Genomic DNA, 57,671 nt, shown 5'->3' with positions numbered 1-57,671 from the left:
AATTAACCACATTCCAGCTAAGCCACGATAGGTTTGATAGGCTGAGTTGGCTAATGTCGCGGAACGATACCAACAGCTTGCTGCAGGTTGTTCAATAGGCACGATGGGTGCCCAAGACTCGCCTTTTTTTAGTATTCTAGCCGCCCCACCAAACAGTTCACCCGATGCTTGTAAGCCCTGAATAGACAAGGCAACGGATTGTGGCAAATTGTTATGATAATTAAGTTTGGCAAAGCTACCTGATTTGATTTTAATGGTTGGGCCAAGATAATTACCGTTGAATCCCCATACTGTCACATTGTGTGAGCCATCTAGGGGATAATTCATTTCCTGCATTGTTAATACAATCGGGCGACCGCGACGAACTTCAATGAGTGGCGGCACAACTAATTTTTCACGGTTTGCAGCTAACAATGGTGCGGGCACTGTGGAAAGTGCGGTAGAAATCGCAGCTGTTTTTAATAATTGACGGCGGGAAAGGCGTGGCATTTTAGTTTCCTTTTGCTATCTCTTCATCAAGTTCGGCAATGCGTTTTTCCATTAGATCGTGACAATAAGCCGCAAGATCTCGAACGTTGTCTTTGGTATAGCCTGAAACATCAATTGGATCCATTATTTTGCAAATCACTTTGCCATTATCCCAGCGATTTAAATTAATTTTATTATGCGTGGTTGAGCAAACCACAGGAATAATCGGTACACCTGCTGAAATCGCTGCATGGAATGCACCAGTTTTAAAGGGTAATAAACCGCGACCACGACTGCGAGTGCCTTCCGGAAACATCCAAATAGATAAATTATCTTCATTAATTCGTCGTGCGAGCTGCGACATCGTACTGTGTGCTTTTGTGCGGTTTTCTCTATCCAAGAAAATATTGCCCGTTACCCAATACAGAATGCCGAAAAAGGGTATCCAAATTAAACTTTTTTTACCCACACTTACTGTGCGAGGTTGCACCATATAAGAGATCGTCACCATATCATAATTATTTTGGTGATTACCGATATAAATCGCGCGGCCAATCTGCTCTTGATTTTGAGGAATACGATGTTCTACTTTTAAGCCAAAAAGTGGATATAAACGTCCAAACCAACGTGCAACAATGCCTACGTTGCTTGGATTTTTAAAGCGGATAAAAGAATAAATCGTACCCAGTACACAAATTAGAATACAGCAGATTAATACGAGGAAAATTCGAAGTAATTTTAACATGAGGATGTCCTATACAAAATTTCGTTAAAGTATAGCAAATTCAATATCAATATGTGCTAATCTAAACAAAAATCGTGGAATTTTTATGAAACATAGCTATTTTATTTCTGATTTGCATCTAAGTGAAAATCGGCCTGAATTGACAGCACTTTTTGTCGATTTTATGCAGAATCTTGCCCCGCAGGCTGAACGACTTTACATTTTAGGTGATCTTTTTGATTTTTGGATTGGTGATGATGAGCAATCCGCATTGATTCAACAAGTTAAAGATTTAATTAAGTTTGTAAGTAATCAAGGTGTGCAATGTTATTTTCAGCATGGCAACCGTGATTTCTTGATTGGTAAACGTTTTGCGAAAGATACAGGTGTTCAGCTTTTGCCTGATTATCAACTGATCACACTTTATGATAAAAAAATCTTACTTTGTCATGGCGATACGCTTTGCATTGATGATGAGGCTTACCAACAATTTCGCCGTAGAGTGCATCAAAAATGGCTGCAGCGTTTGTTTTTGTGCTTGCCATTAAAAGTGCGGGTGAAAATTGCGGAGAAAATTCGGGCAAAGAGTAATCAAGATAAACAAGCCAAATCACAGGAAATCATGGATGTGAATCAAGCCTTTACGACGGAAAAAGTACAAGAGTTTGGTGTGAATTTATTAATTCACGGACACACTCACCGTGAGGCGATTCATCAACAAGAAGGATTTACCCGAATTGTATTAGGGGATTGGCGAAAAAATTACGCGTCAATTTTAAAAATGGATGAAAGCGGAGAATTTGGTTTTATTAAAGATTAGAAGTGCGGTGAAAAATCACCGCACTTTTGATGTTAAGAGTTGGCTCGAGCAAAAGCCGCAGCTTCTTCTATTAATTCATCGCTTGGGCGTTGATGTGTATAAAGTTCAAATTGTTCTACTGCCTGAAGTACAATCACTTTTGCGCCAGAAATGGTTTGTTTTCCTTGTGCTTGAGCATAACGAATAAAGGGCGTTTCAGCAGGAATAGCTACTACATCAAACGCGACACTAGCATTATCAATGAGTGCTTTTGAAAAGGGTAAATCCATTTCTTCCTTGCCCCCTTTCATGCCGATTGGCGTAACATTGACTAAAATGTCAGCCTGTTGGTTTTCTGAAGAATCAATGTATTCATAGCCATAAAGTGCGGCTAGATATTGACCTGTTTTTACGTTGCGTGCGTAAATTTTTAACTTCTCAAAACCTGAATTTTTAAAGGCAGCAACGACGGCTTTTGTCATACCACCACTGCCATAAACAATGACTTTAGCATTTTTATTTAAGTGATATTTTTCAATTAATTTTACAATAGCAATGTAATCAGTGTTATATGCACGCAAAAAGCCATTATCGTTCACGATGGTGTTTACGGATTCAATAGCTTGTGCTGACGGATGAATTTCATCTAAAAATGGCATACAAGCTTCTTTGAATGGCATTGAAACCGCACAACCACGGATGCCTAATGCGCGCACGCCTTTGATAGCGTGTTCAATATCCTGCGTGGTGAAGGCTTTATAAATGAAATTTAATCCTAGTTTGTTGTACAAATAATTGTGAAAGGTGGTACCGAAATTGCCTGGACGACCTGATAACGACATGCAGAGTTGGGTATCTTTATTAATCATTTTATTTCCTTAAATATTCAAATTCATGCCATCATCAATGCCGATAAAATATTGATTCATATCAAAAGCAGGTTTTGCCGCTTTATCTTGACTCACAATGCGAGCAGGTACACCCGCTGCTGTGGCATATTCTGGTACGGGGTGAAGCACAACAGAATTTGCTCCAATTTTGGCATATTTACCCACTTCAATATTACCGAGAATTTTTGCTCCCGCCCCAATCATAACACCCTCGCGTACTTTTGGATGGCGATCGCCTGATTCTTTTCCCGTACCGCCAAGCGTTACGCCTTGCAAAATTGAGACATCATTTTCAATTACAGATGTTTCCCCTACAACAATACCTGTTGCATGGTCGAACATGATACCGTGGCCAATTTTCGCAGCTGGATGAATATCGACATCGAAAGCCACGGAAATTTGATTTTGTAAATAAAGGGCAAGGGATTTACGATTTTGATTCCATAAATAATGAGTGATTCGATAACTTTGAATCGCATGGAAACCTTTCAAATAAAGCAATGGAGTGGACCATAACTCCACAGCGGGATCGCGGTGGCGGACAGCTTGAATATCGCAAGCAGCACAATCAATGATCGAAGGATTGGCTTGATAGGCTTCTTCAATAATTTCACGGAGAGAAATAGCTGGCATAATAAGATTGGCTAATTTGTTAGCCAATAAATAACTTAGAGCTCCGCCCAGATTTTGATGTTTTAAAATCGTAGAATGAAAAAAACTCGCAAGCATAGGTTCGTTTTCGGCAAGTTCTTTGGCTTCCTGGCGAATATGTTGCCACACATCTAATGTCATAATTTTTCCTTTTATTCGCCTTTACATTCTCGCCCCAAAAGGCTGATTGCTACATCTTGTGCACTTTTGCCACAAAACAGCATTTGATAAATTTGTTCTGTAATCGGCATTTCCACACCTTGTCTTTGTGCAAGCAAATAGGCTTCTTTTGTATTATAAAAACCTTCCACGACTTGCCCGATATTTTCCATAGCCGTTTTGGCATCTAATCCTTCACCTAGCATTAATCCAAAACATCGATTGCGCGATTGATTATCGGTGCAAGTTAGCACTAAATCGCCTAATCCAGACATTCCCATAAACGTATTGGGATTTGCTCCGAGAAAGGTACCTAATCGGCTGATTTCTGCAATGCCACGCGTAATCAGTGCGGTGCGAGCATTTGCGCCAAATCCCATACCATCTGAAATACCTGCGCCAATTGCGATCACATTTTTAATTGCACCACCAAGTTGAACGCCAATCATATCCGAATTTATATAGACTCGAAAATGTTTACTACAATGAATACGAGACTGAAATTCCTGCGCGAATTGATCGTTATTGGAAGCGAGCGTGATAGCTGTTGGTAAACCTTGTGCTAATTCTTTTGCAAAAGTTGGACCCGAAAGTACAGCTAGTGGATATTGTGTTCCGAGTTGTTCTTCAACTACGGTTTGTAGTAAACGCCCCGTGTTACGTTCCAGACCTTTTGTTGCCCAAATTAATCGGTGATGAGCTTTTAAGTGCGGTTTGATTTTTATAAGAATTTTACCGAAAGCATGGCTTGGCACCACGATTAAAATATCTTGAGAATATTCCATTGCTTGTGCAAGATTGCTTTCTAAATGAAGTTCCTCAGGAAAGATGACATCTGGTAAAAAACGATAATTTTGTCGTTCTATCTGCATTTGGGCGATATGGGCGGGATTGTGCCCCCATAAATAAGTGGGAGAACCATTGCGAGAAAAGGTAATTGCCAGCGCAGTTCCATAAGATCCCGCACCTAGCACAGTGATTGGTGTTTGCGAAGTTGTCATATCCACAATTTATCTAGTGAAAGAGGAAATAAGTATAGATATCTTTCGGTGACCTATCAACCACAGGAAAATATTACTTATTCACTGGGCGGAATTTAAACGGCACAATGGATATGCCATTTTTTCCATTTTGTAGTTGATAAAATTGAGGATAGTTAAAATTACGTTGAACGATATTGTAAGGATTTTTATCGCCTTCCAGTTTAGCACTTTGATAAAGTTGATTAATTTCCCGCACTTTTTCATCTTTTTCACCATCGCAGTGGCGATAGATTTCGAGACGATTAGATTCATCTAAAATGTAAACATTGAAGCTGTGATCGGAATTATCTTCAAAAAAGAATTGTAGGAATCCTTCACTTGCGAAGGCATCCATTTCTGGTGGATAGCGACGACTTTCTTGGTTTGTCTCTCCATCTTCAATTGGCGTTTGTAAAACTTCGTCAAAATCCACCGCACTTTCAGCTTCATTACAGACCGATTCATTTCCGATTTCTTGTAAGCTAATCCCGCGATCTTCAAAAAATAATTGCCAGTTTTTACCCGCCACGCGTAAGCGTGATGTTTGGCAAGGTTGTTGAATATCGCCTACTTGGATGCTAACGCATCGATTGACTAATCCCATCACTAATTGGCGTAAATCTTGGCGGTAACGTTCACTATAACAATAGACTTGGATGGAATCTGGGCGATTAACGCCACGATAAATTTTGTTAGAAAGCACTTTTAGCGCAAGCAAAATGGCATTTTGCCCTTCAAAATGGAGCGTTCGGATTTCGTTCCACACATTGCGATAAGTAAAATCGATGCTACCCACAAGGCTTTGTTCAAGCGCTCCAAAACTAAATAAATCTCGTGATGAAATGCCAGTTAATACTTCTTCTACTTTGGATGTTGGATCGGTGGTGAGATTTATGGCAATAAATAAGCTACGAATTTCGCATTGATTCAATAAATCGCTATTTTTAGGTTGCTTGGCGATGGTGCTTGGAAAAGATTGACCCAAGTTAGTGACAAAGCGTTGTAATGTACTTAGAGTCACATTCTTGCTAAAAATGGCAAGCCCCGTTTTTTCCGTTAGCAGATGATTAAAATATGCCCAAGAGACTAATTTATTTAGGCTTTCCCCGTATTCAATGACTCGTTCTTTGGAGAACATAATATGGTGCGTTGGTTGATTGATAAGGTACCAGCCATCTTTAAAATGTTTATTGCCGCGGACTTCCACAAAAGTCAGGTGTGCTTCTGATAAATTGTGAGATATCTGTGTGTTGAGTAAGGACACTTTGCCGGGAAGTTCTTCAAAAGCAGTATAAAGTTTGCGAGAAAGAATATTGATATCTTGTGGCACGACGCTCGAGTGAATGTGATGCTTTCGCGCAAATTCCACTAAATTGCGATAGCTCAACATTAAAAACTTCACCACGTTATCATGGCTTTCTTTGACTGCTTTAATTTTCCAAAATGGACGTTTATTGAGGTGTTTCACCGTTTCAGCAGACCATCCCCATTCATGAGCAAGGATTTCCATGTAACGAACACGCCAATTATTAGCTTGGTAAAGTGCAAGATCTTCCGTTGCTTTCACATAGAAACAACGGCGCACAAAATCCAAACGCTTAAATTCAGAAAGTGCGGTTAAATATTGGGTTACTTTTGCAAGGATGGCAATGTAAGGATCAAAATGGTGATCAGGATTGGTATTGCCTGTAAGTAGATCTCGCTTAAAAGTGCGGGCAATTAAGCAAGTGTTTGGGTATTCCTTGGAATAGGCTTCCAACAACAAAATTTTGAGCACAGATTTATAAGGCGAATCAATCCCTTTATAAAGATGCCATAAGCTGGCACCAAAATATTCGTTTGCAGAAAATTGTCCTAAACCGCCAAAATCGACCCAATCATTTGGATCAATTTCCCCTTCCGTAATTAAACGAGTGACCTCTTTTTCATAGTCTTTTTCATTTTCTACCCATAAATGTAACCAAAGTAGAGGTTTACCTGCTAAGCGTACGGCGGAGCGATAGAACTCATCAAGCAATAACATATATTGCGCAGAACCACTATTTTCAATAGTCAGTGGGTCAGCGTAATGTTCGTTGCGAAAACGTTGTTGATCCATCAAATAAAAATTAATTTCCACATTAAATTGCATTGCCCATTCACTAATCCGTTTAGTTTTTTGGATAAGAAGAGCGTGTTCATCAGGAGTTAAGCCGTCTCGGACACAAATCCAAGTGTCGAGATCTGAAGAAGCGGTTTGACTTATTGAGCCAAAGCTACCCATTAAATAAATGCCTAGAATTGGTGGTAAAACCTCGTGAAAATTTACCGCACTTTTGAGTGTTGAAAACTTATGATCGGCATAGTGAATACCGTATTCATTGGTAAGCCATTTTTTTTGATAATCAGATGCGAGGAAACTTGCAATGCCAGAGGGGGTGTGAATAACATAGCCTGGAAGTTGCGGATGGTTTAGGTGTAAAAGTAAAGGAACAACCGCTAAAACGTGTTGAAATACATCGCCAGAACCTTGTAATGCACGCTCAAAACGGCGTTGATCCAAGGCATTAACCCATTGTTTTGCTTGTGCTAGATTGTATTCCACGCGGTGTCCCTACCAGAACAACAAAAATTGGCGAACAATTTACCACTTAGAGAGTATAAATGCAAAAAATTGTGACACAAATCACAGTTTTTGAAGCATCAGAGACTTTAAATTATCAGAAAGCAAAATTTTAATTCAATTTCTCATATCTGAGGTGTTTCTTATATCAACAATCAAAATGACTTTTTAACCTAAGAGTGATAGGATAACCTTCAATTTCATTGCGTAAATTACTTAATTTCACTAATGTAAGGATTTACATTTCTTTACAGTTGGTGGAAGAACCGCTCCGTATTTTTCTTGTCAAAGCGAACGCATTACAGATTTTAAAAATAAGCCTAAGGGAAAAATATTGTGATTTTCCTAAAGGGCAATAATTTGAATTTATTGAATACCTTACTCAATCTGACTTATTAAGGAATTGATATGGCAAAAGATCAATCTAACGATATCACTGAACAAGTCGGTGATACGCCGGAAACGGTGGTTGAAAAAACTGAAACGATGCAGCCAGTTACACAGACTATTGTGAAAAAAACGGGCACAGCATTGAGTTTATTGGCAATTCTCATTGCGCTAGGTGTCGGTGGGTCTGGTTATTATTTTGGTCAGCAACAAGTAGCTGAAATTCAGCAAAAATTAACCGCACTTGAAAGCCAAAGTGGTGTAGCTGTTTCTGCCCTTGTGTCTGATAATAGTGGACAGGTTACACGATTAGAACAAGGCTTAAAAACCGCACAAGATAAAGTCGAGCAACTTGAGCAATTAGTTGCAGGCAAAACAAGCGAAATTGCTACGTTACAAGCTCAAGTAAAACAAGTTAGTCAACTGGCTGGTGCGCAACAACCGAGTGACTGGTTATTTTCCGAAGCAGATTTCTTGTTAAATAACGCCTTGCGTAAACTTGTTTTAGATAACGATGTTGATACAGCTATTTCTTTATTAAAATTGGCTGATGAAACACTCGTTAAGGTAAACAATTCACAAGCGAATACAATTCGTACTGCAATCAACCAAGATTTAAAACAACTTCTTTCACTTTCAAGTGTAGACCAAAATGCAGTAATGCAAAAACTTTCACAGCTTGCCAATACTGTGGATGAGTTACAAGCGCTGAATGTGAATTTTGATGAAGCCCCAGAAAAGAGCGGTAAATTATCTGATGATATTGCAGATTGGCAGCAAAATGTGGAAAAGAGCGCAACTTCTTTCCTCAATCATTTTATTCGTATTTCGCCAAAACAAAGTGCGGATAAAAAAGAATTGCTTGCTCCAAACCAAGATATTTATCTGCGTGAGAACATTCGTTTACGTTTACAACTTGCTATTATGGCCGTGCCACGCCAGCAAGATGAACTTTATAAACAATCTTTAGATGCAGTTGCCTCTTGGGTTCGTAGCTATTTTGATACGAATGCAGAAGTGACGCAAAATTTCTTAAAATCAGTGGATGAGCTGGCTGATTCCTCTATTTATGTCGATGTGCCAGAGCAATTACAAAGTTTGACCTTGCTTGATAAATATCTTAATCGTGCGCCGTTAGATGTTCAAAAGGTGGAAATTGAAGCGGATAAAGTCATTGAAACCATGCCTAAAGCTGAAGGTGCGGCAACAGAACAATCAGCACCAGAAAAACAAGAATCTCAACCGGCAAAAGCTGAGCCACAAAAATAAGGATAGCCTATGTTTAGAGTGCTTTTTTTAATGCTAGCATTGCTTGCTGGGTTGATTGCAGGGCCTTATCTTTCTGGTCAGCAAGGCTATGTTCGTATTGAAACAACAAATAATATCGTTGAAATGTCGATTACGACATTAGTGATTTTCTTCGTAATTGCTTTAGCGATTATTTATGGTTTGGAATGGATCGTAACGCGTTTTTTACGTTTAAGCCGCGGTTCTTATAATTGGTTTTCTAGCCGTAAACGTGTGAGAGCGCAGAAACAAACCCTTGAAGGTTTGATGAAGATGAATGAAGGAGATTACGCCAAAGCAGAAAAATTGATTGGTAAGAATGCCAAACATTCTGCTGAGCCTGTGTTAAACCTCATCAAAGCAGCTGAAGCAGCACAACAACGAGGTGATGAATTTAGCGCAAATCGCTATTTGATTGAAGCCACTGAATTAGCTGGTTCAGATAATTTGCTGGTGGAAATTGCCCGCACGCGTATTTTATTGCAACAAAACAAATTGCCCGCAGCGCGCAGCTCTGTGGATAGCTTGCTAGAAATGGCTGACCGCAATAAAGAAGTGTTAAAACTGGCGGTAGAAATTTATCTTCGTTCTAAAGCTTATCAAGCCCTCGATAAGATTCTAGATGGGGTTGAAAATAGCGGTTTATTCAGTGCTGAAGAGTTCAAAGATCTTCGTTCTCAAACAGAAAATGGTTTGCTCGATGAGAAAATGAATGAAGAAGGCGTAGATGGTTTACTTGAATGGTGGGATGCTCAGTCTCGTAGTCGTCGTAATAATATTGATCTCAAAGTTGGTTTAATTCAGCGTTTAATTGATTGTAATGATCATGAGTCAGCATCAGAATTTACTGTTGAAGTATTGAAGAAAATTGGTGATAACACTAGCATTAGCAAAGAACTTTGTACTCAAATTACACGTTTACAACCAGAAGATAATAGTAAACTTCTCAAGCTAATCGAAAAACGTGCAAAACGTGCAGATGAGACACAAAAATGCTGTATCAATCGTGCTTTGGGTTATTTATATGTTCGTAACAATGAATTTGCTAAAGCAGCAGACGTATTCAAAAACGTGATAGCTTGCCCTGAACAGTTAGAGCCAAATGATTCGATGATGGCATCTTATGTATTTGAACAAGCGGGTGATAAAGCATTAGCTGAGCAAGTTCGCCAAGAGAATTTGAAATCAGTGATGGCAATTCAAGATGTCGTCTCAGAAAGTGCGGAAGAAAAAATAGAAGAAAATTCAACCGCACTTTTAGAAAGCAAATCTGAGTAACTCAACTTAAAAGACAAAACGCACTTCAAATTGAAGTGCGTTTTTTGTTGCTTTGAATATAAAGCTATATATTTTTCAGTTTATTAGAATATAACACCAAACAAAGTGCGATCACCATAATCAAAATTGCACCTGCAAATAAGATGGTATCCACCGAGCTTTCATGATTAACAATGATTAAACGCAACATCGCGGTGATCCCAGCATAAATAAAATAGCGCAAAGGGAAGTGATAGCCACTTTTAAAATACTGCACAATCAAACCAATAAACCCGAAATATAAGAAAAACATCACTGCTTGTTCAGCCACGTTATAAGGCACCACAGCCGAAGTATTAAGCACCATCATTGCTAAAGTATAAGTAATTTTTCCAAGGGCAATGATGAGTACAATCGCCAACGTAATCAATGCCGTGCAAAGCACGATTTTCAATACACCAGTAATAATTCGTGGTAATTTTTCTAATTCTGGAGATTCTTCCATTTTTATTCCTTACAGCAAAAATCAAAGGTTCGTATTCTAATGCAATATTGTAAAGTTGGTCAAAGTCATTTGGAAAAATAAAGCGTGGCGGAATTAGAAAAGTCTATTGTTTTTAGGATTTCAATTTCTTTCTTTTTCATCTTTGGCTTCATTATTTTCAGTGTTTTAAGGTTTGTATAAGGCGATTTTACGCCATCAAGCCCTCTTTTCCGAAATGCTTTTAGCCAATAAATGATGAGACCATGGGAAGTTTTATAAAGTTTCGCCACCTCACGGATACCATAATCCTGTTCGGTGACGAGTTTGATAATTTTCAAACGAAATTGATAAGAGTAGGATATAATCTGCACCTCAAATTAGGCGTCCAGGTTTTGGGGGGCAGATCAAAAAGTGGCCAAAATTCGTTATGATTCTTGACCGCTACTTCTCTGTTCCTTTATCAAATTAATAATGCATGTTTCTCTGCATGAATTCGTAGCTAATCATATGTAAAGAAACAGTGCTTTTACAAGTCACATTGTAGACTACTTCATGCCAAAAGTAGTAATAATAGAATTATAAAACTGACTAGCCAACTCTTTTGCTCGTTTTTCAGAAGATTTCTGATCCCAACCTGCACTATTTCTATACTTAGAAACAAAATCTCTAACTATCTCTAATTCTGACTCCTCAAATAATTTTAATTTAGCTTTAAAACTTTTCGAATCACATTTTGAGTTGATTTCTGGTCCTAAGGGTATAAGGTTACCTATTCTATGCTCCCAAGCTTTCTTAGCACTTCCTTTTATTTGAGATTGCGGAGTAATATGTTCTAAACTCATATTGTTTATAGATAATTCTCTAGTATTTCGATACACAAACATCTCAAGATGCATAAATATAAGGTTAATCGTTTCTTTATCTTTTAAGAAAGAGAGTTTCGTAAACTTATCTAAAACAAGAGATTCTAGTATTAGTTTTAGTTTTTCTTTAAGTTTCGCCTCTAACTCTCTTATAATTGTTACTATTTCTTTATTATCTCCTGTGCATTTATAAATTCTTCTGGCATATGTAGCATAGCTTATTTCTAGACCTGATTTAGGAGAGGATGTTATTTCAGAATGAATAAAATGAAATATTGATATTTTATTAAGAATATCTTTTAAATTTTTTAAACTGATTCTTTTATTATTCCACAACTGAAGCAATACAAGAATTAACGGTCTTGCTATTTTAATATTAAAAACCTCTAGTTTTTTTAGCGACTCATAAATCTCCTTATGCTCCAAATTCTTCCAGTCTTCTTTATTAGGTAATGCTATCTTTAGATACTGTTGTGATGAATTTAATAAGTCGAGTAAAAACTCATTATATTTTTCTTCACTGCATTCCACCTCATCTAGAAAACTTCCATAAATATCAGACTCAGAATCTCTCTTGTACTTTGCATTCCAATACTGATAGAAAAAGTAGGTTAATGTTTCATTTTTAATACTCTGAATATTTTCTTTTATACTAATCCAACTTTCCTTTGCAAAATCATTGGGATGAGTAGAATCTAAAACAGAAAATAATTCATTTTTTATAAGATCAATATACTCTAACTTTTTTCCTTTAGCATTCAAAGTTTGAAATATCTTTTGCGAATCTTTCTTATTATCTACCGTGATATAAATTGTTTCACATAATTTTAACTGCTCTCGTAAAACCTGCAAAAAAACCAAAGGGTCATTTTTCCATTGCCATTTACTATTTCATCTTTAATTTTATTATAAAAGAAATTATAGGCCTTATTTAACCTCTTATTTTCAAGAGGCGAAAGATCAATACTATGTTTAGATGCTTTATTCTTTTTTCTAAATTGTATTTCATTAGGAAAGAATTCACTATTGTTTTCACTTTTTAATTTAAAAAATGGATCATCATTTGTATCTTTTCCTTCGATGTATCTATAACAGGTATTACTAAATTTTTCGTATTCCTTTCCATTTTGTGCTGTTTTAGCCAATTCATCTCCAATATTAACCAAAGCAGATAAAAAGATAGTTATCGTTGTAATTCTTTGTTGCCCATCAATAATATAATATTTTGAATCTGTATCTTTTATTAAAACTAATGATCCTATAAAATATTCCTTAGCTTTGAATGGGGTACATCCATAATCAATCTGTTCATTAATATCCTCCCAAAATTCCTGGATCTGTTCTTCTTCCCAAGAATATTCTCTTTGATATCTTGGTACAACATACTCTCTCTAAACTTAAGATATCCTGTATAATTTTAGGTTCCGCATTAAAATTCATTATATATTCTCCAATAAAAACAGATAGTAGGTGGAATATTATCTATTTTTTATTATTAGTTTTATATTTTAATAACAAAAAGGCTTGCTGTTTATCCTGGCAAACCTTTTAAAATAACGCAATTAAGCAAATTGTTTTTTATTATTTAAATAGCGTTTTGCACATTCTGCTGCAGCAACTAAGCCACCTGCCATCATAATAATATCTTTAATCACGAGTCGGCCGGCACCTGAGAGATATGGGAAGCCATAATTAGGGGTTGGGAAGTCCCCTCCTAAATTCGGCACCCAGGTTTCTGGCGTAAATATCAGGAACGACAGCGTGACTATCGACATGCCAAAGGTGAGTAAGCCTCCGAATAAACCTAATGTTGGAGACCAAATTCCCGCTAATACTAAAATACCAATGGTCACGATCATCGCGCCAATAATATAAGAAGCCGTATAGGTGCCATTAGCTTTATGCCATTCAATATTTTTTGCGACCATTTTACCTTCAGGGTTTTTATATAAGGTATATTCTTTTACTAAAACACCCTTATCATTTTCTACCATATTCGCTCCATTTTTATAAAGGAAGCTTAAGAAAGGGCTATTTGACACAAAATGTGCTATACCATCTGCTTCATATTGGCAAACTTTTAAGCCACCAATCCAAACCATCACAACACAAATCGCAGTTAATAAATTTGACGTTGCAATGGCGCAACAATATTAGCTAGCAATGTAACTAATGCACTCATTTAGGACTCCTCATATAGTTCAATTGATATTACGGACATAATGTCCAAGAATTTTTATATAAATTATTTACAATATTACTCCCTAATATTGTTGGCATTTTTTTATTACTCAGGTTTACGCAATAAAAAAGAGATACCAACTTGGTAGTATCTCTTATTTTTGATTAATTTTCTGTGAGTAATCTCACATTATTTGAAATTCACTCTCGCATTTCTAAAAATTCGCATCCAAGCACCATCTTCAGACCAATCTTCTGGGTACCATGAGTTGCTCACGGCACGGAATACACGTTCTGGGTGTGGCATCATCGCGGCGATACGACCATCCACGTTAGAAATGGCTGTAATACCTAGTGCCGAACCATTCGGATTGGCAGGATAGGTTTCCGTCACGTTTAAATGGCTGTCGATATATTGTGCCACAATCAAGTTTTGCGCTTGAAGTGCGGTCAAATTCTCAGGTGTTTTGAATTCTACGCGTCCTTCACCATGAGAAACGGCAATCGGCATATGTGAACCCGCCATGCCTTTAAACCACAATGAATTGGTGTCGTTGATCTTCACCATTGCAGCACGCGCTTCAAAACGTTCTGATTTATTACGCACAAAACGTGGTCAATTTTCTGCACCAGGAATAATTTCCGCAAGGGTCGAGATAAATTGACAGCCGTTACATACGCCTAATGAAAGGGTATTTTCATTGGCGAAGAATTGGCTGAATTGATCGCGTAATTGTGGGTTGAACAAAATAGATTTCGCCCAGCCGCCACCTGCGCCTAATACGTCACTGTAAGAGAAGCCACCACAGGCCACCATTGCATTGAAGTCATTCAAGTTGTAATGCCCCGCCATTAAATCGCTCATGTGAACATCAATCGCGGCAAAGCCTGCACGGTCAAAAGCCGCTGCCATTTCAACGTGGCTGTTTACGCCTTGTTCACGTAATACGGCCACTTTTGGTTTCACGCCTTTGCTGATGTATGGCGCGGCAATATCTTCATTCACATCATAGGTTAAGTGAGCGGATAAACCTTTGTTGTCTGTTGCTTTTTTCACTTCAAATTCTTGGTCAGCACATTCTGGGTTATCACGTAAGCGTTGCATTTGGTGAGTGAGTTCTGCCCAAATACCGCGTAATTCAGAGCGTTTTTCGCTTAATAGTTTTTTGCTGCCGCGCGTGATTTCAAAACGATCTTCTAAGCTTACAGAACCGAGTTCATAAGTTAAGCCAAGCAAGTCATGGGCTTTTAATACCTCACGCACTGCGCTTAATTCACTTTCTGATACTTGGATCACCGCACCTAATTCTTCATTGAATAACACGGCTAAATCATTGTCGCCTAATGCCGAAATATCCACATCTACACCACAATTACCCGCAAATGCCATTTCTGCAAGCGTGGTAATTAAACCACCATCAGAACGATCATGGTAAGCCAATAATTTACGCTCTGCTACTAATGCTTGCATTGCATCAAAGAAGTGTTTCAGTTTGGCTGCGTTCACCACATCGGCTGGTTTATCACCTAATTGTTTATACACTTGCGCAAGTGCGGTTGCGCCTAAGCGATTTTTTCTTTCGCCTAAATCAATCAACAATAAGCGGCTAGCGCCTTTGTCTGTGCGTAATTGAGGTGTCACGTTTTTTCGGACATCTTCCACGCGCGCAAAAGATGAAATCACTAAAGAAAGCGGTGCAGTAACGGATTTTTTCTCGCCATTTTCTTCCCAAGTGGTTTTCATCGACATCGAGTCTTTACCCACAGGAATGGTAATACCTAATGCAGGGCAAAGTTCTTCACCTACGGCTTTCACCGCTTCATATAAGCCGGCATCTTCACCACCATGACCCGCTGCAGACATCCAGTTTGCAGAAAGTTTGATACGTTTAATATCGCCAATGTTAGTGCCTGCAATGTTAGTAATGGATTCTGCTACCGCTAAACGTGCAGATGCCCCAAAGTCTAATAATGCCACAGGTGCGCGCTCGCCCATTGCCATGGCTTCGCCGTGATATCTGTCTAATGACGCAGTTGTCACGGCTACATCCGATACAGGAATTTGCCATGGGCCGACCATTTGATCGCGTGCCACCATACCGGTTACCGAACGGTCACCAATGGAGATTAAGAAGGTTTTTTCAGCCACCACCGGTAAGCGTAATACGCGATGGAAAGCTTCTTTTAATTGAATATTTTCCGTTGCAAGCGGTCGATTTTCGACAGTTTTTGACGAAACCTCGCGCATCATTTTCGGGGTTTTGCCTAATAACACATTCATTGGCAAATCAATTGGATTATTGTCAAAATGGCTATCGTGTAAGGTTAAATGTTTCTCTTCCGTTGCCTCACCAATGACCACGAACGGCGCACGCTCACGTTCACAAAGTGCGGTAAATAATTCGAGTTTTTCTGGCGCAACCGCTAAGACATAACGTTCTTGCGATTCGTTACACCAAATTTCTAATGGCGACATGCCTTTTTCATCACAAAGGATGGAGCGTAAATCAAATTTACCGCCACGTTCGCCATCATGCACCAATTCAGGCATCGTATTGGATAAACCGCCAGCGCCCACATCGTGAATAAAGAGAATTGGGTTTTCATCACCTAATTGCCAGCAGCGGTCAATCACCTCTTGGCAGCGGCGTTCCATTTCTGGGTTTTCACGTTGAACAGAGGCAAAATCTAAATCCTCTTTTGATTTACCACTGTCCATGGAAGACGCAGCGCCACCGCCTAAACCGATGTTCATGGCTGGGCCGCCTAATACGATCAATTTCGCACCGACTGGAATTTCGCCTTTTTGAACGTGTTCGCCACGAATGTTACCGATACCGCCCGCTAACATAATCGGCTTGTGATAACCACGCACTTCTTCCCCATTGAAACTGTTGACTTTCTCTTCGTAGGTACGGAAATAACCCAATAACGCAGGGCGACCAAATTCATTGTTAAATGCTGCGCCACCTAATGGACCTTCAATCATAATATCTAAGGCTGAAGCAATACGGTTTGGTTTGGAAAGTGGATTTTCCCAAGGTTGTTCAAAGTTTGGAATGACAAGGTTTGATACGGAGAAACCGGTTAAACCTGCTTTAGGTTTGGCACCACGACCCGTTACCCCTTCGTCACGAATTTCACCGCCTGAACCTGTTGCAGCGCCAGGGAATGGCGAAATTGCGGTTGGGTGGTTGTGGGTTTCCACTTTCATTAAGATATGTGCATCTTCATTGTGATAGCGATATTGTCCATCTTGATCCGCAAAGAAACGGCCGACTTTTGAGCCTTCCATTACCGCAGCATTATCTTTATAGGCTGAAAGCACGAAATCAGGGGTTTTCTCAAAGGTATTTTTAATCATTTTAAATAGGGATTTATCCTGTTTTTTGCCGTCGATAATCCAATCTACATTAAAGATTTTATGGCGGCAGTGCTCAGAGTTGGCTTGCACGAACATATAAAGTTCAATATCGTGTGGATTGCGCCCTAATTGAGTGAAGTTTTCCACCAAATAATCAATTTCATCTTCTGCCAGTGCCAAACCTAATTCTACGTTAGCTGTGACCAAGGCTTCACGTCCGCCTTTTAAAATATCCACGGTTTTGAACGGTTTCGGATCTTGATGGCGGAATAAAATCTCAGCATCTTGTGGATTGCGCACCACCGTTTCCATCATTCGGTCGTGTAAAAGTGCGGTCAATTTTTCAGTTGTTTTTTCATCAAGCGGTTGGCTTAACTCAAAATAATACGCCAAACTACGCTCAATACGCTCCACTTCACTTAAACCACAGTTATGCGCAATATCTGTCGCTTTAGAAGACCAAGAAGAAATGGTGCCGACGCGTGGAATCACGATAAAGGTTTCGCCTTTGGCATCGTGTTCTGCCAAAGTTGGACCATAATGTAACAATGCTTTTAATTTTGCTTCCTGCTCGCTAACAAGCGGTCGATTTAATTCCACAAAATGCAAATATTCCGCGTAAACCGATTTTACCGGTAATTGATTTTGTTGGAATTTTTGCATTAAGCCTTGAATACGGAATTCAGAAAGGGCGGGGGAGCCACGAAAAGTTTGAAACATACGGGTACCTTTGAGTTGTGTTTGAGGTAAAAATCGCGGGCTATTATAAAGGAAAAACACCAAAACGAAAACGTTTGCGTAAATGGGGAATAAAATCCTCATCTTTAATAATTTGATGGGGATAAGAAGATTAAAGGGTTATAAAACCGTCATATACATGGGTTGCTTCGCCAGTCATATAAAGTGGATGACCGATGCCATCCCATTCAATGATTAATGAACCGCCTGGCAAATCGACTTGAACTCGATTGTTCAATAAACCTTGCATAATTCCAACTGCAACAGCTGCACAAGCTCCGCTTCCACAGGCTTGCGTTTCTCCTGCACCACGTTCATAAACTCTAAGTTTAATATGGTCTTTATTGATGATTTGCATAAAACCAGCATTGACACGTTCGGGAAAGCGCTCGTGGCTCTCTAGCAAAGGGCCAAGTTGTTCAACATTTGCTGTTTGAATATCATCTACTTGCACAACACAATGAGGATTTCCCATTGAAACGGCACCACATAATACGGTTTGAATGTCTGTACGTAAGATGTAATTTTTTTCGAATTTATTTGCGGTAAATGGAATTTTTGCTGGCTCCCAAATCGGTTCACCCATATTCACACGAATTTGGTTATCGTCTTTTACCGTTAGAACCATATTGCCTTTTTGCGTGCTAACCGCGATGTCTTTTTTGTTAGTTAGTCCTTTTAATGTCACAAAACGAGCAAAACAGCGGGCACCATTTCCGCATTGCGAAACTTCACTTCCATCAGCATTGAAAATGCGATAATGAAAGTCGAGTTCAGGATCATAAGGTGGCTCGACAAGTAAAAGTTGATCAAAGCCAATTCCACGGTGGCGATCAGCTAAGCGTTGAATGGTTTCTGACGTGAAAAAAACATTTTGAGTAACGCCATCAACCACAACAAAATCGTTGCCTAATCCGTGCATTTTGGAAAACTGCATTTTTCCATCCTTTATTTAAATTCAAGATTGATTGCATTATAGAGAGCGGTAAAAAGAATGGCAAATTCAGAATTTTAGACGAAGAAAAGTGCGCTAAAACACAGGAAATTTTTACCGCACTTTATTCGCTAATTTACTCAGATTACATCCAAGCATTATTGCGAATGATCCCTACGGCAATGCCTTCAATCTCAAAGTTTTCTTGCTCTTCAAGATTTACCACGATTGGATCAAATTCTTCATTTTCTGCGTGTAGATAAATGATAGAACCTTTTTTCTCAAGGCGTTTTACCGTCACTTCATCTTCAATACGGGCAACGACAATTTGTCCATTACGTACATCCTTGGTGCTATGTACAGCTAATAAATCACCATCTAAGATACCAATGTCTTTCATGGATTGACCATAAACTTTGAGTAAGAAATCTGCTTGTGGTTTAAACATATCGGCATCTACGCGATAAGTTGCTTCGATATGTTGTTCTGCGAGAATTGGTTCTCCAGCCGCTACGCGGCCCACGAGTGGTAAACCATCAAATTCTTCATTTGCACTATTGTCTAAAATGCGGATACCCCGAGATGCGCCAGGAATAATTTCAATCGCACCTTTGCGTGAAAGCGCTTTTAAATGTTCTTCAGCCGCGTTGGGGGATTTAAAGCCTAATTCTCGAGAAATTTCGGCTCGTGTTGGTGGCATGCCAGTTGTTTCTAAATGACGTTTTAATAAATCCAACACTTCTTGTTGGCGTGCTGTTAATGGTCTCATATACACTCCTGTTTTTAAATACAGATAACTGGTATTGTATACAGATTATGTGAAGTTGCAATAGTTATTTTTTAAATCTGTGTATTAGGTCACATTCTGCCACTAAATTTTTTAAAGCGGTTGAGATCAGATGTGTTAAAATATTTCAAATTTACAACAAAGAGAAAATTTATCATGGCAAATTTTGTAAATATGTATCGTCAATTATTGAGCTTGCCTCTGTCAGTATTAGTGAAAAATAATCCAATTCCAGCCAATCCGATAGAAGAACTTTCCCTCAATATTCACCAACCTGTTGTTTATGTTTTGCCTTATACCTCTCAAACCGATTTCGTTATTTTCCGTCGAAATTGTTTGGCGTTAGGTTTGCCTGATCCTGCTGAGAAAAATGAAATTGCAGGTGTGAAGTTGCCTCGTTATGTCTATTTAGATGAGGGACGCCGCATTTTTAAATCGAAAGGTGCGAAAGATGAAACCACCACGATCTTCAATAAATACCTCGAATTACACCGCACTTCAGAGAGTTTAGATGTGCAACTTATTCCAGTTTCTGTCCTTTGGGGGCGTTCTCCTGGGCATGAAGATAAATCTGGCTTGCCTAACTTGCGTTTGTTAAATGGCGTGCAAAAAACTTTTGCTGCTATTTGGTTTGGGCGTGATACTTTTGTACGTTTTTCTCAAGCCGTTTCATTACGTTATATGGTGAATGAGCATGGCTCCGATGAAAAAATTGCGCAAAAGCTAGCTCGAGTTGCAAAAATGCATTTTGCTAAACAGCGCATTTCTGCGACAGGTCCGCGTTTACCAAATCTCCAAGCTATGTTTAATAAATTATTGCAATCAGAAGCAATTCAACGCGCGATTGAAGATGAAGCAAAATCGAAAAATATCAGTATTGAAAAAGCGCAAAAAGAAGCGCATAAGATTTTGGATGAAATCGCTGCAGATGTAAGCCATTCAAGTTTACGAGCCGCTGATCGTTTTTTACGTTGGCTTTGGAATAAACTTTATTCTGGTATTGATGTGCAAAATGCAGATCGAGTACGTAAATTAGCACTTGAAGGTCATGAGATTGTTTATGTGCCTTGTCACCGTAGTCATATCGACTATTTATTGCTTTCTTATGTGCTTTATCATCAAGGGCTTGTTCCGCCGCATATCGCAGCAGGAATTAATTTAAATTTCTGGCCTGTGGGTAGAATGTTCCGCAGTTGGGGCGCATTCTTTATTCGCCGCACTTTTAAAGGAAATAGATTATATTCTGCAATCTTCCGCGAATATTTATCAGAGTTATTCCATCGAGGCTATTCTGTAGAATATTTTATTGAGGGGGGGCGTTCGCGCACTGGTCGTTTACTTGCGCCAAAAACGGGCATGATGTCGATGACATTTCAAGCGTTGCAACATAATCAAACTCGTCCAATTTCCGTTGTTCCAGTTTATGTAGGCTATGAGCATGTATTAGAAGTGGATACTTACGCAAAAGAATTGCGTGGCGCAGCGAAAGAAAAAGAAAATGCAGGTTTGGTTATTCGAGTAATAAAAAAATTACGCAATCTTGGTCAAGGTTTTGTGAATTTTGGTGAGCCAATTACGCTTTCAAACTATTTGAGCCAACATTTTCCTGATTGGAAAGAGCAAAATCACGAAGAAAAACCACAGTGGTTTGCTCCTGCAGTTGATTCTGTATCAAAACAGGTGATGGTAAACATTAATAAAGCTGCCGCGGTGAATGCAATGAATTTAGTTGGAACCGCATTACTGTCTTCTCGTCAGCGTGCACTTTCTCGTGAGCAACTTTTAGAACAATTGGCGAGTTACCAACAATTACTACAAAACGTGCCTTATTCCGCAGATGTTGTCTTGCCAACGGCTACGCCTGAAATGATGTTAAATCATGTATTAACGCTTGATCGTGTTGGCGTGTTAGTCGAAAAGGATAACTTTGGGGAAATTGTGCGTTTGGAACGCGCGTCGGCCGTTTTGATGACTTACTATCGCAATAACATTCAACACTTATTTGTATTGCCGTCTTTGGTCGCAAGCATCATTTTGCATTACGAGGCTATTCAAAAAGATTTATTAGTGGAGGCTGTCGGCAAGATTTATCCGTTCTTAAAAGGCGAGTTATTCTTGCACTTTAGTGAAGAAGAGTTAAAAACTCAAATTCACCAAATTATTGATGAATTTGCGCGCCAACAGGTGATTAACTCTAATGATAATTTCTTATCTATCAATAAATCAAAAGTACGTATTTTACAACTTTGGTCTGCTGGAATGCGTGAAATCTTGCAACGTTACTACATTACGGTGACAATTTTGCAAAAACAACCAGATATTTCACGTGCAGAACTGGAAAAAGAAAGCCAACTCGTTGCACAGCGTTTATCTGTGTTACATGGTATTAATGCACCAGAGTTCTTTGATAAAGCCGTCTTTTCTATGTTCATTGCAAATTTGAAAGAGCAAGGTTATTTTGATGAATCAGGCAATGGCAATCTTGAGAAAATAGAATATTTGGCGTCAACGCTTTCTCATTTGATTTCAACGGAAATTTGTCTGACCGTCAAAGGAACGGTTGAAAAAGCAGAAGAGCACGCTTGAGTTAGGTTTAAATTTTAGGAGCATCATTTGATTCTCCTTTTTTATATTAGCTATATAAGAAGTGCAGTGAATTTAATAGTCCAAAGAAACTTTCTATATGTCATATATCTAAGAAATTCCTTTTTCTTGACATACTTTGAATACTGCCATTTTCAGTAAGGATATCGACGATATGCCTCCATCTGATAGAAAATGATACCATTAGTTTTGTTTATTATAAATACTAGTGGATTCTTAATACTCATTTTTCTATTAAGAATAGATTGAAGAACCTGTAATTTAAATTCGATTATGTAGTGTTTACCCATAATAAAATCTGCACCTCAATTGTTGGTTTGGTTAGTCCAACTTTTGGGGTGCAGATCAAATTTCATCGCACTTTTTTGTTTTCTAAATTGAGAAATTAATTGGTTTTTAATTTGCTCCAATATTTTTCATAAATATCGACAGCTTCTCCAACATCACCTTGCATAATCCCTTTTTCTATTTCTGATGCTGGTGGAAATAATTTCGGATCATTGGCAACTTCTGGGCTGAGTAATGCTTTGACTCCTTCATTTGGCATAGAAAAGCCCATGCGTTCTACTACAACTTTGGCATTTTCTGGACGAAGTAAGAAGTCAATGAACTTATGCGCGCCTTCAACATTTTTTGCTGTAGTTGGAATTGCATAGTTATCCATCCAGAAAATTGCGCCTTCTTTTGGATAGACAAATTGGAGAGATGGATTTTCTTTATGTGCTAAATAAGCAGAACCATTCCAAATCATACCAATTGCTGCTTCACCTTGTACGTAAGGGACTTCTGGCGAATCAGAGTTAAAGGTCGCTATATTTGGTAAAAGTTTTTCTAAACGCTCGTAAGCTGTTTTGATGTCTTCTTCATTGGTGGTATTTGGCGATTTACCATCAAGCAATAATGCTACGTGGAATACTTCACGCGCATCACTGGTCATGAGAACTTTGCCTTTAAATTCAGGTTTCCATAAATCCGCCCAGCTGGTGATGCTTTTAGGATCAATCTCATCAGCATTAACTTCAATACCAGTAAGTCCATAAACATAAGGTAATGAATATTTATTTTCTGGGTCGAATTCTTTATTTAATAAATGTTTAGGGATTTGATGAATATTGGTCAATTTACTTTGATCAATCGGTTGAAGCATCTTTTCCTTAATCATTTTATTTACGTAGTAACTTGATGGAAACACCAAATCATAGCCAGAGCCAGTATTCTGAGTAAGTTTGAGTTTCGCGTACATTTCTTCGTTGCTTTCAAAGGTAGAATAAATCACCTCGATGCCGGTTTCTTTAGAGAACTGTGCGACTAAATCAGAAGGTACATAGTCTGTCCAGTTATAAACGTAAAGTTTGTTATTGGCAAAAGCGGAAACCGCGAAAAGTGCGGTGGTGGAAAGGAAAAGATTTTTGAGTGAGTGAGCAAAGAATTTTTTCAATTTATTGACCTCCGAGGGTTATCGTTCATCATAAAACGCACAAATTTTGCGCGTGCGCAGTATAGCATTTTTTTCGTAAAAGGTTTGACATATTTCCCTTTCGGGGTAAGATTTTGCCAGTTTTTTCCTAAGAGATTTTTTATGCTTAATTTTGCCTATCAAGAACACGTTCGCTCTTATTATTTCGACTCTCGTAACCAAGATTTTCAATTCCCGCCGTTAACTCAAATTGAACATGCTGATGTGTGTGTGATCGGGGCTGGATTTTTTGGTTTATCTGCGGCATTAGAACTGGCGGAGAAAGGAAAAAAAGTCATTGTATTAGAGGGCGCTCGAGTGGGCTTTGGCGCTTCTGGTCGTAGTGGTGGGCAAGCAATTAATGGCTTTGAAGAAGGCATTGATGAATACGTTAAACAAGTTGGCGAAGATAAAGCGCATAAACTTTGGAATATGTCATTAGAGGCCATTGATATTATTGATGAGCGTATTGAAAAATATGGCATTCAATGCGACTGGAAAAAAGGCTATGCCACATTGGCATTAAATGGACGCAGAATGGATGACTTAATTGAAATTGAAAAAGAAAGTCATGAAAATTTTGGCTATCAGAATATGCAACTTTGGGATAAGGCTAAATTAAAACAGCACTTAGGCAGTGATATTTATGTGGGGGGCTTATTTGATAGTAACTCAGGGCATTTACATCCACTTAATTATTGCTTAGGTTTAGCGAAAGCTTGTGTCGATCTGGGTGTTCAGATTTTTGAACAATCTCCCGTAGTGGATATGGTTGAGAAAAATGGTTGCGTTGAGGTTAAAACAGCTAAAAGTGCGGTTATTTCTCAAGACGTTATTTTAGCCATCAATGCTTATATTGATGCTCTCCCAAAATCTATTCACCACGGAATTAATCGTAAAATATTACCTGTAGAAAGTTTTATTATTGCCACAGAGCCGTTAAGTCAAGCGGTTGCTGATTCTGTTATTAATAATGGAATGTCGGTGTGCGATAACAATTTATTATTAGACTATTATCGTTTGAGTGCTGACAATCGCTTGCTCTTTGGTAGTGATTCTAGCTCAGAAAAAGATATGGTCACGATTATGCGGAAAAATATGTTGCGCGTATTCCCGCAACTTGAAAATGTAAAAATCGATTATGGCTGGGCTGGCCCGATTGATATGACATTAAACTCAACGCCACATTTTGGTCGTATTTCTCCGCATATTTATTTTGCTCATGGTTATTCTGGTCACGGTGTTGCTTTGACTGGTCTTGCAGGGCGAATTGTAGCTGAGGCGATTTTGGGTGACGATGAACGTTTATCTATTTTTGAAGGCCTGAAAGTTCCTTCTGTTTATGGTGGTCGAATTATCAAAGATCTTGCGACAAAGATTGGTGTTCAATATTACAAATTTTTAGATAAATATCGTTAAGATATAAAAATGATCTAGTCTAAAAGCTAGGTCATTTTTTATAAGTGGGCTAATTTATATAACATCACAGATTTTAATTGTTTCTGTTCAAGAACCAAAGAATGAATGCTCGCTAAAAAATAGGTTTGTTCTGCTTCAGGAATGAAAAACGGCATCAAGTTGAGTAAATCTTGATGGATAGCTAAAACTTGTGGAAAAATGACCGCACTTTGAATTTCTTCGAGCATTTCTGGATAAAGTGGTGAAACGCAACCCCCTCGTTCTATTCGACCTAAGCTGCAAGCAATGTGTAGCAGCATAAAATCCACTTGAGGCGTATTCACATCAGCTTGCCAGTAATGAGCTAATCGATCTCGTAAACGAAATACTACATCAATAATAGATTGATTTATTTGCCTGCGAATTTTCCAACGTTCTAGTTGCTTAAATAACCGCATTTGTTTTTATTAGTTCAAAATTTGTCCACTACTTTACCGCACTTTACTGAAATAAAATAGTGCACAGATCACAGTTTTGTAGCAAAATGGTAAAAATTTGTAAGGATGTAAAAATGTTAGATTATGAGATGTTCAATCCATATGAAGGATTGATTTTTGATATGGATGGAACTTTAATCGATACCATGCCTGTACATGCGCAGGCTTGGACGATGGTGGGAGAGCGATTTGGCTATGAATTTGATTGCCAAATTATGTATAACTTCGGCGGGGCGACGGTTCGAACCATCGCGGGGGAAATGATGAAAGCGGCGAATATGCCACGAGATCGAATTGAGGATGTGCTTGCTGCAAAACGTGAATTGTCTTACCAACTTATTCCGACTCAATCAAAGTTATTGCCAACCTTTGAGATTGTTAAATCCTTCCATCAGAAAAAGCCGATTGCGCTGGGATCTGGCTCACACCGTAAAATTATTGATATGTTGATGGATAAACTGGCTATCGCACCTTACTTTAATGCCATTGTCAGTGCAGATGATGTAAAAGAACATAAACCACATCCAGAAACTTTTTTACGTTGTGCGGAATTAATTCAAGCGAATCCAAGTTGTTGTATCGTATTTGAGGATGCTGATTTAGGTGTACAAGCGGGATTAAATGCGGGAATGGACGTATTTGATGTGCGTACACGAGAAATCATTTCGCCAAGATAATGGATATTTTTTCATTTTTTAGTGCTGATTTTTGGCAAACTCATGCGTTATGCCTCATGTTTGTCAGTGCATTCTTGAGTGCAACGGTATTACCAGGTAATTCAGAAGTGGTGTTTGTTGCTCTTGCAGTCCCTAAATTGGCGCTGGGATCTTTATTTAGTACAGATATATTGGCACTCGTTTTTTTCGCCACGCTTGGCAATGGATTGGGGAGTTTAACTACTTACGGGATTGGGCGATGGATGCCAAAATTTGATCCAAAAAATCACTGCACTTTATGGGTAATGAATCAGATAAAGCGTTATGGGGCGATTACTTTACTTTTAAGCTGGCTGCCTGTAGTTGGTGATTTATTTTGCGCCATAGCAGGTTGGTTAAGATTAAATTTTGTGGTAAGTAGCGTCTTTATCTTTATTGGAAAACTGGTTCGTTATGTTGCGTTATTGTTTTTTAGTGCCCCATTCTTATTATAAAATGCGCAAGAAAAAGCCCCACAATGAATGCTAGGCAAATAACCTAAGGAACCAATTTTATTAAAACAACTGCAAGTCGCTTGTTCTATGAGACTAGCACTTTATGAGAAAGTTCAAATTTTTCTGAAAATTTTTTAAATAAAAATTCGGGATAAAAAAAGCCCCACAATGAATGTGGGGCAAATAACCTAAGGAACCAATTTTATTAAAACAACTGCAAGTTGCTTGTTACATAAGACAATGAGCCTTGCCATAAAGTTCATTAGAATTTGCAAAAAATGAACATTTATTCAAATTTATTTTTAATTTACTGATTTATAAGGAAAACTTTATGCCATTACTTGATAGTTTTAAAGTGGATCATACCAAAATGAATGCACCAGCAGTACGTGTTGCAAAAACGATGCGCACGCCAAAAGGTGATGACATTACCATTTTTGATTTACGTTTTTGTATTCCAAATAAAGAAATTCTTCCTCCAAAAGGTATTCATACGCTTGAACATTTGTTTGCGGGTTTTATGCGTGATCATTTAAATAGCGATAACGTTGAAATTATTGATATTTCTCCGATGGGATGTCGCACTGGGTTCTATATGTCCTTGATTGGTACGCCAAATGAACAGCAAGTAGCACAAGCTTGGCTAGCTTCAATGCAGGATATTTTAGGTGTTCAAGATCAAACAACTATTCCTGAATTAAATATCTATCAATGCGGTACTTATACCGAACATTCTTTGAAAGAAGCACATGAAATTGCAAAAAATGTTATCGCACGCGGTGTAGGCGTGAATAAAAATGAAGATTTGGCACTCGATGATTCGTTATTAAAATAGGAGAAATCATGACAACACTTGGCACAGCATTAACCCCTAATGCAACCAAAGTAATGATGTTGGGTTCTGGTGAACTAGGCAAAGAAGTAGTGATTGAATTGCAACGTTTAGGCGTTGAAGTTATTGCAGTCGATCGCTATGAAAATGCCCCAGCACAACAAGTGGCACATCGTGCATACACCATTTCTATGTTAGATGGTGAAGCATTGAAAGCGCTTGTGGAGAAAGAAAAGCCTGACTACATTGTTCCCGAAGTTGAAGCTATTTCGACGGCCACTTTGGTTGAATTAGAACAAGCCGGCTTTAATGTTGTGCCGACTGCAAAAGCAACTCAACTTACGATGAATCGTGAAGGGATTCGTCGTCTAGCTTCAGAAGAGTTAGGGTTACCAACTTCGCCTTACCAATTTGTGGATAATTTTTCGGACTTTCAAAGTGCGGTCGAAAAAATTAGTATTCCTTGCGTGGTGAAACCAATTATGTCTTCTTCTGGACATGGGCAAAGCATTTTAAAGTCTAAAGATGACATTCAAAAAGCTTGGGATTACGCGCAAGAAGGTGGGCGTGCGGGGGCAGGTCGAGTAATTGTTGAAGGTTTTGTCAAATTTGATTATGAAATCACGTTACTGACAGTTCGTCATATCAATGGTACAAGTTTCCTTGCGCCAATAGGTCATCGTCAAGAAGATGGTGATTATCGGGAATCTTGGCAGCCTCAAGCTATGTCGGATATTGCATTATCAAAAGCGCAATCGATTGCTGATAAGATTACTGGGGCATTGGGTGGCTTCGGTATTTTCGGTATAGAGATGTTTGTGTGTGGCAATGAGGTAATTTTCAATGAAGTATCACCGCGTCCTCATGATACAGGAATGGTAACGCTGATTTCTCAAGAGCTTTCTGAATTCGCTTTACATGCTCGTGCGATCTTAGGTTTACCAATTCCCGAAATTACGTTGATTAGCCCATCAGCATCTAAAGCTATTGTTGTGGAAGGCAAATCACAAAACGTGCAATTTGGTGGAATTGAACAAGCATTGGCACAACCTCATACTAATATTCGATTATTTGGTAAAGGTGAAGTGAATGGTCATCGACGTTTAGGCGTTTTACTTGCGCGTGATGTATCCGTTGAAAAAGCGTTGGAAAAAGTAAAACAAGCTTATGAACAGCTAGAAATTAGTTTATAAAAATCGAAAGTGCGGTAAAAATTGATCTGACTCCAAAAAGTTAGACTGTGATTTAAAGGATTGTTTTCGATATTGTATCGGACTCAGTCCTTTTAATTTTAGTTGAATCTGTCGATGGCTATAGTAATCCAAATGATCTCTAACTGTATCAACTACCTCCCCCTCTAGTGTTGAATTTCTGACTATAAAAATATTCCATTTTTTATCGCCCAAGGAAACTTCCCATTGCGGTATTGTCCGAGTAATTCCCTTTTCTAGACATACTTTGAATGATGCTATTTTCTGCTAAGATTCGACGATAGGTTTAAGCTGTAAAATTATCAAACGTAAGCGGTTTTCTTCCGTTTTAGGTGGAGGATGCATTTTAGCATAGTGAGGTTTCATAAATGGTTGTCTTGATAGTTTATGAGGAATTAGCCCATTTATGATATTGCGATGTAAACGATGCGATTCGCAACCACCCTGTTGAATTAATCGGTCAAGAATTACGTGGTTATATGACTGATATGAAACGTATCGCAGTTGCGGGTTAATTATTAAACCAGTAAAATTTAAGCCAACTTATTCAATAAGTTGGCTTTTTTATAATCCAAAGGAATTAATATGAAAAACAATAAAATTTTTAACCGCACTTTTAAAGTAAGTTTGGTGGCTATGGCGTTAGGATTAGTTAATTCGGCATGGGCCATTGATTATAAATTATATGAAGGTACCGTATATAAGAATCCAGAAAGAACTGACTCTGAAGTAAAAAATATGAATTTTTATTCAGATTATGGCTATGATTTAACAAATAAAAATAATCTAGCCCATATATCTTTTAGAATGAAAAATGGTCTAGACAATAAGGATTACCCAACAGAATCATTAATTTTCCTGGCTCCTCAATTTTCTAATGGACCTACCTCATTAGAAATCAAACCTAATAGCACTTTCACATTATCGAAGGCTTTTCCTGAAAGTTCTGTTTTTGAATTGAGAGATGCAAATCTTAAATTCCACACCGGCAATATCAATTTATTTGAGGGACTTTCGACAGTTAATCAAGAGGGAGAGTCAGTTTCAGGAAATTCAGCATTTGAACTTCAGAGTAATAGTACCATTGATATTGATTCAGTGAGAATTGTTAGTTCGGCTAAAGAAAGCATAGGGTACCAACTATTTGATAAATCTACAGCAAATATTACCAACTCCTCTATTTTTCTGGGGGGAGATAACAGCACTGCTATAGATGCCGAAAACTCAACATTACATATCAAAAATTTAGATATCACGCTATAGCCAGCAGGCACCAATAAATCATCTTCTGTTGCATACATATCTGATAATACCACATTAAATATTCAAGACAGCTTAATCACTATCAAAGCAAAAGGTCAAAGTAAAGGTTTAGGTTTTATACTTGATAGTGGCGTAACCAACATTACAAATTCCAACATTAAAAATAACACTGGAGAAGTAGTTATTTTTACTAATAAACAAGATTCTCGAGATGAAACAAATAATTACGACTCAACTACCGTTAATCTAAAAAATACTAAAGTACCTGATGCGAAAGTGCTTGTAGGGTTAAACATGCCTGAACTAGCCTATACGGACTTAGCTGAAGGTGAAAAGACAAGTTCACCGAGATTTATTTTGAATGCAGATAACTCTCAGTTGAATGGTGTGGTAAAACAATACGACAACAAAAATAAAACGCCTGTTACATTAAACCTCACTAACAATTCTACATGGTATTTAGTTGATAACTCAGAAGTAACTGACTTGCATTTAAATAATTCAGCCGTTTCCTTAACTAGCACCAAAGCGCCTTATGCTGTATTAACTATCACGGAAAATCTTACTGGCTCTGGCACATTTAATCTTTACACAAATATTGCCAATAACAATGCAAATAAAATCGTTGTTAAAGGCACTGCTGAAGGTAATCATAAAATTGGTGTAACCAACCAAGGTGCAAATATTGCTAACGGAAAAGTGACACTTGTCGAAACCAATGGCGGTAATGCTGCATTTAGCTTAACGAACCCGAATAATCGTGTAGATTTAGGGGCTTACCAATATTTCCTAACCAAAGAGGGAAATAATTGGGTATTAGCGAACTCTAAAAATGAAGTCACCCCAACTCCACCTGTTGCACCAGCTACACCAAGTAAACCTGTGGTGACTCCAAGCAAACCTGTGGTAACGCCTAGCACCCCAGTAATAGCCCCAAGTAATCCAGTAGTAACCCCAAGTAATCCAGTAGTACCACCTGCAGTTCTACTAAGCGCACCGTTACTTTCAGACTTAGCGAATGCACAAGTTTCTCTTCGCCAAGCACAATTGCTTTTAGTGGAAGATGATTTAAGTGGCATTCATCAACGTCTAGGCGAAATGAAAAACGGTGAAAAAGGTAATGTATGGGTTCGTAATGTAAATTCTCGCCAAAAATTAGCCGCACTATCGACAGGTGAGAGTAAAACTTCTGGCTTTAAACAAAACGTACATAGCTTACAAGTGGGCGCAGATGCTGCTGTAACAGATAACCTCCGTGTTGGTGGATTTGTTGGTTGCAGCCAAGCTAACGTTGATTTCAATGGTTATTACGGTGATGGCAAAGTAAGAAGCAACAGCGTGGGCTTATATGCAGCTTACCTTGCAGATAAAGGTATTTATGTAGATAACATCGTGAAATACAGCCGTTTACACGCTAACTCAGATCTCACAGAGAAACGTCATTACAACGCTTATACTATTTCGAGTGAATTAGGCAAACGCTTTAACCTTGCGAACAATTGGACAATCACACCGAAAGCACAATTAGCGTGGACACATATTTCATCACAAGAGAATGAAGATAGCTTATCTTCTGTGTATTCTCGAATTGGTTTACGTGTAGCCAAAGGCTTTGCATTAAGTAATGGTTGGAATTTACAACCTTATGCAGAAGTAAATGCGATTACTAGCAAAAACCGTAGCAGCAAAATTCATTACACAAACAGTGCGCTTGATGTTGCAAGCAGCCGTGGACATTTTGAAAGTGCGGTCGGTTTAAATGCTGGATTTGCAAATCATCGTTTTGGTTTAGAAGTAAGCCGTGCTGACGGTAAAAACTTTGATAAACCTTATGCAATTCAAGCGGTTTATTATTATAGCGGGTAGTATCTTGCTAAACATACCTCTTAAAAGTGCGGTGAAATTTCACCGCACTTTTGTTTGTCCCAACTAAATATTCAAAATCTTATAAATTTCAGAATCTTTACGATCTAGATAATGGATGGATTGGATTTTACGAATTGTGCGGGATTTTCCACGAATTAAAATTGTTTCAGTGCTGGCTAAATTGCCCTTTCGAGAGATACCTTTAAGCAAATCGCCATTGGTGATACCCGTTGCGGTAAATACTAGGTTATCGTCACGCACAAGATCTTCAAGTTTTAACACTTCATTGATTTTTACGCCTAATGCTTCACAACGCTGAATTTCATCGGCAGCAATTTTTTTATTTTCTTCCGTATCACCTTTTACTTCGTTACGAGGAAGTAAACGAGCTTGCATATCGCCACCTAATGCACGAATTGCAGCTGCCACACCTTCTGGTGCTCCACCGATTCCGTAAAGAAGATCGACTTCGGCATCAGGCAAACAGCACAATACGGAACCTGCCACATCACCATCAGGGATCGCCATCACTCTCACGCCCAAGTTATGCATTTGTTTAATTACCGCATCATGGCGTGGTTTTGCCAAAACCATTACAGTGAGATCAGAAAGGGATTTTCCTAGCTTAGATGTGACACGGCGAAGATTTTGTTCTAGTGGTAAAGTTAAATCAATCATGCCTTTAACATCTGGGCCAACCACTAATTTTTCCATATACATATCTGGTGCTTTTAAAAAGGTATTTCTACCGCCAGCTGCTAAGACAGAAATAGCGTTAGATTGCCCCATTGCAGTCATACGCGTGCCATCAATAGGATCAACGGCGATAGAGACCAATTCTCCCATGCCAGAACCGACTTTTTCACCAATATAAAGCATTGGTGCTTCATCAATTTCCCCTTCACCAATCACGATTTCAGCATCCATATGAATTAAATTCAGCATATAACGCATAGCTTTCACAGCTGCATCATCAGCTGCATTTTTATCCCCTCGACCAAGCCACATATGAGCCGCTAACGCAGCTGTCTCAGTCACACGTGAAAATTCAATAGCCAATGCACGATTCATCATTATTCTCCTTCTGCTTACTTTTCTAGATCATGGCAAAATTCCGTTATTTTATCATTGCGTAATCGTTTGCATAATAATTTTTTCTCCAACGCTTTAAAAAGGAAAATTTACTGGGTAAAATACTCTCAAACTTACCCATATTTAAAAGGAAATCATTATGTCTTTAGAAATTTTAGACCAGCTTGAAGAAAAAATTAAACAAGCGGTAGAAACTATCCAATTACTTCAATTAGAAGTTGAAGAATTAAAAGAGAAAAACGCAGAATCTCACAGAAATATCGAAAGTTTACAAACTGAAAATGAACAACTGAAAAATGAACACCGCAACTGGCAAGAACATATTCGTTCATTGCTTGGCAAATTTGATAACGTTTAATCGTAATAAAAGGCTTAGAAAATCTAAGCCTTTTTATTTTCATCATTTCAAAAATATTCTTTTACTTTTCCCTATGTTAGGGAAGAAAAATAAATACAGGATAATCAAATGCACATTTGCATTCTCTCTGGCAGTACTTTAGGTGGCGCAGAATATGTTGCCGAACATTTAAACGATGTTTTAGAAACTCAAGGTTTTTCTACCGCTCTTTTTCACGGACCAAGTCTATCCAACATCGAAAATGAAAAAATTTGGCTTGTTGTGACTTCAACTCATGGTGCGGGCGAGTTGCCAGATAATTTAAAACCTCTATTTGATGAATTAGCTAAAAATCAAAGCGATTTTTCAGATGTTCGTTTTACCGTCGTTGGATTAGGTAATTCTGATTATGATACTTTTTGCTATGCAGCAGACAAAGTGGAGCAAGTGCTTCAAGAAAAAAATGCGGTAAAAATTTGCGAGACTTTAAAAATTGACGTGCTAAACGTGGATGATCAAGAAGGCTACGCCGAAGCATGGTTACCGAATTTTATTGAGGGATTAAAATGATTGCCTTAATCCAGCGTGTCGCCCAAGCAAAAGTTGATGTAAACGGTGAAACAATAGGACAAATTGGCAAAGGTTTATTGGTTTTGCTTGGTGTAGAAAAAGAAGATAACCAAGAAAAAGCGGATAAACTTGCTGAAAAAGTCCTTAATTATCGAATTTTTAGTGATGAAAATGACAAAATGAACTTAAATGTTCAACAAGCACAAGGTGAATTACTTATTGTTTCTCAATTTACATTAGCGGCGGATACACAAAAAGGTTTGCGTCCAAGTTTTTCAAAAGGTGCACCCCCAGCATTGGCTAATGAATTATATGAATACTTTATTCAAAAGTGCGGTGAGAAATTATCTGTTTCAACAGGACAATTTGCAGCGGATATGCAAGTGAGTTTAACAAACGATGGTCCAGTTACATTTTGGTTAAATGTATAAATAAGGACGGTTGATTTAGTAATAAGATTCTTAAGACTTTTAGAAAATTAAGCACGCTAAATAGCTTAACTAATGGAATATCTGCGTTAAACGTACATATTCCATTAGTCAACGTCAACTAACAACATAGCACCTAACAACAAGGTTGGTGAGCAAAAAGGCGAACTGAAGCCCTCCATTGCTCCCTCGTCCATAAATGGACGTTTCCTCTCACCAATGGCCACTTTAATAACAAAGGTGAATTATCACCCACTGCCATTATCACTGATTAGGGACAATCGGGAATGTCAGACAACAGCCCGCCAAACCCAATAGGCAAAGTGCACAGCGCAATGCCAAATGGCACAAACATCCATTCTTGCGCCTAAATCTTTTCATTTATAGTCTGTGTTATCAGCTACAAACTCACTGTACAAGAATATGGTATGCCTTTTCCTAGGTTAAAACTGTGATCTAGATCACAAAAATAAAAATGCGGTGAAATTCTTTTAAAAATTTCACCGCACTTTTAAGAATAAACAATTATTGTCGGATTAAAAGGGCAACGGCTTCACAAGCAATTCCTTCTTGTCTTCCTGTAAAGCCTAGTTTTTCAGTAGTCGTTGCTTTCACATTGACTTGCTCAATATCGCATTGTAGGTCTTCAGCTATTTTGGCACGCATGGCATCAATATGTGGACGCATTTTAGGTGCTTGTGCAATGATAGTGACATCCACATTACCAATTTTATATCCCTTTTCTTGCACTTGACGAAATGCTTCACGCAATAGCCCACGACTATCAGCATTTTTATATTGCATATCCGTATCAGGGAAAAGCTTTCCGATATCACCTAAAGTCGCGGCGCCCAAGATAGCATCGGTTAAGGCATGTAATGCCACATCGCCATCAGAGTGCGCAATAAACCCAGTATGATAAGGCACTTCTACGCCGCCAATAATTAATGGGCGATTTTCACCAAACGCATGAACATCAAAACCGTGTCCAATTCTGATCATAATTTATTCCTTGTTAAATAAAATTCTGCTAATGCTAAATCTTCTGGACGAGTCACTTTTAAATTATCGCTACGCCCAGCCACCAAGTGCGGTCGAAATCCTACGAGTTCCATTGCCGATGCTTCATCCGTTATATTTGCACCTTGTTGAATCCCTGTAGAAAGCGCATTTCTTAATATATCTACTGGGAAAAACTGTGGTGTCATCGCTTGCCAAAGTTGACGACGATCTTCTGTTTTCACAATACATTGCTGATTATCCGCCCGTTTAATCGTATCCGTCGCTGGAATTGCCAAAATAGCACCATGCTCATCTTCAATGGCTAGCAATTTATCAATGTCGGCGTGTTGTAAACAAGGACGAGCAGCATCATGAACAAGCACCCACGCATTTTTTTCCTCAATTGCGTTTAAACCATTTAATACGGATTCAGCTCGTGTGGCGCCCCCCTCCACTAACTGAATTTTAGGGGCAAGTGATAGCTTAACAATATAAGGATCATCTGTGCTCACCGCCAAAATAATTTTAGATACGGCAGGATGAGAAAGCATAACATCAAGTGTGTGTTCGAGCAGTGTTTTGCCGAGCAGCGTTAAATATTGTTTAGGTTTATCTGCTTGCATTCGCGAGCCCACGCCAGCTGCTGGCAATACCGCAATAATTGAACGAGCCATTATTTATTCTCTTTCACAATGTGATAAAACACTTCGTTTTCTTTTACCATGCCATGCTGCATTCGCGCACGTTCTTCAATGGCCTCAAAACCTTTGGTTAGTCCTTGAATCTCCGCATTAATACGCTGGTTGCGTTGAGACAGTTTTTCATTTTCCGCTTGGTTTTCTACAATCTTTGCAGCAGTGTTGCGGTAATCGAAGAAACCATTACGGCCAAACCATAAGTCATATTGAAACAAAACTAATACGGCAAAAAGAATGAGAATAAGAAGTCGCATAAAAATGTTGGTGATGAATAAAATTGCGGTTAGTTTACCGTGAAAAGGGGGGAAAGGCGATAGGATAAAAAAGAAAGTGCGGTAAGTTTTACATCTAGATCTCGCGTTAAAAATGTGACGAGCATCACAAATTTAATAGAATTACCAAGAAAGCGCCCCAAAAAATAAAAAGGTTTGCTATACTCTCCCCTCCCCGTTTTTACTAACCCTAAAGTTAAAAGGAATATAACATGAAAACAACTTTAAAAATGACTGCACTTGCAGCACTTTCTGCTCTTGTTTTATCTGGCTGTGGCGTACACAAAATGAAGTCCGAAGAACACGCAAATATGCAATTACAACAACAAGCTGTTCTTGGCTTAAACTGGATGCAAGATTCTGGCGAATATAAAGCATTAGCTTATCAAGCCTACAATGCGGCAAAAGTAGCATTTGATCACGCAAAAGTGGCAAAAGGTAAGAAAAAAGCGGTTGTGGTTGATTTAGATGAGACCATGTTAGATAACAGCCCTTATGCTGGTTGGCAAGTTCAAAATAACAAACCATTCGATGGTAAAGATTGGACTCGTTGGGTAGACGCGCGTCAATCTCGTGCCGTTCCGGGTGCGGTAGAATTTAATAATTATGTAAATAGCCACAAAGGTAAAATATTCTACGTAACAAACCGCAAAGATAGCTCTGAAAAAGCAGGCACTATTGATGATATGAAACGTTTAGGTTTCAATGGTGTGGAAGAATCTGCATTTTATTTGAAAAAAGACAAATCAGCCAAAGCGGCTCGTTTTGCAGAAATTGAAAAACAAGGCTATGAAATCGTACTTTATGTAGGCGATAACTTAGATGACTTCGGTGATAAAGTATATGGCAAATTAAATGCAGACCGTCGTGTATTCGTTGATCAAAACCAAGGCAAATTTGGTAAAACTTTCATCATGTTACCTAACGCAAACTACGGTGGTTGGGAAGGCGGTTTAGCTGACGGGTATTTCAAAAAAGATACACAAGGCAAAATCAAAGCTCGTTTAGATGCAGTACAAGCTTGGGATGGTAAATAATTTTCCATTAAAAAGATCGATTTAAATATCGATTTTGAAAATCTAATTGAGAGGCTAAGTTCAGTTTTTACTGGCTTAGCCTTTTTAGTTTTTTAGATTAACTCAAGTAATCATCATTACTACAGCTTGAAGTTTTGCTATGATGTTGCAAGTCTCTCAAAATAGAAATCTAATTCAATGAAGAAGAATTTTTCAGTGGGAAAATTGCCGTCTAAAGGGAAAAGTGCGGTTAATTTTCACCGCACTTTTAAGCCAAAATCAAAACCTAAAACGCTGTCGTTGGATGAAACCAAAGTTGTGTTATTCAATAAACCTTTTGATGTGCTCACTCAGTTTACCGACGAAGAAGGACGCGCTACCTTAAAAGATTTTATTTCAATTCCAAATGTTTATGCGGCAGGTCGATTAGATAGAGACAGTGAAGGATTACTGATTTTAACTAATAATGGCGAATTACAACATCGTTTGGCAGATCCAAAATTTAAAACAGAAAAAACCTATTGGGTGCAAGTGGAAGGCATCCTTGAAGAAACCAATTTAGCACAACTCAGAAAAGGTGTAGAACTCAAAGATGGCATGACAAAACCCGCTAAAGTGCGGTTAATTTCAGATCCAAATTTATGGGAACGCAATCCACCTATCCGAGAGCGAAAAAATATTCCCACAAGCTGGTTAGAAATTAAAATTAGTGAAGGGCGCAACCGTCAAGTGCGTAGAATGACTGCGCATATTGGTTTCCCCACTTTACGATTAGTGAGAGTGAGTATGGGCTCATTATCTATTAATGGATTAGCAAATGGCTCATTTAGATTATTATCATTGGATGAAATAAAAGCGTTATTTCAGACCGTCAAATTATAAAAATAGGGCAAGTATTTCGCTTGCCCTAAATTTTTCTCCCATAAATATTGAGCAGAAAGATAATTAATAAAAAACTAAACTGCTTTCAAACTCTTTCAAAAGATTACTTTCAGCTCGCAATTCATTCCAAATTAACGGGTTGCGATCTAAGTATCCGCTTTCAAAATTCAATGTCCAATCATTCAAAGTGCGGTGCATTTCAAGGGTGAAATTTTTTGCTGTTTCTGTTGCTTGACGGGATTTATTGAGAATAACTGCAAGACGAAGCAATCGCATTAAAGCCATCACATCTTGCTCGCTATAACGTGCAAATTTAAAAAACTCAGCAGGTTTAAGCGTGCCAATATGCCAACGCACTAACGCGGTAATCAAACGTTGCTGTTCACGATCAAACCCAGGTAATTCCATATTTTGTAAGATATACGCCGAATGTTTTTGTAAACCTTTGTGATTAATCACAATGCCAACTTCATGCAAGCGAGCTGCCCAAAGTAGGATTTCGCGCATTTCTTCAATAAATTCTGTCGATTGCCAATCTTTATATTGTGCACTGAGTAAATTAGCACTATCCGCAACTCGGTGGGCTTGGGCTTGGTCAATATTGAATTGTTCGCTTAATCCCCAAGCTGTGCGCGCTCGAATATCTGCAACTTGGAAGTTTTTCTCTAGACTATAAATTACGCCTTCGCGCAATGCACCGTCAGAATAGCGCATTTGTTGAATATGAAAAACTTCAAACACCGAACTTAAAATCGCTAAACCAGGAACAAAAACATCCACGCGGTCTTGGTTTAAACCGTTAATATTTAGCTGGGTAAAATGTTTAGCTTGTAGCGTTTGCTCAATTAAAGCATGTAATCGCTCGGCTGTAATAGTTCCATTTGGATCAAGATTAGTCGCAATGACTTGCGCCACAGTTTTAATCGTCCCCGATGATCCGAGCACAGATTGCCAACCTAATTTGCGATATTCAAAGCCTAAATCTTCGATTTTATTTACCGCACTTTGGCGCGCGCGTTGAAAGTTTTCTGGAGAAATGATACCATCGGTAAAAAATTGAGTCGCAAAACTCACGCACCCCATATGGCGGCTTTCAGCCACAAGCGGCGTGAAATCATCGCCGATAATCATTTCTGTCGAGCCACCACCAATATCAACAACGAGCTTACGGCCTTTTTCTGGTTGCGTGTGGCATACACCTGCGTAGATGGTTTTAGCTTCAGTTTGCCCACTAATAATATTAATGGGATAGGGGAAAACTTTGGCTGCTTGACGTAAAAATTCGTCATTATTCATCGCTCTTCGTAACGTATAAGTACCAACCACATTGACATTTTCAACAGGAAATCCTTGTAAACGTTCGGCAAATAAGGCTAAGCAATTTACACCACGCGTGATAGCCTCTTGATTAAGCACCGCATTTTCATCTAAGCCTTCCGCGAGTTTAACTTTTTGTTTTAAGCGAGAAAGTACTTGGATTGAGCCGTTCACAATACGCGCGACAATCATGTGGAAGCTGTTTGACCCGAGATCAATCGCCGCGATTTCACGTACATCGCTGCGGTGCTGGGGTTCTAAAATAGGGTGGTTCATAAAATTCCTAAAATTCAAATTGATAAAGTAAGTCAAACACCTGGTTTGTACTAGAAACGGATTGAAAATAAAGTTGTGGCATTAAGCGGTAACGTAAGGTTACTTCTGCCAAGCCATCAAATAAGCCTACACCATATTTTATTTGTAAGCGGTTGGTGAGATTTCCGCTGACGGTCACTTTGGATTTATCACCCACACCCGATGTGCCAAGGTTTAAATCTTGGATACCAAAAGCCTCTCCAATACTTCCCACTAATTTACCGCTCTTTGAAAGTCCTAGACCAAGTAATGCAGCCCCCACGGATCCACTGGATCCCGCCTCACCACTATTTTCTAATGAACGACCCGTTAACAAATAGGAAAGTGCTTGATCTTGTGGTTTACTTGGTTCGCTAAAGATGGTGACATCAGGTCTATCAGCCGTACCTATTACTCTTACACCAGCAGTAATTTTGCTGTCTTCCATTGCTTCTGGATTACGAATTGCTTCAATGTTTAACATCGGTTGTGACGGTTGGCCTGAAAAGTTAATTTGTCCTTTTCGAATTAATAAATCTTGTCCAAAAGATGCATAACGTCCTTTGGTTAAATTAATTTGCCCGAATAAACCTAAATTTCCTCTGTCTTGTTTCACAGAAAGTAAACCATCAAGATTGGTTTTTAAGCCATAGGCATCAAGGCTGACGTTTTTGCCAATATTGATGCGTAAATCAGAACGAATATCCATGCCTGATTTTGTTTTTGCCGCAAATTCACGTTTAATCATTTCTTCTTTGCTCTTATGAGGGCCATTTAAAATAACTTCATCTTCGCTCACTGGCTCAGCAGTGTCTGGTAAGCTATCAATTCTAATTCGCGCCCAAGGAATATCGACTGTTCCGCTTAAATTCAATTCTTTCGGATTCGCTTTCACCGTGATATTTGGACTGAAACGTAGTTTCGCCATAGAAGGAATATCCACGTTGAAATTATTTGCCTGAGCATTTAATTCTGTTGTCCAATGTTCAATATTTGCCCAGTTTGCTCGGCCAGTTAAATTTAAACGACTATCGCTAGTTTCAATTTTTCCCCGTAAAGTGGAATTATTACCGTGGAAACGTACGGCAATATCACCATCAGTAATATTGACTGGCATAGATTTTAATTTGGTACGAATATTGCGAATATTGAAGTCGCCATTTAATAATGGTTTCTCTAAATTCCCGCCGAAACTCAACTTTGAAACTACCTCCCCATTCACTGATTCACCACTAGTAAGTAGCTGATTTGCGATCGACAAGTTTAATCGTTCTATCGCAAGAGTTCCGCCAAGTTGACGATGTTTAGCAAGGTCATTTAAATGAATATCACCTACAATCCTGCCTTGGTTATGCACATTGATGCCTGTTTTTAAAACCAAATTATTATTTTGAATGTCGGCGTTAAGTGTTAATTTTGGAATATCCAATTTAAACGTACGGTAATCCAATTTTTGAGAGAAGGCTAAATGATTGCCATCTACTTTGGCGGTAAATTGGAATGGTTTGTCCGTAAACCAAGCAACATTACCTTGTGCTTGCAAGTTTCCTTTGAGGCTATCTTGTTCGATAAGTTTATTCACTAAATCCAAATTAACACGTTTAAATTGGAAAGGAATATTCCCTTGCTTGCCCACATTGAATGCTTGTGGGAAACATAATTCTACATCTGTGTTTTGCCAGCAATGTGCAGCAATATTAGCTTGTGTTTGTTTGTGATCGTAAGACACCGCAATAGCTTGGTTAGATTTTACATCACCAATAGGTGTATCGAATTTTGCTTGGGAAAGTGTGCCTTTCCATTGCTCCAAAGTGCGGTCAAAATGACCGTTAATTTGTAAATTTGCAGCAACAGGCTCACCTTGGGATTTAAGCGTTAATAGATGATTTTGTTCATCGCCAGATAAAGCGAGATCAAGTAAACGGAGTTTAAAACTTTCACCATAATGAAGTTGCACTGCCTTAATATTGAATTGCCCTTTAGCTAAAGGATCACTTTTGATATTCCCTTTCGCGCTCGCTTTAGATAATTGGAAACCTTGTAAGTGTAAATTAGACGAAGTTAAGTCAAGATCAAGATTTGGGCTGGTGAACTGACCAGAAATAGCCGCATGCCCTTTCACATTGCCGCTTAAATCAGACCATAAACCACGCAAATTCGGTGCATCAATATCTAATACAAAATCAGAATGGTCATCTAATACCCCTCTTGCGTTAAGATGATTTTCACCATATCTAATCTGCAAATCAGGTACTGTTAGAAGTACATTTTGATTAAGCGTTGCCGAGCCTTTTAAACTGATGGGGTTTGAAGACAGAGTTCCATTTAAATCAGCTACAGGCAGTTCCACTTGCCAGCCTTGAGAGCCTGCAAAACCACGTGAATGCAATTTGCCAGATAATGTTGCAGGCATGACAGGTACATAAAAACCGATATTCATTTTTTCTAAATCGGCTTGTACATCCCAGTTTGCGCCCTCTTTCCAGTTTGCAGTCCCCACAAATTCACTTTTACCGTCTAACGAAGCTATCCCCAATTTATTGACGGTTACTTCATAAAGTTTACCGTCGGCATTAAGATCCACTTGAGATGCAGGAATATAATCCATTCCATCTACGCCCCCTTTAAGCTCAGCGTGATAATTCAGTAAATCCCCCGTGAGCTTAAGTGTTACATCATTAATTTTAAGTGGCGCCATTGTGTTTACAAAAGCATATTGTCCTTTTGCCACATTTAATGTGAGGTTTAAGGGCATTTTGTCTTGTGCTAATTGCACTTCGCCATTCAGTTCAGCATCTAATACGCCTTTTGTTTTCAAAGAAAGTGAGGTGGATTTTTTCAATGATCCTGAAAGTGTAAGATCGACATCACTCGCTGGCAGAATTTCTTTTCCATCGGATTTCAACGGCTCTAAATGGGATTTTAAAGTTAAATCTAGTGGCATATCGCCATCAAGTTGTAATTTACCTTGTGAATAAAGATTACCCAGCGAGCTTTCTACCGCTAATTTTTGTAATTGCAGTTGGTTATCGACGGTATCCGCCTGTGCAATCAGGTTTGGGATTTCAATAGATTGAAGTGTTTCACCTTTTTCATTCACCGCTTGATAATGCCAGTTTTTGCCTTTAATCGCGGGGATGTGTAAATCAAAAGGAAGAATTATTTCTGATACATTGCCTAAAAAAGCAGGCGTTAAAGATTGCTCTATCGCATCCCAATCTACAGGCTTATTCGGTTGTTTGGCTTGCGGCTCAGGTTTAACTTCGGGCAATTTTTTTGAAATAACTGAAATATCGTTAATTTCAGTCGGCGCAAGAGTTAAGCCTTTTTCATTATTTAAACTTACCGCACTTTTAAAATGACTGAGAGTAAGATGAGTTTGATCAACATTTACAGATAAATCTTGCACTGCCAAATTTTCTGCATTGATATCAATTGGCAAGGAAATGCGTTTCATCGAGCCAGACTTGGAATTATCAGGCGTTGATGGAGGCAGTAATGCGGTATTAATCGCAATCGTTGGTTTATTTAAAGTGAAATCACGTAAACAAACCTCACGTGAAAGCAAACAACCGAAATCAAGCTGTAAACGTGCTTGTGCAATATGAGTATCAATCCCAGAGGTTTGATAACGAACATTATTTAGCACCAAGCCATTTTGTAGTCCGCCTTCAATTTGCTCAACGGAAAAACTATCAAGCATTTTATCGGCAAGTTGAATTAAACCTCTTTGCCCAGCATCGAAAGAAAGTGCCCCAGCAACACCTAAAACAGGCACCAAAATGACCGCACTTCCAATACAAAAAGCCTTGCGTACCCAATGTTTTTTATTAGGTTGATCAGGTGATTTTGGTGAAGTTTCTGATGGTTGTATTTGTTCTGTCATAAATTCACCTTAAATTTCTGTACCAATCCCGATGTAAAATTGAATATTTTTGCTGTTATCTTTATCACGAATCGGGGTGGCAATATCAAATTTAATCGCGCCCACTGGTGATGCCCAACGGACACCAACGCCTGCACCATAACGCAATTCTTTAGTGGTGTAATCATTAGCTGCTAATCCACTATCTGCGAAGGTCGTCGCCCACCAATTCGGATAAACTTGATATTGATATTCTAAAGAGCCCGCAAGTAATCGCGAGCCACCAACCAATTTTCCATTTTTATTTTTAGGCGCAATTTTTTTATAGCCGTAACCGCGCACACTGCGATCGCCACCAGCAAAGAAACGAAGTGCGGGTGGGATTTTTTCAATATCCTTTGTATGTAAATACCCAACTTCAGCACGAGCAACGATACGGTGATTTTCTGCATAAGTACGAATCCATGCGCTAGAGGCTTGCACTTTTACGAAAGAAGCTTCCGATAACCAAACTTTGTCCCCCACATCAAAAGTGATTTTTTGTACGTCGCCCCAAGTTGCAAAAGAACCGCCACGTAATCGGGTACGAGTAAATCCAACAGTTGGATAAAGAAGGAATGTTTTATCGGTTATATCGGCTTGTGTAAAACTATCGTATCGCGCACGAACTCCGCCAAAATATTGCCAGCCATGCGCATTATTCCAATAACGTAATGCTGATAGTGTGAGTGCTCTCGTATTGGTATCATTCTTTTTTTCCCCTTCCCAACCGACAGAGTAATCATAGTAATAATTTAATGGATTTTTAAGTAAAGGCTGTCGATAAGTTGCCTCTAAAGTTTGTTTTGGTGCTGAGAGATAAAGATTGGTGCGGAAACTATGTCCACGGCTATTAATCCACGGTTTTGTCCAACCAATTTGAGTGTGCAAGCCACCATCAGTTGCAAAGCCAACCCCGAGTTCCATCGCATTTTTTTTACGTGGATAAAGAATAATCTCCACATCCACAGTTTTACTTTTATGATTAACATTAGGTTGAACTAATACTAAACTAAACCAATTTGAAGATGAAAAATCGCTGGTTAAATCCGATAAGTTATTCATTAAATATGGATCACCAGGTTTGATGTTAAGAATATTATTTAAGTAATCATCCCGAATCTGTGAATGGCTAAAAGTAATATTGCCATAATGATAACGAACGCCACTATCAAATAACATTCGCCACCATGCTTGATGGGTTTCAGGGCTGATTTCTAAACGTGAAATCTTAAATTCCCCATCAAAATATCCACGATTTAATGCTAAACGTGAAATCGCCGTTTTGTAATCATTGTAAGTTTGGTGTTCGACTAACACCCCTTCTTTAGGTAATTTTTTACGTAGCGAATCAAAATTTTCATCTTGTGCGGCTTCCCCTTCAATTTGCACATCAGTGCCCGCAATTTTTGTTGGCTCGCCTGGTGTAACATGAGCAATCAATAAATCGCGTTTACCTTGACGCTGTTTTCGTTCAAAACGCACGGAAGATTCATAATAACCAAACACCCGCAAACCACGATCCACAGCTTGAGTGACTAAATGTTGATAGCGTTCGGAGCCATCCATTTCTTCTTTGTTAATCAGATGAACATTGAGATCCGTATTACGAACAGCACGGAAACCACGGATACCTTGAACTTCAATATCAACGGTTTGTTCCGCAAATGCAGGAAAGCAACTTAATGCCAAAAAAAGTGCGGTGAGTTTTAGCGATTTTTTCTTCATTTTGAGGGGCTAAAATTTTTTAAGTAAATTGCGCTATAGTCTACCGAGAAGTTCGTTAGGATCCAATATTTTCAGCGCATTTTGTCAGTTTTTTAATAAAAAAATACCGCACTTCATTGCTAAAGTGCGGTAATGTTTTTGGCTGTTTTTAATTAATGACCGCCGCAGCCACAGCTGCCGTGACCATGTCCGTGTCCGTGACCACCGCCGCAGCATCCGCTGTGATCGTGATCATGGTCGTGATGGTGGTGATGACCACCACAGCCACAGCCGTGACCTTCTTCGTCATCATCATGGTGGTGGCTATGTGCGCCATGAACGTGGCCGTGTGCGATTTCTTCTAACGTTGCTTCGCGGGTTGCGACAACTTCAACCGTGAAGTGTAATTCTTGACCAGCTAACATGTGATTTCCATCAACCACAACTTCATCGCCATCGATTTCAGTAATCACCACTGGAACAGGACCAATGTCAGTATCAGCTAAGAAACGCATGCCGACTTCAAGTTCATCAACACCTTGGAATACATCTTTTGGTACACGTTGAACCATATTTTCGCTGTATGCACCGTAACCTTCTTCAGGTTGTACACGTACTTCAAATTTGTCGCCTACTTCTTTACCTTCAAGCGCTTTTTCAAGACCGATTACTAAATTATTGTGGCCTTGTAAATATTCTAGTGGTTGATTCGCTGGCGCTTCATCTACCAATACGCCATCTTGTGTGCGAACTTGGTAAGCAATGCTCACCACTACATTTTTTGCTACTTTCATTATGTTTTCCTTATAAAAAAATCGGTTAAAAAAAGTCGTACCATTGTAGCGAAAATTATTCCGCGCGCAATGCAATTCGCGCACTAATGCGTGCTTTTATTTTCTCTTTACCATTTTCCAAATAAGCATCGCCAGAAGAATCCACCGCACTCATATCAGCAGATTTTGCCATCGCCATCATATAAGGTCGTGGGCTCATGGTTTGTTCATTCACGGAAGAGACATCTAAATCTAAAATTTGATAGCCTTTCATATTCAACGAATTTTGAATTAATGTGGCTTTGTTTTTAAATTTATCCAACGCAGCTTGAGTTAATTCATTTTCTAAACTCATTAATTTTTCTGATGAAATAAGTGCATTCGTACTTTCCACCGCCATAACGCCATCAAGCTCGCTAATCACTTTGGAAATGGCTTGGAAATCTTTGCTTTCTAATACAAGTTCTACACGGTCAATCCAGCCAGATTGCTTGCCTTGATTGTTATAACGCAGACTGGTATGACGAAAATGATCTTTAATTTCCACCGCACTTTCGTTTTTCGCGATAGAAAGCGCTTTGCTTAATTTCTCATTGATCGTTTTATTTAAGGTTGAAAGTGAGGTGCCTTCTGCCTGATAAAAAAGTGTAACTTGTAACAAATCTCGTGAAACTTCTTTTTCGACTTCAGCATTAAAAGAAACAATATTATTTTGCACCGCACTTTGCGGATTATCCGCTAATGCTGGCACAGCAAAAGGCAGCGCCAATAATGCTAAGGAAAGTGATTTTAATTTCATATTGAAACTCCTAAAAAAATAACCGCACTTATTAAGTGCGGTTAAAAAGAATGATTAATGCACACGAGGCTCTTCGACATCCTCGTCATCAAAAAATTCCCCATCATTGCCGTATTCATCGTCATCGGCGTTCGGATCTTCAAAATAGGTGCCCCAACCATCATAAATGCCTTTATGTTTTTCTAATAACGGAAGGATTTCTTTTTGTTGAGCATCAATAATTTCCGCTTTTAATTCTACTTCACTGATAATGTCAAAACAGAAGATGGGGTTGCCATCATCTTCAAATTCTTCCGCTTCGGAAACTTCATAACCGGCTTTAAACGCATCTACGGCGATTTTTTCTAACAAATCAAAATCGTGATGAGCAATATGATGCTCAATAATATAAAGCGCATCCGGGTCACTACCATCGTTAAGTAAATCAGTGATAATTTCACGGGTTTCTGCTTGTAATTCAGCCAATTTTGACATAATAAAATCCTTCAACAAGAACAAAAGTGCGGTTATTTTAGTGGATAAATCACCAAAAGTCGCATAAAATTTCGCGCAATTATTTTCTATAAAAAAGAACCCTTAATCATGCTCGAACAACTCCCTTATTTGGCATTAAAAACTCCGCCAAAAACCACCGCACTTTTAAAGGCTGAATGTGCGGATTTTATTGTAAGAGAGCATTTAGGCTATGAAATGTCAGGCGAAGGTGAGTTTGTTGCGTTGTATGTACGCAAAACAGATTGCAACACCTTATTTGTTGGCGAAAAATTAGCTAAATTTGCAGGTGTTTCTGAACGCAATATGGGATATGCGGGGTTGAAAGATCGTCGAGCGGTGACAGAACAATGGTTTTGTTTACAAATGCCAGGAATGGAAATGCCCGATTTCAGTCAATTTGAATTAGATGGCGTAGAGATTTTAGCGGTTACTCGACATAACCGAAAAATTCGTACTGGTAGCCTTGAGGGAAATTATTTCGATATTTTATTACGCAGTGCAGAAGAATCTGATGAACTTAAAGCGCGGTTGGATTTTGTGGCAAATTTGGGTTTCCCAAATTATTTTACGGAACAACGTTTTGGTCGAGATGGTCATAACCTCACGCAAGCATTGCGTTGGGCGCAAGGAGAAATTAAGGTAAAAGATCGCAAAAAACGCAGTTTTTATCTTTCCGCTGCTCGCAGTGAAATTTTTAATTTAGTTGTGGCAGCACGTATTGCAAAGGGCGCAACAAATGAAGTTTTGCCAAGTGATATTGTGCAATTAACCGGTTCGCACAGTTGGTTCAAAGCGGATGAAAAAGAAGACTTAAATGCCTTGCAAGTGCGGTTAGAAAATCAAGATATTTTACTCACCGCCCCTTTAATTGGCGAAGATGTGTTGGCCGCAAGCGATATTGAAAATGAAATTGTAAGTAAACATTCAGTTTTCGATCCTTTAATGACACAAGAGAGAATGAAGGCAGCGCGTCGTCCATTATTAATGAAAGCAAAAGCGTTTTCTTGGGCATTTGAGCCAGAAGGCTTGCGTTTGAAATTTTATTTGCCTGCAGGCAGTTATGCCACGGCATTGGTTCGTGAGTTAGTAAATTATACAGAAGCATAAGGAAGTACAATGCGAATTTTAGTCAGTAATGATGACGGTTTTCATGCAGAAGGCATTCAAGTTTTAGCAACAGAATTAAGAAAAATTGCCGAAGTCATTGTTGTTGCCCCAGATCGTAATCGAAGTGCGGCATCAAGCTCGCTCACATTAGTGGAGCCACTGCGCCCACGCCATTTAGACAGTGGCGATTATTGTGTGAATGGTACACCAGCAGATTGTGTACATTTAGCGTTAAACGGATTTTTATCTGGCCAAGTAGATTTAGTGGTATCAGGCATTAATGCTGGTTGTAATATGGGCGATGATACGATTTATTCAGGCACATTAGCCGCAGCCCTTGAAGGTCGCCATTTAGGGCTGCCTGCTATTGCGGTTTCGTTAGATGGTCGTCAACATTATGAAACAGCGGCACGAGTTGTGTGTGATCTCATTCCCAAATTACATCACCAATTATTAAATCCTCGTGAAATTATTAATATCAATGTGCCAGATTTACCTTTTGAAGAATTAAAGGGTTACAAGGTGTGTCGCTTGGGTTACCGTGCTTCGTCTGCAGAAGTCATTAAACAAAGGGATCCTCGTGATGAAACCATTTATTGGATTGGCCCTTCAGCATTACCCGAAGATGAAAGCGAGGGAACAGATTTCCATGCAGTGAAAAATGGTTATGTGTCTATCACGCCAATTCAGGCAGATCTTACTGCACATCATTCACTTTCGGCTTTACAAGATTGGTTAGAGCAGGAATAATGGCGCGTTTTACCAAATAGAGAAGAAATATGAAAATTTTCGGCACGATGTACGATAAAACCATGCAATGGTCAATGCACCGTTTTGCGACTTTTTGGCTCTCTTTTGTTAGTTTTATCGAGGCGATATTTTTTCCTATTCCACCTGATGTGATGTTGATCCCAATGTCTATGTCAAAGCCAAAAAGTGCGGTGAAATTTGCATTTTATACGGCGATTGCTTCTGTCATCGGTGGGGTTATCGGTTACGCTATTGGTTATTATGCAACGGACTGGGTGGAAAACATTGTACAACAATGGGGATATGGTGCGCATTGGGCAAAAGCCATAAATTGGTTTGAGCAATGGGGCGTATTAGTTGTGTTTGTGGCGGGTTTTAGCCCAATTCCTTACAAGGTGTTTACTCTCTGCTCTGGGGTAATGCAAATGGCATTTTTCCCTTTTGCCATCACCGCATTTGTTTCACGTTTAGCGCGTTTCTTGCTGGTGGCAAAATTAGCTGCATGGGGCGGTGAAAAATTCGCAGTAAAATTGCGAAAATCTATTGAAATTATTGGTTGGTCAGTGGTGGTGCTGGCTGTCATTGCTTACTTTATATTGAAAAACTAGGATAGAAAAATGAATAAATTAGGTCTTATTTTAATGGCTGGATTCGTATTAGCTGGATGTGCATCAGAACCAGTTAAAGATCCAGATGCATTACCAAACGGCATCATGCAACCAGTAGAAGGCACAGGCGCTGTTGCTGGCGGTAGCTTTATGCCAGAAATTCAAAAAAATACAATGCCAGCGCAAACGAAATAATAAAGGAACAATAAGGAATTACTATGAAAAAATCATTTCTCTTACTCCCTTTGAGTCTTGTTGTATTATCGGCTTGTGCCTCTAATTCTCCTGCTCCAATTAGTAATGCTGATGGCAATCTTTCCCCTGGCATCATGCAACCTGTCAATGGCAAAAGCGCGGGTGGTTCTTGGCAACCTGAAATTCAAAAAAACACGGTACCAGCGATGGGCGGTGTACCAACAGGCGTGCAAACGCCACAGCCAAATTTCCAACCAACCTATCAACAGCCTGCCATGCCAGCAGCGCCTGCTCAACCAGCATTCAAACCTACACAGCCAGCATTTCAGCCAGCTCAAAAACCAGCTGCGCCAACACCAACTCCAGCTGTGCAAACAAAAACCATCACTAAAACAGTTTCTGATTGCGTAGGTTCGCAACATATTAATGTTCCACGCAATCCAAATACCAATGCACCAGATTATAGCCAAATTGAAAAAGGCTCTTACAAAGGTAATACCTATAAAGTAAACAAAGGCGATACCATGTTCTTAATCGCTTACTTGGCGGGGATTGATGTAAAAGAATTAGCAGCATTGAACAACATGACAGAGCCTTATAGTTTGAGCTTAGGTCAAACTTTAAAAATCTCTAATTGTGGTACAAAAACAGTGACAACAACGGTTCCTGTAAAACAACCTGCAACAGCAACGACAACAACTACTGCGGCTGCACCGACAGCACCTGCAGAACTAGCAGTCACCTATACGCCAGGTGCAAATGGTACGCAAATGGGATCTGATGGCACAATCATTGGTCCAATTAAATCTGGCGCAGGTGTAGCGAATAGCGCACCAGCAATGGTACCAGTTGCAGCTGCACCAGTTGCCCCTGCGACAACACCATCAGTGCCAACAACACCAGTAGATAACACTAATATCACACCGATTAATGCCAATGTCGTTGCACCAATCGCATCAAATGTTGCATGGCAATGGCCGACTTCAGGTAATATCATTCAAGGTTTCTCCAATACTGATGGCGGAAATAAAGGGGTTGATATTAGCGGTTCTCGTGGACAGGCTGTTAAAGCAGCTGCATCAGGTCGCGTCGTGTATGCTGGCAATGCTTTACGTGGTTACGGTAATTTAATCATCATCAAACATAATGATGATTTCTTAAGTGCTTATGCGCATAACGACAAAATTCTTGTAACCGATCAACAAGAAGTCAAAGCTGGTCAAGAAATCGCAAAAATGGGTAGCTCTGGTACAAATACCGTGAAACTCCACTTTGAAATTCGCTATAAAGGTAAATCAGTGGATCCTGTACGTTACCTTCCAAGACGTTAATTTTCCTCTAAAAAGAGCGGTGAAAAATCTCAACAAATTTTCACCGCTCTTTTTTTATCTGGCTTTTTCCCCTTTCGGCACCTAAAATAGCCGACACAAAACCTATCTTTATTCAGTTTCAAAGCAGATAATTAGATGATTTCCGAAGAAAATTTCCAACAACATACGCCAATGATGCAACAATACCTAAAACTCAAAGCAGAGAATCCGGATATTTTGTTGTTTTATCGCATGGGAGATTTTTACGAGTTGTTTTATGACGATGCGAAAAAAGCAGCGGCATTGTTGGATATTTCTTTGACGAAACGAGGTCAATCTGCTGGGCAACCAATTCCAATGGCGGGCGTGCCTTATCATGCGGTGGAAGGTTATTTAGCAAAATTGGTTCAGTTGGGTGAGCCTGTGGCAATTTGTGAACAGATTGGTGATCCTGCCACCAGCAAAGGGCCTGTGGAACGCCAAATTGTGCGAATTGTTACACCAGGTACGGTGAGTGATGAGGCACTTTTGCCTGAACGCCAAGACAATCTGATTGCGGCGGTATATCAAGAAAAAGAAAAATTTGGATTAGCCACTTTGGATATGACCTCTGGCCGTTTTCAGCTTTGTGAACCTACTGATAAAGAAACATTGCGTGCGGAATTGCAACGTATTGCACCTGTGGAATTGCTGTATTGTGAAGAATTTAATGAAATGGCTGCAATTGAACATTGCAAGGGATTACGCCGTCGCCCGATTTGGGAATTTGAACTTAGCACCGCCATTACGTTACTGAATCGCCAATTTGGTACAAAAGATTTACGCGCCTTTGGTGTGGAAAAATCCCCTCTAGGCTTAAGTGCGGCAGGTTGTTTATTACAATATGCAAAAGAAACGCAACGTACCGCATTGCCTCATATTCAAAGCATTAGCTTAATTCAAAATCAAGACTGTATTCAGTTAGATGCCGCCACTCGCAGAAATCTTGAATTAACGCAAAATCTTGCGGGTGGCACAGAAAATACGCTAGCGTCTGTCTTGGATAAATGCGTCACGCCAATGGGCAGCCGCTTATTGAAACGTTGGATTCACCAGCCTGTTCGTGATGTGGAAAAATTAAAACAACGCCAACAATCGATTGCGGAAATTCTGAATTTTGATTTGGTCGATGAACTCCAACCTTATTTGCAATTAGTTGGCGATATGGAGCGTATTTTAGCGCGTGTTGCACTACGTTCAGCGCGTCCACGCGATCTCACCCGCTTGCGCACGGCATTAGAACAAATTCCTGCATTACGCGCGATTGTGCAACAAAAAACACCGCCATTTTTAACCGCACTTTTCAGCCAAATTGCCGATTTCAGCGAGCAATGCGATTTATTGCAACGTGCATTGATTGAAACGCCTCCACTTTTAATTCGAGATGGTGGCGTAATTGCTGAAGGTTACCATGCCGAGTTGGACGAATGGCGTATGCTGTCTGATGGCGCAACCCAATATTTGGAAAACCTAGAAAAACGTGAGCGTGAAAGCACTGGTATTGATACGCTAAAAATCGGTTTTAATGCAGTGCATGGTTATTACATTCAAATTAGCCAAGGCCAAGCGCATAAAGCACCTATTCATTATGTACGCCGCCAAACCCTGAAAAATGCAGAGCGTTACATTATTCCTGAACTCAAAGAATATGAAGACAAAGTACTGAAATCAAAAGGCGCAGCGTTAGCATTAGAAAAGCAGCTTTATGATGAATTGTTTGATTTATTATTACCGCACTTAGGTTCGTTACAACTGGCGAGCCTCGCACTTTCTGAATTGGATGTATTGGTCAATCTTGCGGAGCGCGCAGACATCCTCAATTACGTGATGCCAACATTCTGTGATGAAGTGAGTGTGAAAATTGAAAATGGTCGCCATCCTGTCGTGGAACAAGTATTAAAAGATCCTTTTATCGCCAACCCAGTGGAATTAAATCATAACCGTCACTTGTTAGTTATCACTGGGCCAAATATGGGTGGTAAAAGTACTTATATGCGCCAAACCGCATTAATTACATTGCTGGCGTATATCGGCAGCTTTGTGCCGGCAGACAGCGCGCGAATAGGGCCGATTGATCGTATTTTTACTCGAATTGGTGCGTCTGATGATTTAGCTTCAGGGCGTTCAACCTTTATGGTGGAAATGACAGAAATGGCAAATATTCTTCATCAAGCCACTGCGCAAAGTCTCGTGCTTATTGATGAAATTGGACGCGGCACATCCACTTATGATGGCTTATCCTTAGCTTGGGCTTGTGCAGAATGGTTAGCCAAAAAAATCCGCTCACTTACGTTATTTGCCACCCATTATTTTGAATTAACCGCATTGCCAGAACAGCTAGAAGGCATTGCCAATATTCATTTAGATGCCCTTGAGCATAACAACACCATCGCCTTTATGCACGCTGTACAAGATGGTGCAGCAAGTAAAAGTTATGGTTTGGCAGTCGCGGCTTTGGCGGGCGTGCCACAATCTGTTATTAAACTGGCAAAACAGAAATTGACACAATTAGAAAAAACATCAGGTCATTCAGCCGATCAGCAAATTCAGGCATTACGTGAAGCCAATCACACTCAAGGTGAATTATTGTTTGAACAAGAAATGGATGCGCTAAGAGAGGCTATTGAAAAACTAGATCCCGATGATTTAAGTCCTAAACAAGCCTTAGCGTATTTGTATCAGTTAAAGAAAATGGTGGGGTAACATCTTACAAAAGTGCGGTGAAATTTTGATCTAGCCAAAAATAGACTATTTACTTAAGGACTGATGATGACATAGCATCGAAGTCGGTCTTTGAATTTCAGTTTAATTTGTTGCTGATATAGTAATCCAAATAATCCTTACAGCTTTGGTCTGAATGTAAAATGTTTCGCTTTATTTAAGTTGTTTTGTTCTTTGCTTGCTCCTGTACTATCCATGTTGTCAAAAATAAGGAGGTTATTAATCCGTTTTTTATGATATCTGCACCATGGCATTGTTGGACTAAAAATCTGACTGTTTTACGTTGTGAACTCACTTCAAGTGATAATACCAATTGGGAGTGGTTTATTAGTTAGAATAGTGAGTGGATAGATTACAGGAATGCTTTCCAGCTTTACTGATTTCATCACCTAATTGTTTAATTAAATCTTTCAATTTTTCAAAATCTACAGAGTCAGCTTAGTTCAATGAGTGATTTTTTTCTGCTTTTTATTAGCATGACTCAATTAAATTTTTTAACATAATTAGTCCTTTATTTAGATTTAATTAAGACTGCTTATAAAAAGATATAGAATAATATATAAAGTGTAAAAATTATTTAAAATTCAAATTTTTATATTTTTTGATACATTTAGTAAAATATTTTAATTAGTTATTTTTTTAGGTGATTTTGACTTTGAAAAGATAACTTAAGATAGGAGCCTATCTATTGGTGAATAATTTTTTAGGGGCTGTACTAGATAACTAGACACCCCTTAACTAATTGTTTTAAAATGGAAATTTGAGATTTTATTTCACTGTTGTTAAAACGTCATTCGTATTCCTTTAAATATAGCTCAAAATGCTCTTGGGAATGTCATTAAACTTCTGTAAATGGCGTTTTGCTTGATTCCAAAAATTCTCAATTCCGTTTATGTGGTTATGATTTTCAGCAAAATGCGGGCTGTGATTGATGCGAAAATGGCTAAATTCACTGACATCAAGCACATCATCACTACGAAAGGTATCCGTGTACATAATGCTATCAGGCTTAACTTTCTCTCGGATAATTGGCAATAATGTCGCTGATTACGTATTAGGGACAACGACGGTATAAACCCTGCCATTTCGTTTGAGAAGCAAGAATACCGCGACTTTTCCGGCAGCACGACCATATTTACCTTTCCGAGTACTGCCAAAATAGCTTTCATCAGCTTCAATCCCGCCTTCAAGTATTTCCAATATGTGGGCTTGTTTGATAGATGAGTAAGCGTAATCGATGAAAGTAATAAGCGACTGTAATTAACCAATTCACTGGCTGTTCTTGCTGTGACACCTGCGACAAACAGTTCAATGAGTTTATTCTATTTAAACTAGTTTTAAATACATTTTAAAACGTTCAAAATTTAACAATTTATAGTCAATTTTTATGAAAAATAAAACCCTATAAACAGGGGCTACAACTAAATCATTTCTACCAAATATTTTTTTCCTTATGCAAATACCCACATAAGATAATTTCTTAACGAAAGAATATGTAGCTCCTTTTAAGGGGGAATCAGGGACAGGGATTGTCAGTTTTCACAAGCCCCAAGAGAGGCTTGTGAAGTATAGTCCCTTATAGGGGGCTAAAAATCTTGTGTTTTACATACGAATTGTCATTTAGTAAAGTACCCGCGCACGAATTGTGCCATCGATTTCCTTTAATTTCGTCAGTAATGGCGATGCATCATTTGTTTCTACATCCACGACAACATAACCAATTTTCGGGTCAGTTTGTAAATATTGCGCGGCAATATTGAGGTTGGCTTCGACGAAAATTTGGTTCAGTTTGTTCAATATACCAGGACGATTTTCGTGAATATGCAATAAGCGTTTTGTTCCCTCGTGTTCTGGTAAAGATACTTCAGGGAAGTTGACGGAAGAAAGTGTTGAACCATTGTCTGAATATTTGACAAATTTACCTGCTACTTCAAAACCGATATTTTCCTGTGCTTCCGCTGTTGAGCCGCCGATATGTGGCGTTAAAATCACATTATCAAATTCGCGTAACGGTGAGACAAATTCTTCATTAATTGACGCAGGTTCAATTGGGAATACATCAATTGCGGCGCCGTGAATTTTACCGTCTTTTAAGGCTTGAGCAAGCGCATCAATATCTACCACTGTGCCACGCGAAGCATTGATCAAAATTGCTCCTTGTTTTAATTGTGCGATACGAGCTGCGTTCATTAAGTTTTTGGTAGATGGCAGTTCTGGTACATGTAATGAAACCACATCGCAAGAACTGAGTAATTCTTCAAGGCTACGAACCTGTTTGGCATTACCGAGCGGAAGTTTATTTTCGATATCGTAGAAATACACATCTATGCCTAATGATTCGGCAATAATACTTAATTGTGAACCAATGTGGCCGTAACCAATAATTCCTAGTTTTTTACCCCGCACTTCATGAGATCCCGTCGCTGATTTATTCCAGACGCCACGATGTACTTCGGCATTAGCCTGTGGCACATTGCGCATAAGTAATAAAATCTCGCCTAATACAAGTTCTGCGACAGAACGAGTGTTTGAGAATGGGGCATTAAATACAGGAATTCCACGCGCTTTTGCTGCATTTAAATCCACTTGGTTGGTGCCAATACAGAAACATCCCACAGCGATTAATTTGGGTGCAGCTTCAATCATTTCTGCCGTTAAATGGGTGCGAGAACGCAAGCCGATAAAGTGTGCATCTTTAATGGCTTCTTTTAATTCATCACCATCTAGCGCTTTTTTATAGTAATCAATATTGGTATAGCCTGCCGCATGGAGCGTATCAAGTGCGCTTTGATGCACACCTTCAAACAATACAAATTTGATTTTTGATTTGTCTAGTGAAACTTTGTTTGTCATGTTTGCTTCCTTATGATTTTTATTATGAATTAGTCAATAATTTTGGCACCTTCAGGCGTACCGACTATCACAACGTCTGCGCCACGTAACGCGAATATCCCATTAGTGACAACACCCGCAACATTGTTTAATTCTTTTTCCATTTCAACTGGATTTAAAATAGTGAAGTTGTGCACATCTAAAATCACATTGCCGTTGTCAGTCACCACGCCTTCACGATATTCAGGTGCGCCACCAAGTGCGGCTAATTTTCTGCCTACTTGTGAACGAGCCATTGGAATAACTTCAACTGGTAATGGGAAGGTAGAACCCAACACATCCACTTGTTTACTCGAATCTACAATACAAATAAATTTTTTGGCTAATGCAGCGACGATTTTTTCACGAGTGAGCGCTGCGCCGCCGCCTTTAATCATCATTTTTTGTGGATTGATTTCATCTGCACCATCCACATAAATATCTAAGCTAGAGACATCATTTGCATTAAATACTTCGATACCTTGTTTACGTAATAATTCTTCTGATGCTTTTGAAGCCGCAACTGCGCCTTGAATTTTATCTTTGATTGTACCTAAAGCCTCAATAAAGCAGTTCACCGTGGAGCCGCTTCCCACCCCAACAATCGTAT

General features: G+C 38.9%; 46 protein-coding genes and 6 pseudogenes (2 of these 52 only partly in view). 23 read left to right on the top strand and 29 right to left on the bottom strand.

Features of this window, described 5'->3' with window-relative positions; all coding sequences use genetic code 11:
- Window positions 1-489, bottom strand: the 5' end (the start) of a protein-coding gene (locus AC6H0A_RS07820; RefSeq protein ID WP_005641011.1) for a multicopper oxidase domain-containing protein. It extends 921 nt beyond the left edge of the window; the window shows 489 of its 1,410 coding nt (coding positions 1-489); the start codon lies at window positions 487-489; its stop codon lies off the left edge, out of view.
- Window position 490: 1 nt separating this feature from the next.
- Complete coding sequence (locus tag AC6H0A_RS07815; protein WP_005641013.1) at window positions 491-1,213, bottom strand: 1-acylglycerol-3-phosphate O-acyltransferase; 723 nt, start codon at window positions 1,211-1,213, stop codon at window positions 491-493.
- An 85-nt stretch (window positions 1,214-1,298) separates the two neighbouring features.
- Between AC6H0A_RS07815 and lpxH the strand changes: the two genes are divergently transcribed.
- Window positions 1,299-2,012, top strand: coding sequence for a UDP-2,3-diacylglucosamine diphosphatase (gene lpxH / locus AC6H0A_RS07810; RefSeq protein ID WP_005641015.1), 714 nt, complete (start codon window positions 1,299-1,301; stop codon window positions 2,010-2,012).
- A 32-nt stretch (window positions 2,013-2,044) separates the two neighbouring features.
- Here the strand turns inward: lpxH and AC6H0A_RS07805 are convergent, their stop codons facing one another.
- The 4 genes from AC6H0A_RS07805 to AC6H0A_RS07790 all read right to left on the bottom strand — a co-directional run bounded on the left by AC6H0A_RS07805 (window position 2,045) and on the right by AC6H0A_RS07790 (window position 7,297).
- Window positions 2,045-2,860 (bottom strand): shikimate 5-dehydrogenase, encoded by an 816-nt coding sequence (locus AC6H0A_RS07805; RefSeq protein WP_497512613.1) that lies wholly within the window; start codon window positions 2,858-2,860, stop codon window positions 2,045-2,047.
- A 9-nt stretch (window positions 2,861-2,869) separates the two neighbouring features.
- Window positions 2,870-3,673, bottom strand: coding sequence for a serine O-acetyltransferase (gene cysE, locus AC6H0A_RS07800; RefSeq protein ID WP_005641018.1), 804 nt, complete (start codon window positions 3,671-3,673; stop codon window positions 2,870-2,872).
- Between the two features lie 11 nt (window positions 3,674-3,684).
- Window positions 3,685-4,692 (bottom strand): NAD(P)H-dependent glycerol-3-phosphate dehydrogenase, encoded by a 1,008-nt coding sequence (gene gpsA / locus AC6H0A_RS07795; RefSeq protein WP_005641020.1) that lies wholly within the window; start codon window positions 4,690-4,692, stop codon window positions 3,685-3,687.
- Between the two features lie 73 nt (window positions 4,693-4,765).
- A complete protein-coding gene (locus AC6H0A_RS07790; RefSeq protein WP_005641022.1) occupies window positions 4,766-7,297 on the bottom strand; it encodes a class I adenylate cyclase in 2,532 nt (843 codons plus the stop codon).
- Window positions 7,298-7,723: 426 nt separating this feature from the next.
- Between AC6H0A_RS07790 and AC6H0A_RS07785 the strand changes: the two genes are divergently transcribed.
- Together AC6H0A_RS07785 and AC6H0A_RS07780 are read left to right on the top strand one after the other, a co-directional pair.
- A complete protein-coding gene (locus AC6H0A_RS07785) occupies window positions 7,724-8,971 on the top strand; it encodes a uroporphyrinogen-III C-methyltransferase (protein ID WP_179230790.1) in 1,248 nt (415 codons plus the stop codon).
- A 9-nt stretch (window positions 8,972-8,980) separates the two neighbouring features.
- On the top strand, window positions 8,981-10,267 hold the full coding sequence (locus tag AC6H0A_RS07780) for a heme biosynthesis protein HemY (RefSeq protein ID WP_005641025.1): 1,287 nt from the start codon (window positions 8,981-8,983) through the stop codon (window positions 10,265-10,267).
- A 64-nt stretch (window positions 10,268-10,331) separates the two neighbouring features.
- Here the strand turns inward: AC6H0A_RS07780 and psiE are convergent, their stop codons facing one another.
- From psiE to lexA, 8 genes and pseudogenes are all read right to left on the bottom strand, one after another.
- Window positions 10,332-10,751, bottom strand: a complete 420-nt coding sequence (gene psiE, locus AC6H0A_RS07775; protein ID WP_005641027.1) for a phosphate-starvation-inducible protein PsiE — start codon at window positions 10,749-10,751, stop codon at window positions 10,332-10,334.
- An 86-nt stretch (window positions 10,752-10,837) separates the two neighbouring features.
- Window positions 10,838-11,092 (bottom strand): annotated as a pseudogene (locus tag AC6H0A_RS07770) (transposase); the annotation flags it as partial.
- Between the two features lie 183 nt (window positions 11,093-11,275).
- A complete protein-coding gene (locus AC6H0A_RS07765; protein ID WP_070047029.1) occupies window positions 11,276-12,454 on the bottom strand; it encodes an HNH endonuclease family protein in 1,179 nt (392 codons plus the stop codon).
- Window positions 12,421-12,966 (bottom strand): annotated as a pseudogene (locus AC6H0A_RS07760) (GmrSD restriction endonuclease domain-containing protein); the annotation flags it as partial. The gene AC6H0A_RS07765 and the pseudogene AC6H0A_RS07760, both read right to left, overlap by 34 nt.
- Before the next feature lie 189 nt (window positions 12,967-13,155).
- Window positions 13,156-13,775 (bottom strand): annotated as a pseudogene (locus tag AC6H0A_RS07755) (YkgB family protein).
- A gap of 189 nt (window positions 13,776-13,964) precedes the next feature.
- Window positions 13,965-17,858 (bottom strand): annotated as a pseudogene (purL, locus tag AC6H0A_RS07750) (phosphoribosylformylglycinamidine synthase).
- A gap of 130 nt (window positions 17,859-17,988) precedes the next feature.
- Window positions 17,989-18,813: a diaminopimelate epimerase gene (gene dapF / locus AC6H0A_RS07745; protein ID WP_005640866.1), complete on the bottom strand. Its 825-nt coding sequence runs from the start codon at window positions 18,811-18,813 to the stop codon at window positions 17,989-17,991.
- Between the two features lie 142 nt (window positions 18,814-18,955).
- Complete coding sequence (lexA, locus tag AC6H0A_RS07740; RefSeq protein ID WP_005632942.1) at window positions 18,956-19,579, bottom strand: transcriptional repressor LexA; 624 nt, start codon at window positions 19,577-19,579, stop codon at window positions 18,956-18,958.
- 174 nt (window positions 19,580-19,753) lie between these two features.
- On the opposite strand from lexA, the gene plsB reads away from it, so the two are divergent.
- Entirely contained in the window at window positions 19,754-22,183 is a 2,430-nt protein-coding gene (gene plsB, locus AC6H0A_RS07735) for a glycerol-3-phosphate 1-O-acyltransferase PlsB (RefSeq protein WP_179230791.1), read from the top strand.
- Between the two features lie 403 nt (window positions 22,184-22,586).
- Here plsB and AC6H0A_RS07730 read toward each other — a convergent pair whose 3' ends face one another.
- Window positions 22,587-23,639, bottom strand: coding sequence for an extracellular solute-binding protein (locus AC6H0A_RS07730; RefSeq protein ID WP_005640871.1), 1,053 nt, complete (start codon window positions 23,637-23,639; stop codon window positions 22,587-22,589).
- 141 nt (window positions 23,640-23,780) lie between these two features.
- Between AC6H0A_RS07730 and AC6H0A_RS07725 the strand changes: the two genes are divergently transcribed.
- A complete protein-coding gene (locus tag AC6H0A_RS07725) occupies window positions 23,781-25,076 on the top strand; it encodes an NAD(P)/FAD-dependent oxidoreductase (protein WP_005640872.1) in 1,296 nt (431 codons plus the stop codon).
- A gap of 38 nt (window positions 25,077-25,114) precedes the next feature.
- Here the strand turns inward: AC6H0A_RS07725 and AC6H0A_RS07720 are convergent, their stop codons facing one another.
- On the bottom strand, window positions 25,115-25,513 hold the full coding sequence (locus AC6H0A_RS07720) for a hypothetical protein (protein WP_005640873.1): 399 nt from the start codon (window positions 25,511-25,513) through the stop codon (window positions 25,115-25,117).
- Window positions 25,514-25,626: 113 nt separating this feature from the next.
- Between AC6H0A_RS07720 and AC6H0A_RS07715 the strand changes: the two genes are divergently transcribed.
- The 7 genes and pseudogenes from AC6H0A_RS07715 to AC6H0A_RS07685 all read left to right on the top strand — a co-directional run bounded on the left by AC6H0A_RS07715 (window position 25,627) and on the right by AC6H0A_RS07685 (window position 31,874).
- Window positions 25,627-26,229: a beta-phosphoglucomutase family hydrolase gene (locus AC6H0A_RS07715; RefSeq protein WP_044232484.1), complete on the top strand. Its 603-nt coding sequence runs from the start codon at window positions 25,627-25,629 to the stop codon at window positions 26,227-26,229.
- Complete coding sequence (locus AC6H0A_RS07710; protein ID WP_005640876.1) at window positions 26,229-26,702, top strand: YqaA family protein; 474 nt, start codon at window positions 26,229-26,231, stop codon at window positions 26,700-26,702. The genes AC6H0A_RS07715 and AC6H0A_RS07710 overlap by 1 nt, the downstream gene beginning before the upstream one ends.
- 331 nt (window positions 26,703-27,033) lie before the next feature.
- Window positions 27,034-27,537 carry an S-ribosylhomocysteine lyase gene (gene luxS / locus AC6H0A_RS07705; RefSeq protein WP_005640878.1) on the top strand — a complete coding sequence of 168 codons (504 nt, stop codon included), beginning with the start codon at window positions 27,034-27,036 and terminating at the stop codon, window positions 27,535-27,537.
- An 8-nt stretch (window positions 27,538-27,545) separates the two neighbouring features.
- On the top strand, window positions 27,546-28,727 hold the full coding sequence (gene purT, locus AC6H0A_RS07700; protein ID WP_179230792.1) for a formate-dependent phosphoribosylglycinamide formyltransferase: 1,182 nt from the start codon (window positions 27,546-27,548) through the stop codon (window positions 28,725-28,727).
- A 434-nt stretch (window positions 28,728-29,161) separates the two neighbouring features.
- Window positions 29,162-29,260 (top strand): annotated as a pseudogene (locus tag AC6H0A_RS07695) (NADP-dependent ketol-acid reductoisomerase); the annotation flags it as partial.
- 70 nt (window positions 29,261-29,330) lie between these two features.
- Window positions 29,331-30,008, top strand: coding sequence for a hypothetical protein (locus AC6H0A_RS07690; RefSeq protein WP_005640881.1), 678 nt, complete (start codon window positions 29,331-29,333; stop codon window positions 30,006-30,008).
- Window positions 30,009-30,302: 294 nt separating this feature from the next.
- Window positions 30,303-31,874, top strand: coding sequence for an autotransporter outer membrane beta-barrel domain-containing protein (locus tag AC6H0A_RS07685; RefSeq protein WP_497512612.1), 1,572 nt, complete (start codon window positions 30,303-30,305; stop codon window positions 31,872-31,874).
- A 63-nt stretch (window positions 31,875-31,937) separates the two neighbouring features.
- Here the strand turns inward: AC6H0A_RS07685 and glpX are convergent, their stop codons facing one another.
- Window positions 31,938-32,945, bottom strand: coding sequence for a class II fructose-bisphosphatase (gene glpX, locus AC6H0A_RS07680; protein WP_005640885.1), 1,008 nt, complete (start codon window positions 32,943-32,945; stop codon window positions 31,938-31,940).
- A 160-nt stretch (window positions 32,946-33,105) separates the two neighbouring features.
- On the opposite strand from glpX, the gene AC6H0A_RS07675 reads away from it, so the two are divergent.
- The 3 genes from AC6H0A_RS07675 to dtd all read left to right on the top strand — a co-directional run bounded on the left by AC6H0A_RS07675 (window position 33,106) and on the right by dtd (window position 34,304).
- The gene (locus tag AC6H0A_RS07675; protein WP_005627167.1) at window positions 33,106-33,324 is read left to right on the top strand and encodes a cell division protein ZapB; all 219 of its coding nucleotides are present in this window, start codon (window positions 33,106-33,108) and stop codon (window positions 33,322-33,324) included.
- A 108-nt stretch (window positions 33,325-33,432) separates the two neighbouring features.
- Window positions 33,433-33,873 carry an FMN-binding protein MioC gene (gene mioC / locus AC6H0A_RS07670; protein WP_005640888.1) on the top strand — a complete coding sequence of 147 codons (441 nt, stop codon included), beginning with the start codon at window positions 33,433-33,435 and terminating at the stop codon, window positions 33,871-33,873.
- Complete coding sequence (gene dtd, locus AC6H0A_RS07665) at window positions 33,870-34,304, top strand: D-aminoacyl-tRNA deacylase (protein WP_005640890.1); 435 nt, start codon at window positions 33,870-33,872, stop codon at window positions 34,302-34,304. Before mioC ends, dtd begins: the two co-directional genes overlap by 4 nt.
- A 522-nt stretch (window positions 34,305-34,826) precedes the next feature.
- Here the strand turns inward: dtd and ispF are convergent.
- The 3 genes from ispF to ftsB are packed head-to-tail and all read right to left on the bottom strand — an operon-like array spanning window position 34,827 to window position 36,255.
- A complete protein-coding gene (gene ispF, locus AC6H0A_RS07660; protein ID WP_005640892.1) occupies window positions 34,827-35,303 on the bottom strand; it encodes a 2-C-methyl-D-erythritol 2,4-cyclodiphosphate synthase in 477 nt (158 codons plus the stop codon).
- Window positions 35,300-35,977 carry a 2-C-methyl-D-erythritol 4-phosphate cytidylyltransferase gene (ispD, locus tag AC6H0A_RS07655; protein ID WP_005640894.1) on the bottom strand — a complete coding sequence of 226 codons (678 nt, stop codon included), beginning with the start codon at window positions 35,975-35,977 and terminating at the stop codon, window positions 35,300-35,302. Before ispD ends, ispF begins: the two co-directional genes overlap by 4 nt.
- Window positions 35,977-36,255: a cell division protein FtsB gene (gene ftsB, locus AC6H0A_RS07650; RefSeq protein ID WP_179230793.1), complete on the bottom strand. Its 279-nt coding sequence runs from the start codon at window positions 36,253-36,255 to the stop codon at window positions 35,977-35,979. Before ftsB ends, ispD begins: the two co-directional genes overlap by 1 nt.
- Window positions 36,256-36,485: 230 nt before the next feature.
- Between ftsB and hel the strand changes: the two genes are divergently transcribed.
- Window positions 36,486-37,310 carry a lipoprotein e(P4) gene (gene hel / locus AC6H0A_RS07645; RefSeq protein WP_005640898.1) on the top strand — a complete coding sequence of 275 codons (825 nt, stop codon included), beginning with the start codon at window positions 36,486-36,488 and terminating at the stop codon, window positions 37,308-37,310.
- Between the two features lie 177 nt (window positions 37,311-37,487).
- Entirely contained in the window at window positions 37,488-38,171 is a 684-nt protein-coding gene (locus AC6H0A_RS07640; protein WP_005640901.1) for an rRNA large subunit pseudouridine synthase E, read from the top strand.
- 63 nt (window positions 38,172-38,234) lie between these two features.
- Here AC6H0A_RS07640 and ppx read toward each other — a convergent pair whose 3' ends face one another.
- The 6 genes from ppx to rraB all read right to left on the bottom strand — a co-directional run bounded on the left by ppx (window position 38,235) and on the right by rraB (window position 47,439).
- Window positions 38,235-39,764, bottom strand: a complete 1,530-nt coding sequence (ppx, locus tag AC6H0A_RS07635) for an exopolyphosphatase (RefSeq protein WP_070047078.1) — start codon at window positions 39,762-39,764, stop codon at window positions 38,235-38,237.
- A gap of 7 nt (window positions 39,765-39,771) precedes the next feature.
- Window positions 39,772-43,668, bottom strand: coding sequence for an autotransporter assembly complex protein TamB (gene tamB / locus AC6H0A_RS07630; RefSeq protein WP_179230794.1), 3,897 nt, complete (start codon window positions 43,666-43,668; stop codon window positions 39,772-39,774).
- A 9-nt stretch (window positions 43,669-43,677) separates the two neighbouring features.
- Window positions 43,678-45,414: an autotransporter assembly complex protein TamA gene (tamA, locus tag AC6H0A_RS07625; RefSeq protein WP_005640909.1), complete on the bottom strand. Its 1,737-nt coding sequence runs from the start codon at window positions 45,412-45,414 to the stop codon at window positions 43,678-43,680.
- 152 nt (window positions 45,415-45,566) lie between these two features.
- A complete protein-coding gene (gene slyD, locus AC6H0A_RS07620) occupies window positions 45,567-46,187 on the bottom strand; it encodes a peptidylprolyl isomerase (protein WP_044232488.1) in 621 nt (206 codons plus the stop codon).
- A gap of 55 nt (window positions 46,188-46,242) precedes the next feature.
- Window positions 46,243-46,965 carry an SIMPL domain-containing protein gene (locus tag AC6H0A_RS07615; protein ID WP_005640913.1) on the bottom strand — a complete coding sequence of 241 codons (723 nt, stop codon included), beginning with the start codon at window positions 46,963-46,965 and terminating at the stop codon, window positions 46,243-46,245.
- A gap of 54 nt (window positions 46,966-47,019) precedes the next feature.
- Complete coding sequence (gene rraB / locus AC6H0A_RS07610; protein WP_179230795.1) at window positions 47,020-47,439, bottom strand: ribonuclease E inhibitor RraB; 420 nt, start codon at window positions 47,437-47,439, stop codon at window positions 47,020-47,022.
- Window positions 47,440-47,547: 108 nt separating this feature from the next.
- Here rraB and truD point away from each other — a divergent pair, with 108 nt between their 5' ends.
- From truD to mutS, 6 genes are all read left to right on the top strand, one after another.
- Window positions 47,548-48,567 carry a tRNA pseudouridine(13) synthase TruD gene (gene truD / locus AC6H0A_RS07605; protein ID WP_005640916.1) on the top strand — a complete coding sequence of 340 codons (1,020 nt, stop codon included), beginning with the start codon at window positions 47,548-47,550 and terminating at the stop codon, window positions 48,565-48,567.
- A gap of 9 nt (window positions 48,568-48,576) precedes the next feature.
- On the top strand, window positions 48,577-49,317 hold the full coding sequence (surE, locus tag AC6H0A_RS07600) for a 5'/3'-nucleotidase SurE (RefSeq protein ID WP_005640917.1): 741 nt from the start codon (window positions 48,577-48,579) through the stop codon (window positions 49,315-49,317).
- 29 nt (window positions 49,318-49,346) lie between these two features.
- Window positions 49,347-49,925: a YqaA family protein gene (locus tag AC6H0A_RS07595; protein WP_005640919.1), complete on the top strand. Its 579-nt coding sequence runs from the start codon at window positions 49,347-49,349 to the stop codon at window positions 49,923-49,925.
- A 9-nt stretch (window positions 49,926-49,934) separates the two neighbouring features.
- Window positions 49,935-50,120 (top strand): hypothetical protein, encoded by a 186-nt coding sequence (locus tag AC6H0A_RS07590; RefSeq protein ID WP_005640921.1) that lies wholly within the window; start codon window positions 49,935-49,937, stop codon window positions 50,118-50,120.
- A gap of 23 nt (window positions 50,121-50,143) precedes the next feature.
- Window positions 50,144-51,451, top strand: coding sequence for a murein hydrolase activator NlpD (gene nlpD, locus AC6H0A_RS07585; RefSeq protein WP_179230796.1), 1,308 nt, complete (start codon window positions 50,144-50,146; stop codon window positions 51,449-51,451).
- Between the two features lie 135 nt (window positions 51,452-51,586).
- Window positions 51,587-54,172 carry a DNA mismatch repair protein MutS gene (gene mutS, locus AC6H0A_RS07580; RefSeq protein ID WP_005640925.1) on the top strand — a complete coding sequence of 862 codons (2,586 nt, stop codon included), beginning with the start codon at window positions 51,587-51,589 and terminating at the stop codon, window positions 54,170-54,172.
- 733 nt (window positions 54,173-54,905) lie between these two features.
- Here mutS and AC6H0A_RS07575 read toward each other — a convergent pair.
- The 3 genes and pseudogenes from AC6H0A_RS07575 to rpiA form a co-directional block, all read right to left on the bottom strand.
- Window positions 54,906-55,503: pseudogene (locus AC6H0A_RS07575) on the bottom strand (IS1595 family transposase).
- A gap of 307 nt (window positions 55,504-55,810) precedes the next feature.
- Window positions 55,811-57,043, bottom strand: coding sequence for a phosphoglycerate dehydrogenase (gene serA / locus AC6H0A_RS07570; protein ID WP_005640927.1), 1,233 nt, complete (start codon window positions 57,041-57,043; stop codon window positions 55,811-55,813).
- A gap of 29 nt (window positions 57,044-57,072) precedes the next feature.
- Window positions 57,073-57,671 carry the 3' portion of a ribose-5-phosphate isomerase RpiA gene (gene rpiA, locus AC6H0A_RS07565; protein ID WP_005627100.1) on the bottom strand. It continues 61 nt past the right edge of the window, so the window shows 599 of its 660 coding nt (coding positions 62-660); the start codon falls outside the window, past its right edge — the gene reads right to left on this strand; the stop codon is at window positions 57,073-57,075.

It is taken from the genome of Haemophilus sp. THUN1692, from assembly GCF_059704395.1.
This window is presented reverse-complemented; position numbering and strand designations above follow the sequence as displayed.

What these genes read in the sequence shown, in the direction of transcription:
- AC6H0A_RS07685 (WP_497512612.1), top strand. Translation starts at nt 30,303, where the DNA reads ATGCCTGAACTAGCCTATACGGACTTAGCTGAAGGTGAAAAGACAAGT.
- psiE (WP_005641027.1), bottom strand. Translation starts at nt 10,751, where the DNA reads ATGGAAGAATCTCCAGAATTAGAAAAATTACCACGAATTATTACTGGT.
- AC6H0A_RS07815 (WP_005641013.1), bottom strand. Translation starts at nt 1,213, where the DNA reads ATGTTAAAATTACTTCGAATTTTCCTCGTATTAATCTGCTGTATTCTA.
- plsB (WP_179230791.1), top strand. Translation starts at nt 19,754, where the DNA reads ATGGCAAATTTTGTAAATATGTATCGTCAATTATTGAGCTTGCCTCTG.
- AC6H0A_RS07715 (WP_044232484.1), top strand. Translation starts at nt 25,627, where the DNA reads ATGTTAGATTATGAGATGTTCAATCCATATGAAGGATTGATTTTTGAT.
- AC6H0A_RS07710 (WP_005640876.1), top strand. Translation starts at nt 26,229, where the DNA reads ATGGATATTTTTTCATTTTTTAGTGCTGATTTTTGGCAAACTCATGCG.
- truD (WP_005640916.1), top strand. Translation starts at nt 47,548, where the DNA reads ATGCTCGAACAACTCCCTTATTTGGCATTAAAAACTCCGCCAAAAACC.
- AC6H0A_RS07615 (WP_005640913.1), bottom strand. Translation starts at nt 46,965, where the DNA reads ATGAAATTAAAATCACTTTCCTTAGCATTATTGGCGCTGCCTTTTGCT.
- AC6H0A_RS07780 (WP_005641025.1), top strand. Translation starts at nt 8,981, where the DNA reads ATGTTTAGAGTGCTTTTTTTAATGCTAGCATTGCTTGCTGGGTTGATT.
- AC6H0A_RS07805 (WP_497512613.1), bottom strand. Translation starts at nt 2,860, where the DNA reads ATGATTAATAAAGATACCCAACTCTGCATGTCGTTATCAGGTCGTCCA.
- luxS (WP_005640878.1), top strand. Translation starts at nt 27,034, where the DNA reads ATGCCATTACTTGATAGTTTTAAAGTGGATCATACCAAAATGAATGCA.
- gpsA (WP_005641020.1), bottom strand. Translation starts at nt 4,692, where the DNA reads ATGACAACTTCGCAAACACCAATCACTGTGCTAGGTGCGGGATCTTAT.
- AC6H0A_RS07785 (WP_179230790.1), top strand. Translation starts at nt 7,724, where the DNA reads ATGGCAAAAGATCAATCTAACGATATCACTGAACAAGTCGGTGATACG.
- AC6H0A_RS07725 (WP_005640872.1), top strand. Translation starts at nt 23,781, where the DNA reads ATGCTTAATTTTGCCTATCAAGAACACGTTCGCTCTTATTATTTCGAC.
- mutS (WP_005640925.1), top strand. Translation starts at nt 51,587, where the DNA reads ATGATTTCCGAAGAAAATTTCCAACAACATACGCCAATGATGCAACAA.
- AC6H0A_RS07595 (WP_005640919.1), top strand. Translation starts at nt 49,347, where the DNA reads ATGAAAATTTTCGGCACGATGTACGATAAAACCATGCAATGGTCAATG.
- ispF (WP_005640892.1), bottom strand. Translation starts at nt 35,303, where the DNA reads ATGATCAGAATTGGACACGGTTTTGATGTTCATGCGTTTGGTGAAAAT.
- nlpD (WP_179230796.1), top strand. Translation starts at nt 50,144, where the DNA reads ATGAAAAAATCATTTCTCTTACTCCCTTTGAGTCTTGTTGTATTATCG.
- glpX (WP_005640885.1), bottom strand. Translation starts at nt 32,945, where the DNA reads ATGAATCGTGCATTGGCTATTGAATTTTCACGTGTGACTGAGACAGCT.
- AC6H0A_RS07690 (WP_005640881.1), top strand. Translation starts at nt 29,331, where the DNA reads ATGAAAAACAATAAAATTTTTAACCGCACTTTTAAAGTAAGTTTGGTG.
- dtd (WP_005640890.1), top strand. Translation starts at nt 33,870, where the DNA reads ATGATTGCCTTAATCCAGCGTGTCGCCCAAGCAAAAGTTGATGTAAAC.
- mioC (WP_005640888.1), top strand. Translation starts at nt 33,433, where the DNA reads ATGCACATTTGCATTCTCTCTGGCAGTACTTTAGGTGGCGCAGAATAT.
- dapF (WP_005640866.1), bottom strand. Translation starts at nt 18,813, where the DNA reads ATGCAGTTTTCCAAAATGCACGGATTAGGCAACGATTTTGTTGTGGTT.
- tamB (WP_179230794.1), bottom strand. Translation starts at nt 43,668, where the DNA reads ATGACAGAACAAATACAACCATCAGAAACTTCACCAAAATCACCTGAT.
- ispD (WP_005640894.1), bottom strand. Translation starts at nt 35,977, where the DNA reads ATGGCTCGTTCAATTATTGCGGTATTGCCAGCAGCTGGCGTGGGCTCG.
- lpxH (WP_005641015.1), top strand. Translation starts at nt 1,299, where the DNA reads ATGAAACATAGCTATTTTATTTCTGATTTGCATCTAAGTGAAAATCGG.
- rraB (WP_179230795.1), bottom strand. Translation starts at nt 47,439, where the DNA reads ATGTCAAAATTGGCTGAATTACAAGCAGAAACCCGTGAAATTATCACT.
- AC6H0A_RS07640 (WP_005640901.1), top strand. Translation starts at nt 37,488, where the DNA reads ATGAAGAAGAATTTTTCAGTGGGAAAATTGCCGTCTAAAGGGAAAAGT.
- serA (WP_005640927.1), bottom strand. Translation starts at nt 57,043, where the DNA reads ATGACAAACAAAGTTTCACTAGACAAATCAAAAATCAAATTTGTATTG.
- AC6H0A_RS07590 (WP_005640921.1), top strand. Translation starts at nt 49,935, where the DNA reads ATGAATAAATTAGGTCTTATTTTAATGGCTGGATTCGTATTAGCTGGA.
- ftsB (WP_179230793.1), bottom strand. Translation starts at nt 36,255, where the DNA reads ATGCGACTTCTTATTCTCATTCTTTTTGCCGTATTAGTTTTGTTTCAA.
- ppx (WP_070047078.1), bottom strand. Translation starts at nt 39,764, where the DNA reads ATGAACCACCCTATTTTAGAACCCCAGCACCGCAGCGATGTACGTGAA.
- tamA (WP_005640909.1), bottom strand. Translation starts at nt 45,414, where the DNA reads ATGAAGAAAAAATCGCTAAAACTCACCGCACTTTTTTTGGCATTAAGT.
- AC6H0A_RS07675 (WP_005627167.1), top strand. Translation starts at nt 33,106, where the DNA reads ATGTCTTTAGAAATTTTAGACCAGCTTGAAGAAAAAATTAAACAAGCG.
- slyD (WP_044232488.1), bottom strand. Translation starts at nt 46,187, where the DNA reads ATGAAAGTAGCAAAAAATGTAGTGGTGAGCATTGCTTACCAAGTTCGC.
- cysE (WP_005641018.1), bottom strand. Translation starts at nt 3,673, where the DNA reads ATGACATTAGATGTGTGGCAACATATTCGCCAGGAAGCCAAAGAACTT.
- AC6H0A_RS07720 (WP_005640873.1), bottom strand. Translation starts at nt 25,513, where the DNA reads ATGCGGTTATTTAAGCAACTAGAACGTTGGAAAATTCGCAGGCAAATA.
- purT (WP_179230792.1), top strand. Translation starts at nt 27,546, where the DNA reads ATGACAACACTTGGCACAGCATTAACCCCTAATGCAACCAAAGTAATG.
- lexA (WP_005632942.1), bottom strand. Translation starts at nt 19,579, where the DNA reads ATGAGACCATTAACAGCACGCCAACAAGAAGTGTTGGATTTATTAAAA.
- surE (WP_005640917.1), top strand. Translation starts at nt 48,577, where the DNA reads ATGCGAATTTTAGTCAGTAATGATGACGGTTTTCATGCAGAAGGCATT.
- hel (WP_005640898.1), top strand. Translation starts at nt 36,486, where the DNA reads ATGAAAACAACTTTAAAAATGACTGCACTTGCAGCACTTTCTGCTCTT.